This is a genomic window from Hydrogenophilus thiooxidans (assembly GCF_019049855.1).
GTDB classification, from domain to species: domain Bacteria; phylum Pseudomonadota; class Gammaproteobacteria; order Burkholderiales; family Rhodocyclaceae; genus Hydrogenophilus; species Hydrogenophilus thiooxidans.
Map to the genome: position 1 here is coordinate 1 of NZ_JAHLSY010000014.1, position 52,064 is coordinate 52,064.

General features: G+C 64.1%; 51 protein-coding genes, 2 pseudogenes and 1 riboswitch. Of the genes and pseudogenes, 38 read left to right on the forward strand and 15 right to left on the reverse strand.

Annotated elements, in window-relative coordinates:
* The 4 genes from KUL93_RS07745 to KUL93_RS07760 all read right to left on the reverse strand — a co-directional run.
* Positions 1-309, reverse strand: a 309-nt coding sequence (locus tag KUL93_RS07745; RefSeq protein WP_217126498.1) for a MerR family DNA-binding transcriptional regulator, incomplete at its 3' end; no start/stop codon positions are given.
* Positions 310-334: 25 nt separating this feature from the next.
* Positions 335-958 (reverse strand): ATP-binding cassette domain-containing protein, encoded by a 624-nt coding sequence (locus KUL93_RS07750; protein WP_217126499.1) that lies wholly within the window; start codon positions 956-958, stop codon positions 335-337.
* Positions 928-1,809 (reverse strand): metal ABC transporter substrate-binding protein, encoded by an 882-nt coding sequence (locus KUL93_RS07755; protein WP_217126500.1) that lies wholly within the window; start codon positions 1,807-1,809, stop codon positions 928-930. Before KUL93_RS07755 ends, KUL93_RS07750 begins: the two co-directional genes overlap by 31 nt.
* 12 nt (positions 1,810-1,821) lie before the next feature.
* On the reverse strand, positions 1,822-3,285 hold the full coding sequence (locus KUL93_RS07760; RefSeq protein ID WP_217126501.1) for a TonB-dependent receptor: 1,464 nt from the start codon (positions 3,283-3,285) through the stop codon (positions 1,822-1,824).
* A gap of 199 nt (positions 3,286-3,484) precedes the next feature.
* Here KUL93_RS07760 and KUL93_RS07765 point away from each other — a divergent pair, with 199 nt between their 5' ends.
* From KUL93_RS07765 to KUL93_RS07865, 21 genes are all read left to right on the forward strand, one after another.
* On the forward strand, positions 3,485-5,752 hold the full coding sequence (locus KUL93_RS07765) for a TonB-dependent receptor plug domain-containing protein (RefSeq protein WP_217126502.1): 2,268 nt from the start codon (positions 3,485-3,487) through the stop codon (positions 5,750-5,752).
* Between the two features lie 57 nt (positions 5,753-5,809).
* Positions 5,810-6,658, forward strand: a complete 849-nt coding sequence (locus KUL93_RS07770) for an energy transducer TonB (protein WP_217126503.1) — start codon at positions 5,810-5,812, stop codon at positions 6,656-6,658.
* A 4-nt stretch (positions 6,659-6,662) separates the two neighbouring features.
* On the forward strand, positions 6,663-7,361 hold the full coding sequence (locus KUL93_RS07775) for a MotA/TolQ/ExbB proton channel family protein (protein ID WP_217126504.1): 699 nt from the start codon (positions 6,663-6,665) through the stop codon (positions 7,359-7,361).
* Positions 7,358-7,786, forward strand: a complete 429-nt coding sequence (locus KUL93_RS07780; protein ID WP_217126505.1) for an ExbD/TolR family protein — start codon at positions 7,358-7,360, stop codon at positions 7,784-7,786. The genes KUL93_RS07775 and KUL93_RS07780 overlap by 4 nt, the downstream gene beginning before the upstream one ends.
* A 23-nt stretch (positions 7,787-7,809) precedes the next feature.
* A riboswitch (cobalamin riboswitch) is annotated at positions 7,810-7,993 on the forward strand.
* Between the two features lie 114 nt (positions 7,994-8,107).
* Positions 8,108-8,806, forward strand: a complete 699-nt coding sequence (locus tag KUL93_RS07785) for an energy-coupling factor ABC transporter permease (RefSeq protein WP_217126506.1) — start codon at positions 8,108-8,110, stop codon at positions 8,804-8,806.
* A gap of 27 nt (positions 8,807-8,833) precedes the next feature.
* Positions 8,834-9,664, forward strand: a complete 831-nt coding sequence (gene cobM / locus KUL93_RS07790) for a precorrin-4 C(11)-methyltransferase (RefSeq protein WP_217126507.1) — start codon at positions 8,834-8,836, stop codon at positions 9,662-9,664.
* Positions 9,661-10,638 carry a sirohydrochlorin chelatase gene (locus KUL93_RS11715; protein WP_217126508.1) on the forward strand — a complete coding sequence of 326 codons (978 nt, stop codon included), beginning with the start codon at positions 9,661-9,663 and terminating at the stop codon, positions 10,636-10,638. Before cobM ends, KUL93_RS11715 begins: the two co-directional genes overlap by 4 nt.
* A complete protein-coding gene (locus KUL93_RS07800; RefSeq protein WP_217126509.1) occupies positions 10,635-11,315 on the forward strand; it encodes a precorrin-8X methylmutase in 681 nt (226 codons plus the stop codon). Before KUL93_RS11715 ends, KUL93_RS07800 begins: the two co-directional genes overlap by 4 nt.
* Before the next feature lie 14 nt (positions 11,316-11,329).
* Positions 11,330-12,571: a cobalt-precorrin-5B (C(1))-methyltransferase gene (locus KUL93_RS07805; protein WP_217126510.1), complete on the forward strand. Its 1,242-nt coding sequence runs from the start codon at positions 11,330-11,332 to the stop codon at positions 12,569-12,571.
* On the forward strand, positions 12,568-13,836 hold the full coding sequence (cbiE, locus tag KUL93_RS07810) for a precorrin-6y C5,15-methyltransferase (decarboxylating) subunit CbiE (RefSeq protein ID WP_217126511.1): 1,269 nt from the start codon (positions 12,568-12,570) through the stop codon (positions 13,834-13,836). Before KUL93_RS07805 ends, cbiE begins: the two co-directional genes overlap by 4 nt.
* Entirely contained in the window at positions 13,833-14,747 is a 915-nt protein-coding gene (cobI, locus tag KUL93_RS07815; RefSeq protein WP_217126512.1) for a precorrin-2 C(20)-methyltransferase, read from the forward strand. Before cbiE ends, cobI begins: the two co-directional genes overlap by 4 nt.
* Positions 14,748-14,755: 8 nt before the next feature.
* Positions 14,756-16,111: a cobalt-precorrin 5A hydrolase gene (locus tag KUL93_RS07820; protein ID WP_217126513.1), complete on the forward strand. Its 1,356-nt coding sequence runs from the start codon at positions 14,756-14,758 to the stop codon at positions 16,109-16,111.
* Between the two features lie 12 nt (positions 16,112-16,123).
* Complete coding sequence (gene cobJ, locus KUL93_RS07825; protein WP_217126514.1) at positions 16,124-17,083, forward strand: precorrin-3B C(17)-methyltransferase; 960 nt, start codon at positions 16,124-16,126, stop codon at positions 17,081-17,083.
* A complete protein-coding gene (gene bluB / locus KUL93_RS07830) occupies positions 17,073-17,771 on the forward strand; it encodes a 5,6-dimethylbenzimidazole synthase (RefSeq protein ID WP_217126515.1) in 699 nt (232 codons plus the stop codon). The genes cobJ and bluB overlap by 11 nt, the downstream gene beginning before the upstream one ends.
* A gap of 5 nt (positions 17,772-17,776) precedes the next feature.
* Complete coding sequence (locus KUL93_RS07835) at positions 17,777-18,115, forward strand: 4a-hydroxytetrahydrobiopterin dehydratase (protein WP_217126516.1); 339 nt, start codon at positions 17,777-17,779, stop codon at positions 18,113-18,115.
* A complete protein-coding gene (cobU, locus tag KUL93_RS07840; protein ID WP_217126517.1) occupies positions 18,099-18,707 on the forward strand; it encodes a bifunctional adenosylcobinamide kinase/adenosylcobinamide-phosphate guanylyltransferase in 609 nt (202 codons plus the stop codon). Before KUL93_RS07835 ends, cobU begins: the two co-directional genes overlap by 17 nt.
* Before the next feature lie 11 nt (positions 18,708-18,718).
* Positions 18,719-19,753 carry a nicotinate-nucleotide--dimethylbenzimidazole phosphoribosyltransferase gene (gene cobT / locus KUL93_RS07845; protein ID WP_217126518.1) on the forward strand — a complete coding sequence of 345 codons (1,035 nt, stop codon included), beginning with the start codon at positions 18,719-18,721 and terminating at the stop codon, positions 19,751-19,753.
* A gap of 29 nt (positions 19,754-19,782) precedes the next feature.
* Entirely contained in the window at positions 19,783-20,571 is a 789-nt protein-coding gene (locus KUL93_RS07850) for an adenosylcobinamide-GDP ribazoletransferase (protein ID WP_217126519.1), read from the forward strand.
* The gene (locus KUL93_RS07855; protein WP_217126520.1) at positions 20,556-21,113 is read left to right on the forward strand and encodes a histidine phosphatase family protein; all 558 of its coding nucleotides are present in this window, start codon (positions 20,556-20,558) and stop codon (positions 21,111-21,113) included. Before KUL93_RS07850 ends, KUL93_RS07855 begins: the two co-directional genes overlap by 16 nt.
* Positions 21,114-21,123: 10 nt before the next feature.
* Positions 21,124-22,266, forward strand: coding sequence for a glycosyltransferase family 4 protein (locus KUL93_RS07860; RefSeq protein ID WP_217126521.1), 1,143 nt, complete (start codon positions 21,124-21,126; stop codon positions 22,264-22,266).
* A gap of 25 nt (positions 22,267-22,291) precedes the next feature.
* Entirely contained in the window at positions 22,292-22,822 is a 531-nt protein-coding gene (locus KUL93_RS07865; RefSeq protein ID WP_217126522.1) for a glycosyltransferase family 2 protein, read from the forward strand.
* Here KUL93_RS07865 and KUL93_RS07870 read toward each other — a convergent pair.
* Positions 22,816-23,529, reverse strand: coding sequence for a class I SAM-dependent methyltransferase (locus tag KUL93_RS07870; RefSeq protein ID WP_217126523.1), 714 nt, complete (start codon positions 23,527-23,529; stop codon positions 22,816-22,818). The genes KUL93_RS07865 and KUL93_RS07870 overlap by 7 nt on opposite strands.
* A 59-nt stretch (positions 23,530-23,588) precedes the next feature.
* Here KUL93_RS07870 and KUL93_RS07875 point away from each other — a divergent pair, with 59 nt between their 5' ends.
* Positions 23,589-24,422: a glycosyltransferase family 2 protein gene (locus KUL93_RS07875; protein WP_217126524.1), complete on the forward strand. Its 834-nt coding sequence runs from the start codon at positions 23,589-23,591 to the stop codon at positions 24,420-24,422.
* Positions 24,419-25,519, forward strand: a complete 1,101-nt coding sequence (locus tag KUL93_RS07880; protein ID WP_217126525.1) for a glycosyltransferase — start codon at positions 24,419-24,421, stop codon at positions 25,517-25,519. The genes KUL93_RS07875 and KUL93_RS07880 overlap by 4 nt, the downstream gene beginning before the upstream one ends.
* Here KUL93_RS07880 and KUL93_RS11720 read toward each other — a convergent pair.
* From KUL93_RS11720 to KUL93_RS07895, 3 genes are read right to left on the reverse strand one after another with little or no spacing between them, the layout of a single operon-like run.
* Positions 25,437-26,792, reverse strand: a complete 1,356-nt coding sequence (locus KUL93_RS11720) for an O-antigen ligase family protein (protein WP_217126526.1) — start codon at positions 26,790-26,792, stop codon at positions 25,437-25,439. The genes KUL93_RS07880 and KUL93_RS11720 overlap by 83 nt on opposite strands.
* A gap of 49 nt (positions 26,793-26,841) precedes the next feature.
* On the reverse strand, positions 26,842-27,258 hold the full coding sequence (locus KUL93_RS07890; protein ID WP_217126527.1) for a DUF2782 domain-containing protein: 417 nt from the start codon (positions 27,256-27,258) through the stop codon (positions 26,842-26,844).
* Positions 27,259-27,270: 12 nt separating this feature from the next.
* Entirely contained in the window at positions 27,271-27,996 is a 726-nt protein-coding gene (locus KUL93_RS07895; protein WP_119335871.1) for an LOG family protein, read from the reverse strand.
* A gap of 76 nt (positions 27,997-28,072) precedes the next feature.
* On the opposite strand from KUL93_RS07895, the gene polA reads away from it, so the two are divergent.
* From polA to KUL93_RS07915, 4 genes are all read left to right on the forward strand, one after another.
* A complete protein-coding gene (gene polA / locus KUL93_RS07900; protein ID WP_217126528.1) occupies positions 28,073-30,991 on the forward strand; it encodes a DNA polymerase I in 2,919 nt (972 codons plus the stop codon).
* Complete coding sequence (locus KUL93_RS07905; protein WP_217126529.1) at positions 30,988-32,961, forward strand: ABC transporter ATP-binding protein; 1,974 nt, start codon at positions 30,988-30,990, stop codon at positions 32,959-32,961. Before polA ends, KUL93_RS07905 begins: the two co-directional genes overlap by 4 nt.
* Before the next feature lie 134 nt (positions 32,962-33,095).
* Positions 33,096-33,626: a hypothetical protein gene (locus KUL93_RS07910; protein ID WP_217126530.1), complete on the forward strand. Its 531-nt coding sequence runs from the start codon at positions 33,096-33,098 to the stop codon at positions 33,624-33,626.
* 13 nt (positions 33,627-33,639) lie between these two features.
* Positions 33,640-34,734 (forward strand): mitochondrial fission ELM1 family protein, encoded by a 1,095-nt coding sequence (locus KUL93_RS07915; protein ID WP_217126531.1) that lies wholly within the window; start codon positions 33,640-33,642, stop codon positions 34,732-34,734.
* Between the two features lie 71 nt (positions 34,735-34,805).
* Here the strand turns inward: KUL93_RS07915 and rlmD are convergent, their stop codons facing one another.
* Genes rlmD through KUL93_RS07950 form a run of 7 tightly spaced genes read right to left on the reverse strand, consistent with a single transcriptional unit; the run spans position 34,806 to position 41,934 of the window.
* Positions 34,806-36,143, reverse strand: coding sequence for a 23S rRNA (uracil(1939)-C(5))-methyltransferase RlmD (gene rlmD, locus KUL93_RS07920; RefSeq protein ID WP_217126532.1), 1,338 nt, complete (start codon positions 36,141-36,143; stop codon positions 34,806-34,808).
* The gene (gene bamC, locus KUL93_RS07925; protein ID WP_217126533.1) at positions 36,143-37,405 is read right to left on the reverse strand and encodes an NlpB/DapX family lipoprotein; all 1,263 of its coding nucleotides are present in this window, start codon (positions 37,403-37,405) and stop codon (positions 36,143-36,145) included. Before bamC ends, rlmD begins: the two co-directional genes overlap by 1 nt.
* A 23-nt stretch (positions 37,406-37,428) precedes the next feature.
* Positions 37,429-38,319, reverse strand: a complete 891-nt coding sequence (gene dapA / locus KUL93_RS07930) for a 4-hydroxy-tetrahydrodipicolinate synthase (RefSeq protein WP_119335878.1) — start codon at positions 38,317-38,319, stop codon at positions 37,429-37,431.
* Between the two features lie 42 nt (positions 38,320-38,361).
* The gene (gene clsB / locus KUL93_RS07935) at positions 38,362-39,543 is read right to left on the reverse strand and encodes a cardiolipin synthase ClsB (RefSeq protein WP_217126534.1); all 1,182 of its coding nucleotides are present in this window, start codon (positions 39,541-39,543) and stop codon (positions 38,362-38,364) included.
* A gap of 10 nt (positions 39,544-39,553) precedes the next feature.
* Positions 39,554-40,300: an endonuclease/exonuclease/phosphatase family protein gene (locus KUL93_RS07940; protein WP_170141342.1), complete on the reverse strand. Its 747-nt coding sequence runs from the start codon at positions 40,298-40,300 to the stop codon at positions 39,554-39,556.
* A 14-nt stretch (positions 40,301-40,314) separates the two neighbouring features.
* Positions 40,315-41,466 (reverse strand): quinolinate synthase NadA, encoded by a 1,152-nt coding sequence (nadA, locus tag KUL93_RS07945; protein WP_217126535.1) that lies wholly within the window; start codon positions 41,464-41,466, stop codon positions 40,315-40,317.
* Positions 41,467-41,481: 15 nt separating this feature from the next.
* Positions 41,482-41,934, reverse strand: coding sequence for a rhodanese-like domain-containing protein (locus KUL93_RS07950; RefSeq protein ID WP_217126536.1), 453 nt, complete (start codon positions 41,932-41,934; stop codon positions 41,482-41,484).
* 164 nt (positions 41,935-42,098) lie between these two features.
* Here KUL93_RS07950 and KUL93_RS07955 point away from each other — a divergent pair, with 164 nt between their 5' ends.
* The 11 genes and pseudogenes from KUL93_RS07955 (at position 42,099) to KUL93_RS08000 (ending at position 52,002) form a co-directional block, all read left to right on the forward strand.
* Positions 42,099-43,244: a cation diffusion facilitator family transporter gene (locus KUL93_RS07955; protein ID WP_217126537.1), complete on the forward strand. Its 1,146-nt coding sequence runs from the start codon at positions 42,099-42,101 to the stop codon at positions 43,242-43,244.
* 147 nt (positions 43,245-43,391) lie between these two features.
* Positions 43,392-44,801 carry a type I glutamate--ammonia ligase gene (glnA, locus tag KUL93_RS07960; protein ID WP_217126538.1) on the forward strand — a complete coding sequence of 470 codons (1,410 nt, stop codon included), beginning with the start codon at positions 43,392-43,394 and terminating at the stop codon, positions 44,799-44,801.
* 125 nt (positions 44,802-44,926) lie between these two features.
* The gene (locus KUL93_RS07965) at positions 44,927-45,385 is read left to right on the forward strand and encodes a DUF4124 domain-containing protein (protein ID WP_217126539.1); all 459 of its coding nucleotides are present in this window, start codon (positions 44,927-44,929) and stop codon (positions 45,383-45,385) included.
* Positions 45,363-46,454, forward strand: a complete 1,092-nt coding sequence (glnL, locus tag KUL93_RS07970; protein WP_217126540.1) for a nitrogen regulation protein NR(II) — start codon at positions 45,363-45,365, stop codon at positions 46,452-46,454. The genes KUL93_RS07965 and glnL overlap by 23 nt, the downstream gene beginning before the upstream one ends.
* On the forward strand, positions 46,451-48,280 hold the full coding sequence (locus KUL93_RS11595; RefSeq protein WP_217126541.1) for a sigma 54-interacting transcriptional regulator: 1,830 nt from the start codon (positions 46,451-46,453) through the stop codon (positions 48,278-48,280). Before glnL ends, KUL93_RS11595 begins: the two co-directional genes overlap by 4 nt.
* Before the next feature lie 32 nt (positions 48,281-48,312).
* Positions 48,313-48,696, forward strand: a complete 384-nt coding sequence (locus KUL93_RS07980; protein ID WP_217126542.1) for a type II toxin-antitoxin system RelE/ParE family toxin — start codon at positions 48,313-48,315, stop codon at positions 48,694-48,696.
* On the forward strand, positions 48,680-49,003 hold the full coding sequence (locus KUL93_RS07985; RefSeq protein WP_217126543.1) for a helix-turn-helix domain-containing protein: 324 nt from the start codon (positions 48,680-48,682) through the stop codon (positions 49,001-49,003). The genes KUL93_RS07980 and KUL93_RS07985 overlap by 17 nt, the downstream gene beginning before the upstream one ends.
* Before the next feature lie 67 nt (positions 49,004-49,070).
* Positions 49,071-49,505, forward strand: a complete 435-nt coding sequence (dksA, locus tag KUL93_RS07990; RefSeq protein ID WP_249419364.1) for an RNA polymerase-binding protein DksA — start codon at positions 49,071-49,073, stop codon at positions 49,503-49,505.
* 80 nt (positions 49,506-49,585) lie between these two features.
* Positions 49,586-50,911, forward strand: a pseudogene (gene cysS / locus KUL93_RS07995) (cysteine--tRNA ligase); the annotation flags it as partial.
* 369 nt (positions 50,912-51,280) lie between these two features.
* Positions 51,281-51,430 (forward strand): annotated as a pseudogene (locus KUL93_RS11810) (CysS/YqeB C-terminal domain-containing protein); the annotation flags it as partial.
* Between the two features lie 11 nt (positions 51,431-51,441).
* A complete protein-coding gene (locus KUL93_RS08000; protein WP_217126545.1) occupies positions 51,442-52,002 on the forward strand; it encodes a glycosyltransferase in 561 nt (186 codons plus the stop codon).
* The last annotated feature ends 62 nt before the right edge of the window (positions 52,003-52,064 follow it).

Genomic DNA, 52,064 nt, shown 5'->3' on the forward strand with positions numbered 1-52,064 from the left:
AAGATCGGCGATGACCTCGAACGTCCAACCCTGACGCGCGCAATAGAGCTCCAGAACCTGCTTTTGCCGCTTGAGGTCGTCCTTCTGGTCGTGACTGGAGACGCGGGCATAGGCAACGGTCTTGCGTGTGGCTTCAGCCTGCGAGCGAAACAACTCCGGCTTGATGCGGGCAAGGTCATAGCGCCTGCGTCCGCCTGCCGTGCGTTCATCGGGAAAGAACTTGCCTTCGCGCTCCCAGCGCCGCAAAGTCTGGGCCGAGACGCCGAGCGCTTTGGCCGCTTCATGGATCGAAACAAGTTTGCGAGACATGCTGAAATTGTATACGTCCACGCAACTATGCGCAAGTATCTAGCGAGCAGTTAGAGCCCTCAATCCGCGCTCCCAAGGTGACCAAGCGCGTCGTCACCCGGTCGAGAAATGCGCGATCGTGGCTCACCACAATCACCCCCTTTTCGGGGGCGTGTTGTTGGATCAGTTGTACTGCGGCGGTGACATGGCTCGGGTCCAGGTGGTTGGTTGGTTCGTCGAGCAACACCACCTCTGCCGGCAATGCCAGCGCACCCCAGATCGCCAAAAGCTGAGACTGCCCACCGGAGAGGGTATCGAGCCGACGGTCGAGAAGCGGCAAGAGCATCGGCGGTGGCTCAGAGGCAATCCCAAGAAAGCGGAACCATTCTCGCGCCGTGAGCGGCACTCCCTCAGCGCGTACGGGATGTTGCGCAAGATAGCTCAGCCGCGCGCCACCGACGCGAACTACCTGGCCAGCAAGAGGAGGAATGCGTCCCAAGATCGTAGCCAGTAGCGTCGTCTTGCCGCTCCCATTCGGGCCCACAAGACCAACCACCTCCCCTGCCGCAACGGTGAGATCGAGTGGCCCCACCACAGGGTGGGCGTAGCCGGCCACTACCCCCTGAAGCAGAAGCCGAGTCACCGCGCCTGGGCAAGCGCCGAGCACCATTGGTCGATCACAGCAAAGTAGCCGTCGGCGTCACTTCCCGAAGGCGGCTCGAGTGGCACAGCAATCGCTTGCCAGCCCAGACGCTCCGCCAACCATGCGGCTGCCTCGCGCGGCTCATAAGGGTGGTAGAGCACTACCCCTTTGCGCTCTTTGAGTTGCGTGGCGAGCGTCTCTAAGTGGTTACCCGTTGGGGGCACTCCCGGAACCGGTTCCAGCGTCCCAAGAAGCGGTACCCCGAAACGCTCGAGCAGGTAGAGGCCGGTCTTGTGGTAGAGCACCGCACCGCCGCTTCCGGCGCAACGCGACTGCCACGCCGGCAGGTGCTCGGCGATTGCCTGCACCAACGCAGCAGCGCGGGCAGAGAAAGCGTTGCCGTTTGCCGGATCCAGCCGGGCAAGGCGCACGGCAAGCGCTTGCGCCACCTCCCCCATTCGCACGGGATCGAGGTGCAAGTGGGGGTTACCCATCGGATGAACGTCGCCCAGCGCGCGGTCAGCAGCCGGCTTGACCTCAAGGAGATTTACCTGAGCTGCCGCCTCAAAGTATCCCAACTGACCCGGCACAATCTTGGGGTTGGCCGCCCCTTTGAGCGCCGCGGGCAACCACCCAACCTCGAGCTCTGCCCCCACCGCCACCAACAGATCGGCGTCGCGCAAGGCGCGGATCATCGAGGGTTTGACCTGCAACGTATGCGGATCGCGATCAGCAGGCGCAAGCACGGTGACCCGCACCGCGTCCCCCCCCACTGTACGCGCCAAAACCGCCATGCTTTCGGTGGTGGCGACCACCTCGAGCGCCCATGCCCATGTGGCAAGCAACCCAATCGCAATACCCACCAACCAACGGTTCATCCGACTCTCTCCTCAAAAGGTGTGCGCGCCGTGCGCTCCCAAGCTGTGCTGGTACTGCAGCCAGACCTCATGGCCGGTGTGCCGGTCACCATCGACTGCCAGATTGACGCGCGACCACTGCAGCCGCAACCGCGAGTACTCGCTGAAGTGGTAGGTTGCAACCCACGACCAGCGGCGCGAGTCGTCCCACGCCCGCTTGCCGACGGGTAAGCGCACTTCGTTCGTCAAGCCGCTGAGATCATACCGCACCCCCACCTGCCAGCGCGGCGCAACCCCGTAGAGCGCCTGAACGTAGAACCCATCCTGGGTGAAGGTGCGCGGCTGCCCAACCTGAGCAGGCAGCTCGTGAAACGCAACGCGCAAATCTTTGACCAAGCGCAAATACTCCGCCGCCACGGTCCAATCCCCAGCGCCATAACTGCCTGGGGCGTCATATTTATAAACCGCTTCTACCCCCCAAAGCCGGCTTTTACCCTCGAGTCCGTGGACATAGGCCGCGGGCTCTTCTGCGCTATGGTCGTGGAGCTCCTGGTGCTGCCGACTCCAGGCACGCCACGCTCCGAGCAGGAGCGCGTGGTTTTGCGGCAGTTCAGGCGACACTTTGGCAAAGAGGGTCCAAAGTCGGGGGCCGGCCCGTTTCGCGGTAAATCCTCCCGCCGCTCCGGCTGCCAAGGGGTTACCGTCGGCTCGCTGGGTGGGCAGGGTCACTCCGCTGGTGGCGTAGGGTTGATCGTTCCCTTGGAAGGCTTCCACCCCCAAACGGGTGTAGAGGCGCCCCGTGGGTGGGAGCCAGGTTAACTGGATCCCTGTGTCGTTGAGCCCCTCACCCAACAAAGTACGATAAGGAAGGTTTTGATCGACGAAATCCCACTGGTGGGGATGTTTGTCGTTGAGGTAGCCGATCCCCGAGAGAAACTTACCGACGCGCAGCGACAACCCAGCGGGCATCCGCTTCGCATCGACGTAAGCCTGCTCGAGGGTGACCCCCCCCTCCGAGTCGATCGTCGCCATCACCGTGGCGTCAAACCACGGATCCACGGCCGCGGAAAAAATGAGTTCGGTGGGTCGGAGATTGAATCCCGAATCGATCGCCCCACCGTGGCTGTGTCCTCCTTCGCCATGACCGTGGTTGATGCCATCCAGCCCCTCATACCAGGAGGTTATCGCACCGTTGCGGTTGTCACGGTAATAGACGCCATCGAGAATCAGCGAGATCTGCGGATTGAACGCAGTGGAGGCCGCAACCGCACCCAACCGGTCTTTGACTTCGCCGCCAAGTTCCCCTTTCTCGTTTGACGCAGCTTGACGGCCAGCTTCGGCTGCGGCAAGCCGCGCTTCAAGATCGGCCAAACGCCTCTCATACTGCGCTTTCAGGGCATCGAGTTCGGCGCGCAGTCTCTCCACTTCGCTACTGGCTGCAACCGCTGGCAGGCTCACCAAAAGGGCCGCCATCATGGCTAAGCTTCGATGAACCATGAAGACTCTCCTGCAAACAAAGTAATGCCAATTGATTGTATCAGAGATAGTTTATTTTTTGCAATATTGTTGCAATAAACCTCGAGTAGCAGCCCAAACCGTGATCTGGATCAGCAAGGAAAGTTGACCGCAATCAATTGTCACCAGACGATTGGATCGTCACAATCTGAGGTGAGAAAAACGGAGAGGAATCGATGCAATGCAAGTCAAAGCGCTGATGACTGCTTTCGCGGCACTGCCGCTTGCTTCGGCGTGGGCGCAGCAAACACTACCGCCCGTTACCGTCTCAGACGAACGCAACACCGCCAATGCGTTCGAATGGAACGCCGAGACGATCCGCGCGCTGCGCGAACGGCATCGACAAACGGCATCCCTGCTCACGGAACTGCCTGGCGTCAGCATGCTTGCCGGCGGCACGATCTCTACGCTCCCTGTGGTGCGTGGACTGGCCGACGAACGGCTGCGGGTGACCATAGACGGCGCGGATCTCACCGCAACCTGCCCCAACCATATGAATACGCCGCTCTCTTATATCGCGCCAACGAGCATCGAACAGCTCACCCTTTACCCGAGCGTCACCCCCGTTTCGGTGGGTGGCGACGCGATTGGCGGCGCGGTGGTGGTGGAACGGCGCAAAGCGCCATTTGCGAGCGACTCAACGCCCGTTCGTGGTGGCGAAGCGGGCGCCACCTACCGCAGCAACGGCAACGGCAAAGCGGCCGACTTCGCCGCCTGGTACGGCACCGAGACCTTCGCAGCACAATACCAGGGCAGTTTCGCCGAAAGCGACAACCTGCGCGCTGGCGGCCCCTTCAAAAACTACCGCTTTACCGGACGCGCTGGCCACACCCTGGATCTTGACGAAATCGGCTCTACTGCCTACCAGGTACGCAACCACGCCATTGACTTCGGCTGGAGGAGCGGCGAACACGAGGTGCGCGCCGAAGTGGGGCTGCAGCAGCAACCCTACCAGCTCTACCCCAACCAACGGATGGATCTTTTAGACAACGAGGAGAAGCGCGCCGCGTTGACCTACCGCGGCCGCTTTGCCTCAGGCGAGCTCGAAGCGCGGCTCTACCACGAGACGGTCGACCACTTCATGGATTTCGGTGCCGACAAACGCTACTGGTACGGGATGGCCTCTGGCGGCCCAACGGCCGTTGACGGTTCCCCGTGCGCCCCTCTCGGCCCCACTTGCGCCGCTGGAATGCCGATGTACGCGTCGAGCACCACCAACGGCGCAAAGGTCAAAGCGACGATCGCGCTCGACACCGCGTCGCTCGTGCGCATGGGCGGTGAGTGGAACCGCTACACCCTGGACGACTGGTGGCCCCCTTCGGGTGGTGGGATGTGGCCCAACACCTTCTGGAACATCCGCAACGGCAAGCGCGAACGGACCGCGCTCTTTGCCGAATGGGAGCGCGCCATCACCCCAACGTGGCGCACCACGCTCGGCGCGCGCATCGAGCGGGTCACCACCGACGCCGACCCGGTTGCGGGTTACGCCAACACCAATGGCGTGGCACCGAACTTCAACTACCAACTGCGCGACAGCACCGCGTTCAACGCAAGCGACCGCTCCCGCGGCGACACCCTCTGGAACCTGGTCTGGTCAAACAGTTGGCAACTTGCCTCGGCTTGGCGCGCCGGATTGGACCTAGCGCACCAGAGCCGTGCGCCAAGCCTCTATGAGCGCTACCCGTGGAGTACCTGGCAAATGGCAGCGCTCATGAACAATTTCGTCGGCGACGGTAACGGCTACATCGGCAACCTCGATCTGAAGCCGGAAAAGGCCTACACCGCGGCAGCGCGCCTGGCTTGGCAAGCAAACAACGACGGGTGGCGCGTCGAGTGGCGCCCCTACCTCACCGTGGTCGAAGACTACATCGACGCCGTGCAGTGGGACGCCACCGCGAACGCCCCCCGCGCCACTCCCGTCACCAACCGGTTTGTGGTGCTCAAATATGTCAATCAACGGGCGAAGCTCTACGGGCATGAATTGACGCTGCGCGGCCCCCTTGCGCGAAACGGCTGGGGCGCTTGGGCGTTTGCCGCAACGCTTGCCTGCAGCCGCGGCAGCAATACCGAAACGGGCGACAACCTCTACGGGGTGATGCCGCGCAACGTCAAGCTCACGCTTGACCAGACGCGCGGGCAGTGGCAACAGCGTTTCATCGTCGAAGCGGTCGAACGCAAATCGCGGACCAACCGCATGCGCAACGAAATTCCGACAGCGGGCTACGCACTGCTGCATTGGCAAGGGAGCCTGACGCTCTCCAACGCCGTGACGTGGCATTTCGGCATCGACAACGTATTCGACCGCAGCTACGCCTACCCGCTTGGCGGCGCCTACGTTGGTCAAGGGACGACGATGACCAACCCGTTGCCCCCCAACGTGCCGCAATGGGGTACCCCAGTCCCTGGCCCTGGGCGCACCATTTGGACCGGTTTGCGCGTGCGCTTCTAGAGCGGCGAGAGCGTAGCGAGGGAGGTGCGGCGCGCAGACGATGGTATGCTTCAGCGCATGACCGCATGGCACAACCGACAACGGACCACAGGGGCGCTCCTCAGCCTATCGCTCGTAGGCGGGGCGGCGCTTTTTGCGGGCGCGCTTGCCCCTACCACCCCGCCTGTCGTTCCGTCTCCTGCCGCTACCCTTGCCGTCGGTTGGGTTGTCGCCCCCAAGCCCGAAGCTGCGTCCGAACCAGTCGCCAAACCTCAAGGCGCCGCGCTTCCTCTGCCCAACACGTTGTCGCAACCAGACCCCGACCGCAAGCGGCCGTTGTCAAAAGAGCAAGTTGCGCGTCGTACCGAAAAGCCTGTGGCTGCGCGTCAACCCCCATCGATCGCCCCCTTTGCGGCGCCTACGCCGCCTGCTCCCCGCAAAAAAGCGCTACCTGCCGCTGTAGAGACGGCTGCCGCCGAGCCAACCCCCTCGAACACCTTTGAAGAAACCCACGCAGCCGCTCCCCCTGGGCACGATCGCGCGGCAGCAGAGAGAGCCGTGGCACCGCCCGCCGCTACGGCACCCGCCGCTTCGGCACCCGCCGCTCTGGCGTCCTCGCCACTTTCCCCGGAATTGGCAAAAAGCGAACTCAAAGTCTTTTGCCCCCACCGCCCGCCCCCTCTCTACCCGCTCGTGGCACGGCGGCTTGGGGTTGAGGGGGTGATCACCTTGCGTGTGACACTCACTGGGGCCGGAACGATCGTTGCCGCCGAGGTCGACCCGGAGCGCTCCACCACCGACCATCCGGCGTTGACCTCCGCCGCCTTGGAAGCGGTGCGCCAATGGCGCTGCGCCCTGCCGGGGTCGTCCCAGGATCGCACGGTAACCGTCTGGCAACCTTTCCGTTTCCAGCTACACTCCGGGTAAGATCGTGAGCGAACCGTTCGTACCGTTTGCACTTTTCGCCCACCCCTTCTTCGCCCGCCTCGATGCCGTGGGCTGGACGGTCTTGACCGTTCTCGTGTCGCTTTTTCTCGCAACCGTGGCGATCATTGGCGCCCGGCTGTGGCTGGCCGCACGCGAAAGGCCGCTCGTTTGCGCGTTTCGCGCCGCTTTTGCCCAGGTCGATAGCCACCCGGCGCTGAGCGCGCTCGCTGCTGCGCGCGGCGCAACGCGCCACCCCTACGGGCGGCTCGCGCGCGCAGCGCTTGAGGCCTGGCGCACCGCAAGCCACCGGGGGACGCTCCACCGCAGTGAGTGGCTTTATCGGGCGTTGCAAACGCAATTGGAACGGGAAGTGGCCGAGCGAGAATGGGGGCTCACGCTGCTTGCAACGGCTGCAAATACCGCCCCCTATATCGGCCTTTTCGGTACCGTCTGGAGCATCTACCACGCGTTGAGCGCGATCGCGCTTTCGGGCGAAGCGTCGCTTGCCGCCGTCGCGGGCCCGGTTGGAGAAGCGCTCATCATGACCGCGGTAGGCTTAGCGGTGGCAATTCCGGCGGCGATTGCCCACAACCTCTTTGGCCGCGCCAACCGCCTGGTGATCCCTGAGCTAGAGGCCTTTGCCCACGCCTGCTACCTGCTGCTTGCCGCCGAAGATGAGGAGCCCGCAGCCGCAACACCATGATGCGCCGTCCCCTTCCGTTCCTCGCTGTCAAAAGCCGGGCGAGCGCGAGCCCGACGATCAACGTCGTGCCGCTTGTCGATGTACTCCTTGTGCTGCTGGTGATTCTGCTGGTCACCGCACCAGCGCTTCTGCACGCCGTGCGTACCGAACTACCGCGCGCAAGCCATAGCCCCGCCCCCGCCAACCGCGATGCGATCACGCTCACCCTCACCGCCAACGGTGCGCTCCTCTGGAATGGCACCCCAGTGACCGAGGCAGCGCTTCGTAGCCGCCTTGCCGAACTGACCGCGACGCCAAACCGGCCGCCGCTTCTTCTTGCTGTGGAGCGGACGGTGCCCTTCGAGCAAGCAGCGCAGGTGATGGTCACGCTCACCGAAGCGGGTATTCGCGAAGCGCAGTTCTTGCTCGACCCCAACGGCCGTTGACGGTGCCTACCGTTTTCCCCGATAATAACCGCACGCGTGACGATAGTGGCCATTTGGCCACACGGGAAGTCCGGTGCAAATCCGGCGCAGCCCCCGCTACTGTGAGCCTGACTGGCGCGACACTCAGCCACTGGAGCAACCGCTCTGGGAAGGCGTCGCGGCAGGACGACGGCAAGCCAGGAGACCGATCGTGACGCGCAAACCCAACTGCGCCGCGGGGTGACGGCACGTGGGATAGCGTCATCGTACTCCGTATTCACGGTTTCGCTGTTTCCCCCGAGCGCAGAATTTTCGTAACGGCATGGCTCGGAGGGAAGCACGATGCATATCGAACCTGGACTCTTGACCGGGGCCAAGATGGCCCTCTCCTACCTCACTGGCACGGCCGCACTCTTCGGCGCGGCGCGCTCTGTCTGGACGACGCTGTTCGTTTCCGAACGCGTGGTTCCAACGTTTGCACACCTCCTGCGCTTTTGGGTGCGCAGCGCATGTGCGTTCGCGATCGCATTTGCGGCGTTCGAACTGCTGCCACACCCCGCGGTGGGCGTTTCCGAAGTGCACCTCATCTTGGGCAGCACGCTCTTCTTGCTCTTTGGCCTTGCCCCGGCGGCGGTCGGTTTGGCTACGGCGTTGCTCGTTCAGAGCCTCTTCTTCGCCCCGTACGATTTGCCGCAATATTTCGCGAACGTCACCACCCTTCTCGTCCCGCTCTTTGCCGTCGCGGCGGTCGCGAAACGGACCATCGCGCCGCAAACCCCCTACACCGATTTGCGCTACCGTGACGTCTTTCGTCTTTCCCTCACCTACCAGGGTGGTGTGGTGCTGTGGGTCGCGTTCTGGGCCTTCCTGGGACTGGGTGCACAAGCGTGGCAGCAGATCGCGACCTTTGGTGCTGCCTATTTGAGCGTCTTGGTGGTCGAACCGGCGCTCGATCTGGCGCTTCTTGCCGCGGCGAAATACGCAAAAGACTGGCTCGGCGAAGACACGCTCTTTACCGCTCGCTTGCATCGCGCCGCGTAACGGTCGCGCACTGGTAGGTAACGCCCCGTGTCTCTGCCACCGCTTAATCCCTGCCCCGGCACCGTCTGGTTCGTCGGGGCGGGTCCTGGCGACCCAGAACTCATTACCGTCAAAGGGCAGCGGTTGCTGAGTGAAGCCGGCGCGGTGCTCTACGCCGGTTCGCTCGTCGATGAGGCGGTTGCCCGCTACGCGCCCCAGTCGGCCGAAATTGCCGATTCGAAAGGCATGACGCTCGAGGCGATCGCCGAGTGGCTGACCACACGGGCGCAGCGCCACGCTACCGTGGTGCGGCTCCAAACGGGGGATCCCACGCTCTACGGCGCACTCACCGAAATGGCACGACTGCTCGACCTAGCAGGCGTCCCGTGGCGCGTCGTGCCAGGCGTTTCGTCGGCGTTTGCCGCCGCTGCGGCAGCGGGTGAATCCCTCACGCTGCCTGAGGTCACCCAGACGGTGATCTTGACCCGCGCAGAAGGGCGAACCCCGATGCCGCCGCGCGAACGGCTCGAGGCGCTTGCCGCGCATCAGACTACGGTCTGTCTCTTTCTGTCGATCACGCTGACGCGGGAGATCGAACGAGCCTTCCTTGCCGCCGGTTGGGCGCCAGAAAGCCCTGTTCTGGTGGTACACAAAGCGTCGTGGCCGCAGGAGCGGATCGTCCGCACCACCCTGTCCGAACTCAGCACCGCTTGCCGCGCCGCAAAGATCGTCTCGCAAGCGATGATCATCGTTTCGCCAGCGCTCGGTGCGCGACAATGGGACGGTGCCCCCCGCAGTAAGCTCTACGACCCGACATTCACCCACCGCTTTCGTCGTGCGGACAAGGCACCCGAAAAACCCAACGGAGGAGCGTCGTGAGCCCTTCTGCCAACCCCGTCGTCCTCATCGTCGGCCACGGTTCGCGCGACCCCGCAGGCAATCGTGAAGTCGAGCAGTTCGCCGCAGCCGCCCGCGAACGCCATCCGCACCACACCATCCTCACCTGCTTCATCGAGTTTGCCGAAGTGCTGTTGCCCGAAGGGTTGGCACATGCTGCCCAAACCGCACGCGCGGCAGCCCCAGAGGCAGCGACAGTTTTGGTCATCCCCCTCATCATCAACGCCGCGGGTCACGTCAAAATGGAGATCCCGCAAGCTGTCGCCGAGGCCGCGCGCGCCTTTCCCGACGTCACATTCACCATCACCCCACAAGTGGGAACCGGCGACGAACTCTTTGCCGCGCTTCAAGGCGAACGCAACCGTGCGATGCGCCGCCTGGCGATGCCCGATCCGCAGACCACAGGGGTGATCCTATTGGGGCGCGGTTCGAGTGACCCCGGGGCAAATGCCGAATTGGCGAAACTCGCGCGACGCCTTTTCGAAGCGACCGACCACGAACTGGTCGACCTCGCCTTCACCGGTGTCACCTACCCGCGGCTGGAACGGGTTGCGCAGCGCTTCGTCACCTGGGGCATGACCCAGATCATCGTGCTGCCGGTCTATCTCTTCACCGGCGTTTTGATCGAACGGATCCGCGCGCAGGTGGCGCGTCTCGAGCGGCAATATCCCACCGTCGCGTGGGCGCTTGGTGACTACCTCGGGTTTCGCCCTGAGATCGCCGCCTGGTTCGACGGGCTCCTCACCCAACCGCACGAAACGCTGCCGACGCTCGCCTGCACCGGTTGCAAATACCGCACCTTTGCGCTCGCGCACGGGCTTGGTCACCATCACCACGATCATCACGACCACCATCTCCACCACCACCGCAGCGTTCACGAACCCCACGACCACCCCCATCACGAAAACGGCCCCGATCCCCACTTCCACACTGAGCAACTCCAGGAACAAGTATGACGAACCCCTTACCCACACCGCGTGTCACTGAACAACTCACCGCTGCCGGTGCCGCAATCGAGCACGAATCGTTCGCGATCATCGACCGTGAGGTGGGCGCCCACTCCTACCAAACGCACGAATGGCCCGTGGTGCGGCGTATGATCCACGCCTCGGCCGACTTCGAAATGAACGGGCTTGTGCAGTTTCATCCCGAGGCGGTCTCGGCCGCGATCGCAGCGATACGGCGCGGCGCCTCCTTCATCGTCGATGTCGAAATGATCCGGGTCGGGCTCTCAAAGCCGCGGTTGCAGCACTTCGGCATCGAAGTGCATGAGTTCATCTCGGATCCCGAAGTGATCGCCGCGGCAAAAGCGGCGAATACCACACGTGCGGTGATGGCGATGCGCCGTGCCGCCGAACAGGGACTTTTGACCGGTTCGGTCGTCGCGATCGGAAACGCCCCCACCGCGCTCCTCGAAGTGGTTCGACTCATGGAAGCCGGGCAAGCACAACCGGCGGTGGTCCTGGGTATGCCTGTCGGGTTCGTCTCCGCCGCCGAATCAAAAGAGGCACTGATTGCCTGCAACCGTGCCCCGTGGATCGTCGTGCGCGGGCGCAAAGGGGGATCGACGTTGGTGGTTGCGGCACTTCACGCATTGATGGCGCTTGCGGAAACGGCGGATTCGGAACGCTGAAGGAATCAAGCGCTGTGACGGGCCACGCAGATCCCAACGCCAAGCGCCGCGCCCACCGCGGTCGCACCGGATTCACCACCGGCGCGTGTGCCGCTGCAGCGGCGCGTGCGGCGGCCCAAGGGTTACTCACCGGCGCGATCCCGGATGCGATCGAAACCAAGCTCCCCAACGGGCAACGCGTCGTCTTCCCCGTCCATGAAAAGCGCCTTCATCCCGACGGACGCGCCACCGCGGTCGTGATCAAAGACGCAGGAGACGACCCCGACGTCACTGACAAAGCGCCCATCACCGCAACCGTTGCCTTGGTCTCCGCCCCTGGCCTTTTCGTGGCTGCTGGCGAAGGGGTTGGCATCGTCACGCGCCCTGGCATTGGTCTTCCCGTCGGGGAACCGGCGATCAACCCGGTGCCGCGGCAAAATTTGTGTGAGAATCTGAGCGAACTGTTGGGCGCGGTACCTCCCGCCACCGCCTGCGCCGCGCTACCCACTTCCCCCCTACCCGAACGCGCCGTCTGCCTGATGCCGGAACTTCTGAACTGCGCGGACCGCGGTCTCCTCGTCACCATCGCAGTACCTGGGGGCGAAACGCTCGCCAAACGCACGCTCAACCCGCGTTTGGGAATCGTGGGCGGCATTTCGATCCTAGGAACCACCGGCATCGTGCGCCCATACTCCACCGCAGCGTTTCGCGCAAGCGTCGTCCAAGCAATCGGGGCTGCGCGTGCCCAAGGGTGTGACACCGTCGTATTGACCACCGGTGGGCGCACCGAAAAGGCGATGATGGCGCTGTGGCCGGAGCTGCCCGAAGCGGCGTTCGTCCAGATGGGGGACTTCGTCCGCACCGCGTTCGATGCCGCGCGCAAAAACGGGATCCGCCACCTGATCATCGGCGCGATGGTCGGCAAACTCACCAAAATGGCGCAAGGAATGCCCGTCACCCACGCCGGAAAAGGGGAGGTAGATCGCACCTTGCTTGCCGACTGCGCGCGGGCCGTCGGCGCCCCACCCGCGCTCGTAGCCGAGATCGCCGCTGCCGAAACGGCCCGTTTTGCCGCGGAACGATTGGCCGAACTTGGTCTCGACGTCGCGTTTCACTCGGCGCTTGCTGCGCGCGCGTGGCACACGCTCAAAACGAAATATTGGCCCGGGTCGGCACGGCGGCTCACGATCCAAACCGTCGATTTTGCCGGCAATGCGGTGGCACGCATCGATGAATCCACAGCGCCGCAGTGGCTTGCAGAATGGGAAGAACGATGAACCCGACCGTCATCGGCTGGCTACCCGGAGAACCGCTTCTGCCCGCAGTCACCGACGCGCTGGCACAGGCCACCCTCGTTTTCGGGGCGAAGGGGTTTGCCTCGCTTGCTGAACGGTTTGCGCCCAACGCCCGTTTCGAACCATTCGAAGCGTGGCTCGCGCAACTGCCTGAGCGGTGCGCTCGTGCGATCGCGCAAGGAGAACGGGTGGTCGTTGCGACCACGGGGGATCCCCTCTTTCACGGCTCAGCGGCCGCACTGCTTGCGCACTTCGGTCCCAACGCGGTCACGGTGCTGCCTGAGCGCAGTTCGGTCCAACTGGCCTGCGCGCGTCTGGGTATCCCCTGGCACAACGCTACGCTCGTCTCCGCGCACGGCAAAGTACGCGAACCGTGGTCCTGGGCCAATGCCCCCCATCACCCCTTGCGCCCGGTACTCGTCGCGGCAGCGCACCACCGCTCCCCGATCATCGCGCTCACCGCACCCGGTGCAGGCGCAACCGAAATCGCCCGTGCGCTCGCCGAACTGGCGCTGGATGATCGATACCGCATCAGCGTCGCCGCCCGCATCGGGCTCGACGGCGAAGCGCTGTGGCGCGATCTCGAACCGTCGCAGGCTGCCGCAACCGCGTTTCCGCACCCGCACATCACGATCTTGACGAGCACCACCCCCGGCACCGAAGCGGCTTTCGGCTGGAGCGACGACGCTTACGCCCAACGACAACCGGAAAAAGGGCTGATCACCAAACGGGAAGTGCGCGCGGTGGCGCTTGCGCTTTTGGCCCTCACCCCGCGCGACACCGTCTGGGACATCGGCGCCGGATCGGGCAGCGTCGGCCTCGAAGCGGCCCGCCTCACTCCCGACGGGGCGGTGTGGGCATTCGAAAAAAACGCCGACGACGTCGCGATCGCCCTGACCAACGCGCGCCGCTTTCACGCAGCCAACTGGACAATTCGCCACACCAAAGCGCCTGCCGGGCTCGACGAAGCCCCCGACCCCAACGCTGTCTTCATCGGCGGCTCCGGCGGCGAACTGAGCGAACTGCTTACCGTCTGCTGGCAGCGCCTCGCCCCCGGCGGGCGGCTTGTCGCCACCTTCGTCACCTTGGAAAACTTGGCTACCGCCACCGCGGCGTTGACCGCACTCAACGCCCCGTGGCACGCCACCCAACTGTGGGCGGCACGCACCAAACCCATCCTGGCGATGCACCGCTTCGCCGCCGAAAACCCGGTCTGGCTCGTTGCGGCGACGAAGGAGCCATCATGACTGTTTCGTTACACTTCCTGTCTGAGACCACACCTCCAGCCGCCGCAACGACCGAGACGCTGGGCACCCTTTACGGGATCTCGCTTGGCCCCGGCAACCCGGATTGGATCACCCGCGGCGCATGGCGCCTCCTCACCGGCACGGCACGGTGGGCCTATCCGGTACGCAAACAGGGTGGCGAATCGGTCGCGCTGACGATCGCGAACCGGGCAGGCTTGACCACCCCGGCGGACGCGATCGAACTCCATTTCCCGATGAGCCACGATCCCCTTGTCCTCACCAGGGCGTGGGCCCGCGCCGCGGAGGCGATCCTACCCACCCTGCTTGCGGGGCGCGACGTTGCCGTCTTGGTCGAAGGAGACGCCTCGACCTACGCCACGTTCCAATATCTGGCTGCGGCCGTGCGCGAACGCGCCCCCCGAATTCGCGTCGACACCCTACCCGGCGTCAATAGCTTCACTGCCGCCGCGGCGGCCGCAGCGATTCCCCTTGCTGCACAGGAAGAACGCATCGCGGTGCTTCCCGCCAATTACGGTTTACCTCTCATCGAAGCGGTCCTGCCCCACTTCGAGACCCTGATCCTGCTCAAAGTCAAACCCCTCTGGCCTACGCTCGTTGCCTGGCTCAGCGAACGGTCGCTCCTTCCGCACGCGCTCCTTGCGGAACGAGTCGGCTTGCCTAACGAGCGTATCCTTCGCGGCGAAGCGCTTCACGACCTTGCCGACGCCACGCTCAGCTACCTCGCGCTCCTCATCCTGCGAAACCCCAACGCGACGCCGGTCGGCGAACGCATTCGCGGCTGTCGGAAAAAAACCACCGCACTGCCCCGTATCGATGGGACCGCTACCGCATCGGAAGCGAAATCCCACGCTGCTGCAGTGAATCCCTGTGACCCAGTAACCCCACGATGACCCCAACGATGTCCCTCGACCCAAAGAATCCCCCTCATGAAGCACCTCCTCAAACCGCAACCTGGCAAGCGGCGCGCAACGCGTTCGCCGCCCCCGCGTTCGTTGCGATCACCCGGCATGGCGCTCAAACCGCAGCCCGCGCGCGCGCCGCGGTCGCCCCACACGCACCGCTCTACCTCCCCGAAAAATATGCCGCAACGCTCGGCGAAGCGGCTCATATTCGCCCCTACGCCAGCAAAACGGCGGACGCGATTGCGACGCTGTGGCAGCAACACGACGCCCTTGTCGCGGTCGTCTCACTGGGTGCGATCGTCCGCCTCATTGCGCCGCTCCTTGCCGACAAAAACCGCGACCCAGCGGTCGTCGTGATCGACGACTCCGGCCGCTTCGTCATCCCCGTGCTCTCGGGCCACCTGGGTGGCGCCAACGCGTTGGCGCAAGCGATTGCCGAAGCGCTGGGAGCCACCTGTGTGCTCACCACCGCATCCGACAGCCAGAAAAGCCTTGCGGTCGACCTTTTGGGCCGCGAACTCGACTGGCGCTTCCAAGCCAGCCACGACACGGTCGTCCATGTCTCGGCTGCCGTCGTCAATGGGGACCCCGTGCTCTTGTGGCAAACGTGCGACCACGACCGCGACTGGTGGTCCCACCACGCCGGCGGCCGCCGCGGCATACCACTGCCCCAACACATCCACGTGCGGCACGTTTCGCCGGGCAGCCCCTTTCCCAGCGAACTCGCCAACCACTTCCGCGCGCTCCTTTGGGTGGGTCGCATCCCACCCCCGCCGCAGGTCCGCGCAACGTTCCCAGAACGGCTCATCCATTACGCGCCGCCGGAGCGGATCGACCGCACCCGCGTTGCCGTCGGTGTCGGTTGCGACCGGGGCACCCCTGCGGAAACGATCGCCACGGCCCTGCAGGAAGCGTTGGCACGTCTGCCCGAACCGGCCGCAATCGTCCATTGCGCGTCGATCACCCTGAAGCGCGACGAATCGGGGTTACACGAAGCGTTGGCGCCCTACCTTCACGCTGGCGCCAGCCTCTCGTTCTACCCGCCCGAAGCGCTCGCCGCGATTCCGGTTCCTTCCCCTTCGGAGACGGTGCGCCGTTATACCGGCACCCCTTCGGTTGCCGAAGCGGCGGCGCTGCTCGCAGCGGGGTGGCGCGCATCGACCCTGGCCGAACATCCGGGCTACCCGATGCTCCCGGTGGAAAAACTGCGCCGTCGCGGCAGTGACGGGCGCAACGTCACCATCTCCCTCGCCTACTGTTACCAACCCCCTGAAGGAACGAAACCCGATGGCGCAACCCGCAACGCATCCGAACGCGACGTGTACCGCTCGCTTTGCTCTGAACCCCGCTGAAGGAGCTAGCGTATGAGTACCAAAGGAACGCTCTATCTCGTCGGCATTGGCCCTGGGAGCGAAGCGCACATGACCGATGCCGCGCGCGCAGCGATCGCAGCGGCCGATGTGGTGATCGGCTACGTCACCTATTTGCGGCTCGTCGCCGATCTCACCGCCGGGAAAACGATCATCAAAAAAGGGATGACCGAAGAGATCGACCGCGCACAAGAAGCGATCGCATACGCCCGACGCGGACACACCGTCGCGTTGATCTCCTCCGGGGACGTCGGCATCTACGGCATGGCTGGCCCCACCTTCGAAGCGCTTTTGGCCAGCGGCTGGCGCCCCGATGCCGAAGCGGATATTCAGGTCGAGGTCGTACCGGGCGTCACCGCGCTCTCTGCGGTCGCGGCACTTGTCGGCGCACCGCTCACCCACGACTTCTGCGCGATCTCGCTTTCTGACCTCCTCACGCCGTGGCCGGTGATTGCCCGACGCATCGCCGCCGCTGCCGCCGCCGACTTCGTCGTCGCGCTCTACAACCCCAAATCGGGACGACGCACCCAGCAGATCGTCGAAGCGCAATGGCTGCTTTTGCAACACCGTGCCTCCACCACACCAGTAGCCATCGTCAAATCGGCATACCGCAAACGGCAGCAGATCCAGATGACGACGCTTGCCGAAATGGCCGAATGCGAAATCGGTATGCTCTCGACCGTGCTTGTGGGCAACAGCAACACCTTCGTCGCGCACGGAAAAATGGTCACACCGCGCGGCTACGGCAACAAATACGCCGCCGACGGTACCCCGTTACCCGGCGAACGCCCGGCACACTCGCTCTCGCAGGGGCTCAGCGGCACGATTGCCGCGATTCAAACTTCCCCAGCCAGCAACGAAGCGCTCGCGGCCCAACTGCAGTTACCGCTTGCCTACATCGAACGGCTCCGCACCTTACCACCGCAACCGAGCACGTCCGGAGATGATCGCTAACGCTTTCTCCCCTGCCGAACGCGCTGCGGTCTACCGCGCGATTACCGAGCGGCGCGACGTGCGCCGCCACTTTCTCCCCGACCCTATCCCTGAACCACTTCTGATGCGCCTGTTGGACGCCGCGCACCGCGCCCCTTCGGTCGGGTTTTCCCAGCCGTGGGAATTCGTCATCGTGCGTGACCCGCAAACCAAAGCCCAAGTCCATGCCGCATTTACCCAAGCCAACGCAGAAGCCGCAATGCGCTTCAGCGGCGAACGGCGCACCCGCTATCGCCAACTCAAACTGGAAGGGATTCGCGAAGCACCGATCAACCTCCTCGTTGCCTGCAACCGCCGCCGTGGGGGTCCCGTAGTACTGGGGCGCACCCACCAGCGCTCGATGGATCTCTTTTCCTGCGTCTGCGCCATCCAAAACCTCTGGCTGGCGGCGCGCGCAGAAGGAATTGGCGTTGGCTGGGTCAGCATCATCCGACGGCAAGCCTTACGGGAGATCTTTCGTTTGCCACACCACGTCGTCCCGATCGCCTATCTCTGCCTGGGATGGGTGCGCGAATTCCTTCCCGAACCGGAGCTGCAACAAGTCGGTTGGGCCGAGCGTGACCCCCTTTCCGACCACCTCCACTGGGAACGGTACGCCGCGCCAGCGCATGAATTGGGTATCATCCCCGCATCGACGCGACAGGAGTGACCGCAATGGCTCAGCTCAACGACGCAGACCGGCACACCCTCGAAACCCTTTTGTTACCACGCGGCTGGCAACGCGAAGGCGAAACGCTCAAGCGCACCTACCGCTTTACCGATTTCGTCCAAGCGTTCGGCTGGATGAGCCAAGTGGCGCTCGTTGCCGAACGAATAAACCACCACCCCGAATGGCGCAACGTCTGGAACCGGGTCGAAGTCACCCTCACCACCCACGACGCCGGTGGCCTCACCGCGAAGGACGTCGCGCTTGCCCAAGCGATGGAACAACTCGCGATACCGTTCTTGGCCGACCACAGCGGGTCGCGTCACCCCGATGCCGCCGACACCTAACCCCCAAGCGACGATCCACCTCATCCTGGGCGGCGCCCGCTCCGGCAAAAGTCGCTACGCCGAATCGCTCGCCCGCGCCGCCCCTGAGCCCGTGGCGTACCTTGCCACCGCCCACGCAGGCGACGACGAAATGGCGGCGCGCATCGCCCACCACCGCGCGCAGCGACCGAACACGTGGCACACCATCGAAGCGCCGTACCACCTGAGCAGAGCGCTCGACGCAGCGCTTACACACGCCAACACCGTCGTGATCGACTGCCTCACCCTCTGGTTGAGCAATTGGCTGCTCTGGTGGGAAACGGCGTGGTCGCCCCCGCACGCTCTGCCACCGACACCACGAGACGCCTCCGATGTCACCCGGCGCGCAGCGTGGGAAGCCGAACGCGCCGCGCTCTTGGAACATCTCGCCAAAGCGGCGCCGCACCACACGATTCTTCTCGTGGCCAACGAAGTGGGACTGGGCATCGTCCCCAACGACCCCCTCGCTCGTCACTTCCGTGACGAAGCGGGCTGGCTCAACCAGGCGGTTGCGGCCGTTGCCACCCGGGTTACCTTCGTCGCTGCAGGACTTCCCCTCCCGCTCAAATCCTGAAAGGAACACCCATGCGCCCTACACCCGCGCCGATCGACGAAACCCTGGCCCCCAAACTCCAACACAAAATCGACCGCAAAACGAAACCCCTGGGTGCGCTGGGGCGGCTCGAAGCGGTGGCGTTGCAACTCGGATTGATCCAGAACCGCCTCGACCCAAGCGCGCACCACCCCTACGCACTCGTCTTCGCCGCCGACCACGGCCTCACCCGCACCCACCCCGTCTCTGCCTACCCACGCGACGTCACCTGGCAGATGGTGCGGAACTTCCTTGCGGGGGGCGCTGCGATCAACGTCTTTTGCCGCACCTTCGGCATCCCGCTGAAAGTAGTCGACGCCGGGGTCGACCACCTCTTCACACCACACCCCGATCTCATCGATGCGAAACTCGCTTTTGGCAGCAACGACGCGGTGACTGCGCCTGCGCTGGGCTTGGAGCTTGCCCACCGCGCCGTCGCGACCGGGGCGGAAATCGTCAGCCGCCTACCGGATTCCCTCGACGTCCTGATCCTGGGCGAAATGGGGATCGGCAACACCGCTACCGCCACCCTCTTGTTGCACTGCTTCACGGGGTTGCCGCTTGCCACGCTGGTCGGTCGCGGCACAGGGCTTGATGACGCGGGTGTCGCGCGCAAACGCGCCGTGCTGGAACAAGCGTTGGCGCGCGGCGGCACGCCTTCCGACCCGTGGCAGATCCTCGCCGAATATGGCGGACTGGAAATCGCCCAAATGGCGGGCGCGATGCTCGCCGCCAGCGAACGCCGCGTCGCGGTGCTGGTCGACGGCTTCATCGCCACCGCAGCGGCTGTCGCGGCGCTGGCGATCACACCGGAAATCCGCCCCTACCTGATCTTCACCCACTGCTCGAACGAACAGGGGCACCGCGCCGTGCTCGACCACCTGGGCGTATCGCCCCTCCTTGACCTCGACCTGCGGCTGGGCGAAGGTACCGGAGCGGCGCTTGCCTACCCACTCGTACAAGCCGCCGCCGCGTTTCTCAACGAAATGGCGAGCTTCGAATCGGCTGGCGTCGCCGACCGCGCGTGAACCGCTATCGGCAAATGCCGCCCCGCTGGATGCGTTCTTTACACCGTGAATGGAGGCGCTTCGCGCAAGCGCTCCGCTACTTCACGCGCTTACCCTGCCCAAGCGCCGGGCGCTATCGCGCCGCGCACGTTCCGCGCACCCTGCCCTATTTTCCCTGGGTCGGACTCATCGTAGGGGGACTGAGCGCAGGCGCGTATCTCGTCGCTTCCACCCTTTTCGCCAGTGCATCGCTTGCGGCGCTCTGCGCCCTAGCAACCCACCTTATCGTCACAGGCGCATTTCACGAAGACGGACTGGCCGACACCGTCGATGGCTTTGGCGGCGGCTACGATACAATTCGCGTTCTTGCCATCATGAAGGATTCTCGCGTCGGCACGTTCGGCGCAATCGCACTGTGGCTGGCATTGACCCTGCAGTGGCAGGCGCTCACCCTGCTGGGCAGCGCCCATGGCGTTTTCGCCGTCTGCAGCGCGCTCGTCGCTGCCCATGCGGCTGCCCGCTTCATCGTTCTCATACCGATGACGCGCCTGCCCTATTTGCGTTCCGCCGATGGCAGCAAGGCCTACCCCTTCGCCGCCGCCAAACTGACTCGCGGCGAATGGGCGAAAGCGGGACTGGCGATCGTACTGCCCTTAGCCGCACTGCCGCTTGCGGTGGCATCGGGCATGATCGCCGGCATCGGGCTTGGTGCCGGCTACTGGATCTGGCGCACCGACAAGCGCTTGGGCGGCTTTACCGGTGACGTGCTCGGCGCGATCGAATCGACGGCCTTTACCACAGGATTACTAGGAATTTTGTGCGCATGGAACTCTATTTGATCCGACACCCCAAAACGGCAGCACCCGACGGCGTCTGCTACGGCCAGAGCGAATGGCCACTCGCGGAAGACCCGGAAGCGGTCGCAGCGCGCCTCTCGCCACTGCTGCCCGAACACTTCCACCTCTACAGCAGCCCGAGCGAACGGGCCGCGAAACTCGCGCGCGCATTGGGCCGCCCCTCCTACGACGACCGGTTACTGGAAATCGATTTTGGCGACTGGGAGGGGGTGCCGTTTGAGACGATCGACCCAGAACTGATCGCCCGGTGGGCAGCAAACCCGTTCGGATTTCAACCCCCTGGCGGCGAATCGGCTGCCGAAATGGCGATTCGCGCGCTCGAATGGTGGCAGGAAACGCGCGAACGCCGCCTCGATGCCGACGCGCTCGTGGTCGTCGCCCACGCCGGCCCCTTGAAAGCGATTGCTGGCCACCTCCTGGGGCTGCCGCGCGAACGGTGGCTTGCGCTCGACTTCGCCTGCAGCCACGCCACCCGCATCGACATCGCACCCTGGGGCGCGACACTGAAATGGTTCAACCGCTAGCCTTTTCCCCATGCACGCGCGGCCACTCACCGTCGTCCAGATGTTACCGGCGCTCCACTCGGGGGGCGTCGAACGCGGTACCGTCGAGATCGCCGAAGCGCTGGTTGCCGCGGGGCATCGCGCGATCGTGATCGCCGACGGGGGCCGCTACGCCGACCATCTGCGCGCGATCGGCGCAGAATGGATTCCCTGGCCCGTAGGCAAAAAGTCAGTCGCCACCCTCTGGCGTTTCGTTCCCAAAGTGCGCGACCTCCTCATGCGCGAGCGGGTCGATATTCTCCACCTGCGCTCCCGCCTCCCGGCCTGGGTCGGTTACCTCGCCTGGCGTCGCATTCCACCTGCTTTGCGTCCCCGGCTGGTGACCACCGTGCACGGCTTCTACTCCGTGAACCGCTACAGCGCCGTGATGACCCGCGGCGAAACGGTGATCTGCGTCTCCGAAGCGATTCGCCGCTACGTGCTCTGCCACTACCCGAAAACCGACCCGGAGCGTTTGGTCGTCATCCCACGCGGCATCGACCCGGCTGCCTATCCGCGCGGCTACCGCCCTGACCCCGGTTGGTTCGCCCAGTGGTACGCGCAGTTCCCGGAAACCCGGGGGAAACGTTGGGTGACCCTCCCCGCGCGGCTCACCCGCTGGAAAGGACAAGCGGAACTGCTGACGGTGTGGCGGGAGATCATCGCCCGCCACCCGGACGCGCACGCGCTGCTCGTGGGCGGCTACGACGCACGGCGGCGCGACTATGTCGCCGAGCTGCAACAGACCATCCGCGCGCACGGTTTGGAAAACCACGTCACCCTCACCGGCGACCGCCCCGATCTCAAAAACATCCTGGCCGCCTCCACCGTCGTCCTCTCGCTTTCCACCGACCCCGAAGCGTTTGGGCGCACCACTCTGGAAGCGCTGGCCCTGGGTACGCGCGTCATCGGCTACCATCACGGCGGCGTTGCCGAGCAACTCGCGGCGATCTACCCCGAAGGGTCGGTTGCCGTGGGCGACCAAACCGCGCTTGCCCGCCAGATCCGCGCCGCGCTCGACGGTACGCTGCCACCGGTGACCCAACCGCTCCCGGAACGCTTCACGCTCGCCGCGATGCAGCACGAAACGCTCGCCCTGTATCAGCGGTTGGCAGAGCGGGTAGAATCGCCATAACGTCCCGGGGCGATTGGTCGGTACCGTGTCTGTGAAACGCTTTCTCATCGTCGTCGTTCACCGGAACGGAGCAGCGTTGTTGCGCGAAACCGTCACCGACGAAACGATCGTCGGTGCCTGCATCGCAGCACGGCGCACGGCAATCGACGCGGTTGGGCCCATGGACCCCGATTTTTTCTTCTATTTCGAAGAAACGGAATGGTGCGTCCGCATGCGCCGTCACGGCTGGAAAATCGCGCTCGATCCCGCTGTATCCGTCACGCACCGCAAAGGCCATTCGACGCAAGCGGTGCGCACTGAGGCCCAAATCGAGGCGCTTCGTTCGCGCCTCCTCTACTATCGCAAAACCATGCCCCCGCTCTTGGCCGCCACCGTCACGATCAATCGAGTGGTGCGCGTCGTGCTCAACACCTTGGGACAACTGACCCTATTCGCTGTGACTTTGGGTTGTGTCCCCCGCATTCGCAAACGACTCATCGGATACGGGAGCCAGCTCGTCTGGCTGCTGCTCGGCTGTCCAAGAACGTGGGGGCTTCCGGACAAATGCAATCAATGAAGATCTGGCGCCCCCTCTGCAGGAACGCGTAATACACCGATCCCAAATCCAGTTTGGTTTGGATTTTCGATGATCTCCACAACGTCTGCTATTTTCTTCAATTTCTTCCAAAAAAATTGGACCTGATTCGTTTCGTACGGTTGATTATCTACAATATCATGAAAGGCGATCAAGCCACCTGGCCTGACCAAGTCTTTGTACATCTGGTAATCTTGCGAAACCCCCTCTTCAGTATGGTCGCCATCAATAAAAAGAAAATCAACTTGGCGTTCCGCCAATACATTGCGAACCCTTTGAAAAAAGGCAGGATCATGCGAATTACCGGACAATAATTTTACTTCACACCGGGACGAAGGCGGCGGAAATTTCGTAAACAACCATTCCTGCCGCCTCATATCATTGATATCGCAGCTCACAGCCAGCTCACTCGCCAAATGCGCCCAAATGAAAAGTGTCCCCCCGCGGTGCGTTCCGATCTCGAGAATTGTTTTTGGCTGAATCTCGGCTACCATCTCGGCCAATTGCAAAATCTCTGACCGAATCTGCATCGTTTTGACACGAAGATAGCCGTGACCACCGAAATCCATCGCTGCGTCCACAACCTCTTTCAGCGTTCTTGGTTTTTCATGAAATTTTTGTAAGAGTCGCTTCGATTCAATACGACAGAAAGGGTAAATCAACTCCTTTCTGATTTTTCCCAGATCCATCAACCCAGCTCCTCGACATGATAGAATGGATCTCATTATAGCAAATCGACACTGCGCGTATGCCACTCCCCCTCTCCGTCTTCCTCATCACCAAAAACGAAGCCGACCGCCTACCTGCAGCGATCGCGAGCGTCCGTGACTGGGTCGATGAGATCCTCGTCGTCGATAGCGGCAGCGAGGACGCAACCGTTGCGGTCGCCGAATCCTTCGGCGCAAAGGTCCTCGTTCGTCCATGGGAGGGGTATGGGCCCCAGAAAGTGTTCGGCGAACGCGCGTGCCGCAACGACTGGATCCTCAATATAGACGCCGACGAAGCCGTGAGTCCCGAACTCGCTGCTGAGATCCAAGCGCACTTTCGCGCGGGCGAACCCGAGCACGCGGCCTACACCCTCCCCATCCTCCCGATCTACCCCACCCAAAAAATGGGCCACCCCTGGACCGCGTTTCACCACCCCATCCGCCTCTACGACCGTCGCCGCGCCGGCTTCAAACCCCACCCCGTGCACGATTCGGTGGTCGTGCGCAGCGGCACCGTTGGGCACCTCAAGGGTTTCGTCTGGCACCGTTCCTTTCGTTCGCTCACCCATCACCTTGCCAAAATCAACGAAACCACCACGTGGCGCGCGGCGGAATATCGCCAACGCAAAGGGAAACCTTCGGCTCTCACCCTCTTTCTGCTTCCCTTTTTCGCGTTTTGGAAGTCGTACCTCCTGCGGCGTGAATTCGCAAACGGTGCAACCGGCGTTCTCATCAGCCACATGTACGCGATTCAGCGCTTCCTTCGCGTTGCCAAAGCGTGGGAAGACGCCGAACGCCGCCGTTTGGGCCTTCCCCCTACCCTCGACCTCCCGAACACCGATCCACAAGACCAAAACCAGACCACAGCGCCATGAACCCCACGGTCCTCTGGTGGGGGCGCTTCGACCCCCACTACGCGCGCAACGCGTTCCTCATGCGCCTCTTTGGCGAGCTGGGCTGGCAGGTAGTCTCCTTTCGCCCCCGTTGGAGTCCGCTTGGACAGTGGGAAGCTGCACTTCGCCCCCTCCCCAAACCGTCTCTGGTCTGGGTACCGGCGTTTCGACAACGCGACATCGCTGCAGCGGCGGCTTGGGCGCGGACGCGGTCCGTTCCGCTCATCATCGACCCGCTGATCTCAGCATACGACAAACAGGTTTTCGAACGGCGAAAATTTGATCCTGGCAGTGCCCGCGCTGAGCGCCTCCACCGCTGGGAGGCACAATGCTTTTCCCTTGCCGATGCGGTTGTCGTCGACACCCCGGCGCACGCCGACTTTTTCCACGAAGCCCTTGCCGTTCCTCGAGAAAAATTGCACCTCATCTGGGTAGGTGCCGACGAAGCGCGCTTTCGCGCCACCCCACTTCCTCCAAATCCCGAAGCGGGTCCCGAAGCGCTCTTTTGGGGCAGCTTCCTGCCGCTGCACGGCCCGGAAACGATCGTCGCCGCTGCGCAGTGCTACCAGGGGCCGCCACTTCGGCTCACCCTGATCGGTGACGGCCCGCTGCTTGCACGCTGCCAAGCGCTCGCCCACGACGCGCCGCTGCCGCCGAAACTCACCCTCACCTTCGTGCCCCCGATCTCTTATGACGCGCTACCGGAGCGAATCGCGCAAGCCCACTTCGTCCTGGGCATATTCGGTGCAACGCCCAAAGCGGAACGGGTGATTCCCAACAAGGTTTTTCAGGGGCTTGCGAGCGGCAGGCCGGTGGTGACGCGACAAGCGCCCAGCTATCCTGAACCCGTCATCCAAGAAACCGCGAGCGGCCTTCTCTGGGTTCCCGCAGCGGATCCGAACGCTCTGGCGCGATGCTTGACAGAACTGGCCGCTTCGGCTCCCGCGCACTGGCAGCGCCTGGGTGAAGCAGCGCGCACCACCTTCCTACGCCATTTCAACGAAACAACGATTCGGAGACAATTGGCGGCTCTCCTTGCCCGTTTTGTTGAGATTGCTCCGCTCGATCCGACTCGGTAAGTGCCACCCAAAAAGCGATCCAGCACAACCAGATCACGGGAAACCACCAGACATTGAGCAACACCGGTTGCGATTGCACCGGAAACGCGTACGCCGCCAGTGCCGCTGCCCACGGCGCAGCACGCGCCCGCGCCTCCGGAGAAGCCCTGCGAAAAGCGACGAACATGCTTCCCGCAATGACAAAGAACCAGAGAAGCCCGGCACCGCCGAGCTCCGCCCAAAGCGCCAGGTAGAGGTGGTGCGCATGGTAGGGATCTGCATGCAGATAGAGATCCCCTTCATCGGCATAGTCGGCGTACACATAGCGGAACTGTTTTGTCCCAACACCGAAAAACGGGTTTGCAGCCCCCATGCGCGTCGCGTTGCGCCACAACTCCCATCGCTGGGAAAGAATCCGATTGAGCCCTTCTTCGGTAGCAGCGGATTCTTTTGCTTGCCGTAGTGCCACGAAACCGTCTACACTGTTTTCGATCCGTTTCTGCCAAGCAGGTGAAACCACAACCGCCGCAAAAACCCCCAACACCACGACACCCAACAGCCCCACCCGCACGCGTCGCGGCCACCGCCAGACAACCGGAAGCGCGGCCAACATCAGCAAAACCAACGCACTGCGCGCGCCCGAAAGCAACACCACCCCCCCCGTCGCGAGCAACAATGGCAACGCCACACGCATCCGGTCGCGCCATGGCCAGACGGCTACCGGAAAGAGCAGCGCGAGCAGCACCGGTAACTTCAACGTATCGGCAAATGGGCCTAGCAACCGTCCCTCGAAATAGGATGCGCCATACGGAACCCCGAACAGGTCTCGACCGACCAACCACTGGAGCCACGCATCGCCCAACAAAAACAGAAATCCCGCACGCACCCCCCATCCCAACCAGAACGAGGGTCTGGGCAACCGGCGCGCAGCCCAAACCAGCGCCGCGGAAGCCACCGCAAACCCGCTCATGCCCAGCGCATAGCTCCACCCAATCGCCGGCTGCGGCGCACCGATGACGGAAAGCACCAGCACAAGCGCGAAGACCAAGAGACTCCCCGCAGTCCCTTTGGCAGCGGGTGGCCGCCAAAGGTCACCCCGCGCATGCCACCACGCGCCCATCGCAAAGCCAAGCAAAAGGAAAAAAGGCAACCGCGGACCACCGGGCAGCGGCTGTGCCCACACCAGTGCCGTCGCCCAAAAAAAGAGCCCCGCCGCCAGTCGTTCTGAACGCCCAGCATTCCGCCACCAAGCGACAACGCGTTGCCACTTGGCGAAAAAATCCGCAAACCTCACCGCGCCAACACGGTGCAATCCCAACCCGAAACCGTCACCGCGCACCGCCTCACCGCCACTGCTTGATCACCCACATCGGTGGCGCAATATGCGCGCCGCCCGGCAGCCGTTCGAAGGTGCCATCCCCGCTCTTATCCACCAAATAGTAGGGCTCACCGCGTGCAGGCACCACCTTCATCAGATACACCTTACCGCCCACACGGTATTCGGTCACCGTATTCTCCCCTTCCTGCCGAATCACCACCTCGGGTTCTACCAGATCTTCTTCGGTGATCGGCCCGGGAATCACCGGGGGTGGCGGCGCGTCGGCAAAAATGGGCGGCGCGCTACGGCCACGATCCCCCACATCGCGCTCGGCTCCGCGCTCGCTTTGCTGTCCATCCTGCGCCATTTGGGCCACAGCCCCCTGCCATGCGCCCACGATCGCCAGCAACGCGCCCACCATCCATACTTTCCCAGTCCGCATTGGAATACTCCCTCACAACTGCAACATCAACTGCCGCTCGTGCGGCAACGGTTCGAAGCCACGGGTCTCGTAATGTTTGAAAATCGCCGCGACGATCGCATCGGGATCATCGATCACTTGCGCAATCAGCAGATCGTCCGGGTCGATCATCCCCTCTCCCGCGAGCTTCGCTTCGAGCCAATCCAAAAACCCTTGCCAGAACGGGCGATGCACCAAAATCACCGGAATCCGGCGGCTCTTCCCGGTCTGGATCAACGTCATCACCTCCAGGAGCTCGTCGAGCGTCCCAAACCCCCCGGGCATCACCACGTACGCCGACGCAAAACGCACGAACATGTACTTGCGCGCAAAGAAATGGCGGAACGTTTGCGAAACATCCTGATAAGGATTGGCGTGCTGTTCGTGCGGCAACTGGATATTGAGCCCAACCGACGGGCTGCGGCCAAAAAAAGCCCCTTTGTTCGCCGCCTCCATGATCCCCGGCCCACCGCCGGAAATCACCGCAAATCCCGCATCGGAGAGTTTGCGTGCGATGCGCTCGGCCAACTGATAATAAGGATGCTCCGGTGCCAGCCGTGCGCTGCCGAACATCGAAACTGCCGGGCGAATCGGCGAGAGGCGCTCGGCCCCTTCGACGAATTCGGACAAAATCCCCAACAACCGCCACGCCTCGCGGCCATTCTCCATGATATCTTTGGGATCATCGACCCCGACAGGCACCTTGTCTCGCAGCGACATCGTCCGCATCACTCCTCTTCGACAACCGCTATGCTACCCTAACGGCCAGCAAAAAGAGAGTGACGCGAGAAGACTCATGACCCGGCTCGTACTCGTCGACGGCAGCAGCTTCCTCTACCGTGCCTTCCACGCGCTGCCCGACCTGCGCACCGCCCAAGGCGAACCCACGGGCGCGATCCGCGGCGTCGTCACCATGCTCACCAAGCTCGAAGCCCGCTTCCCTGCCGAATACCGCGCGTGCGTTTTCGACGCCCCCGGGCCCACGTTCCGCGACGAACTCTTTGCCGAATACAAAGCCCACCGCCCGCCGATGCCGGAAGCGCTCGCAGCCCAGATCGAAACGCTCCACCAACTCGTCCCCCTCATGGGTTGGCCACTGATCGTCGAGCCAGGTGTCGAGGCCGACGACGTCATCGCCACCCTCACTACGCAAGCGCGTGCCCGCGGGTGGGAAGTCGTGATCGCCACCGGCGACAAAGACCTTACCCAGCTCGTTGCTCCCGGTGTCCTCTGGGTCGACACCATGCGCAACGAAACGCTCGACCAAGCAGGCGTCGTCGCCAAATTCGGCGTCACGCCAGCACAAATCCCCGACTACCTCGCGCTCGTCGGTGACAGCGTCGACAACATCCCCGGCGTCGCAGGCTGTGGCCCCAAAACCGCTGCGAAATGGCTCAACCAATACGCCACGCTCGACGAACTCATCGCCCATGCGGACGAAATCGGCGGCAAGGTGGGTGAAAACCTCCGTGCCGCGCGCGAATGGCTCCCCAAAGCACGCGAACTCACCACCGTCAAACGCGATCTCACGCTGCCCTTCACCCTCGACGACCTCGCCACCCGCCCCGTCGACTGGCCCGCCCTCAGCCGTTGGTTCGAACGTCTCGAATTCCGCACCCTCGCCAAACAGTTCGAAGCGCACCTTGGCGCCGCGCTCCACCCTTCCGATACCAACCCTGCCCCTTCCGGCAGCGAAACCTCCGCCCACCCCTCAACCAACCCCGACGCCACCGCTGCTGACGCGGTTCCCCGTGAAACCAGCGCGGCGCACGGCACCCTTCACCAGGAGACCGCCCACCACCTGCCGGAACCGGCGCTCGAGCCATCCGAAACCGCCGAACTGCGCCGTGCCCGGTATCGCACCATCACCACCCCAGAAGCGCTCGACGCCCTCGCTCACCGGCTACAGGCCGCCGCCGCGTCCCAAGCGGTCGTTGCGTTCGACACCGAAACCACCAGCCTCGACGCCCGCAACGCCGCGTTGGTCGGCATCTCGTTCGCCTTTGCCGAAGGAGACGCCTGCTACCTCCCGCTTGCGCACCGCAGCCTGGAAGCGACCGAACAACTGCCGCGCGATGCGGTTCGCGCCGCGCTCGCCCCGTGGTTTGCCAACGCATTGGCGCCCAAAGTCGCGCAAAACGCCAAATTCGACCTCCACGTTCTGGCCGCCCACGGCATGCCGGTTGCCGGAACACCGGACGACACGATGCTCATCGATTACGTGCTCGCCAGCGACCGCGAACACGACCTCGACCGTCTTGCCGAACGCGAACTCCACCTTCGTCCCCTCACCTACCAAGCGGTCTGCGGCAAAGGCAAACAAGCGATCTCGTTTGCCGACGTCGAACTCCCCGTCGCCACCCGTTACGCAGCCGAAGACGCCGACCTCACCTGGCGGCTCTACCACCACCTGCGCCCGCAACTCGAAGCCGACGCCAAGCGCAACCGAGTCTATACCCGGATCGAACGACCGCTCGTCCCAGTGCTCACCGCCATCGAAGCGGCGGGCGTCAAAATCGACACCGCGCAGTTGGCCGCCCAATCGGAACGGTTCGCCGCCGAAATCGCGGAATGCGAAACCCGCGCCGCGAAACTCGCGGGCCGCCCCTTCAACCTTGCCTCCCCCAAACAGGTTGGCGAACTCCTCTTCGCGGAACTTGGCCTCAAACCCCCGAAAAAGACCGCGACCGGCCAGGCGAGCACCAGCGAAGAGGCGCTTGCGCTCTTAGCCGAACGGCTCGACCCCAGCACGCGGGAATATCAGCTCATCGCCACACTCCTTGAACACCGGCGGCTGGCAAAACTCAAGAACACCTACCTCGACAAACTCCCGCGCATGGTCGACCCCAAGACCGGCCGCGTCCATACCACCTTCTCACAAGCGGCGGTCGTCACCGGGCGACTCTCCTCTTCGGAACCCAACCTGCAGAACATCCCCGTACGCACCGACGAAGGGCGCGCCATTCGCCGCGCCTTCGTCGCCGAACCGGGCTACCGGCTCCTTTCCGCCGACTACTCGCAAATCGAACTGCGTATCATGGCCCACCTCTCCGGCGACGAAACGCTGATCGCTGCGTTTCGCCACGGCGAAGACATCCACCGCCACACCGCCGCCGAACTCCTCGGCAAAGCACCGGACGCGGTCACTGCCGACGAACGGCGCCTGGCGAAAACCATCAACTTCGGACTCATCTACGGCATGGGCGCCCCAGGACTTGCGCGCTCGCTCGGTCTCTCGAAAAAAGCGGCCGAAGCCTACATCGCGCAATACTTCGCCCGCTACCCCGGCGTGCACCGCTACATGGAACGCGCCCGCGAACAGGCGCGACAGCAAGGCTACGTCGAAACCCTCTTCGGCCGCCGACTGTGGCTGCGCAACATCCATTCCCGCAACGCCGGTGTGCGCGCCGCCGACGAACGCGCCGCGATCAACGCCCCGATGCAAGGCACCGCGGCGGACCTCATCAAACTCGCGATGATCGACCTCGCCGCAGCGCTCGCTGAACGCCACCCCCACGCGCGCATCGTCCTGCAAGTGCACGACGAACTCCTCATCGAAGCGCCGGAAGCCGAATGCGCGGCGGTCGCGCACCTCGTCAAAACACAGATGGAAGGCGTTGCCGACCGCCACGCGGCAGCGTTTGCGATCGAACCGCTCGCCGTACCGCTCGTCGTCGACGTCGGCATCGGCGCCAACTGGGACGAAGCCCATTGAACGCCGTCCCCGATCGCGACCTCGCCCTCTACCGCCGCTTGTGGCGCTACGTCCGCCCCTACTACGGTGCGTGGGCGATCGCCCTCGTCGGCTTCCTGCTCTTTGCCAGCGGTCAGCCGATGCTTGCGGTTGCCCTCAAATACTTCGTCGACGGGCTTACCGACCCGCAACTCGCGCGCGTCACCCTGCCTTGGGGTGAAAGCGTCAACCTGCTGCCGTGGATTCCCCTCATTCTCGTTGCCGTCGCGCTGTGGCAAGGAATCGGCACCTTCTTGGGCCAATACGGCATGGCGAAGGTCGCTGCGGGCGTCGTCCATGACCTGCGCCGCGACCTCTTCGCCCATCTCCTGACGCTTCCCATCGCCTACTTTCGCGACCACGACAGCGGCCGAACCATCTCGCGCCTCACCCACGACGTCACGATGACCACCACCGCGGTCACCGACGCGGTGCGCGTATTGGTCCGCGAAGGACTCACCGTGCTCGCGCTCCTCCTTTACCTCCTGTGGTCGAACTGGCGGTTGACGCTTGCGCTCCTCATCGTCCTGCCGCTCATCGCGCTCGTGGTACGCCACACCCAAAAACGGCTGCGCCAAGCGGCACGGGCACTGCAAGAAGCCGTTGGCGAACTCACCGGGCTTGCCACCGAAACGGTGCGCGCAATCTCCGACCTGCGCGCGTTCGGCGCAGAAACCCGCATCCAAGAACGGTTCGCTGCCGCGAACAACGCCGAAGAGGCGCGACAACAGCGTCTTGCGCGCATCGCCGCTCGGCAAACTGCGTTCACCCAGCTCCTCACCTTCACCGCGATGGGCGTCGTGCTCTGGCTCGTCCTGCAACTGCGTGGCGACGCCACCGTCGGCGAACTGGTCGCCTACGTCTCGGCCGCGGGACTCCTGCCCAAACCGTTGCGGCAACTCTCGGAAGTCGGCAGCCGCTTCGCGCGCGGCCTTGCGGGCGCTGAAAGCGCGTTCCAGCTCCTCGACACCCCGCCCGAACCCGAAACGGGCCACTACGCGCCGCCCCATTCAGCGCCACCACCCGCAGCCGCATCAACGGTTTCCCCTCCCCCCACCTTCGCCGCCGACCCGCGCGCCCCCAGCGCTGCTGCCGACGCGCTCGCCCCAGCCCCGGTTCTCGACCGGCACACACCCAACGCGTCCACACCCCCCGTAGCTGCCGCAACACTTCTCGACGCCACACCTCGTCGCGGCGCCCACGTCGCGTTCGACCACGTCTCCTATCGCTATCCCAACGCCGCCACGCTCGCCCTGGAAACGATCACGTTCGAACTGCGCCCCAATCAGTTCACCGCGCTCATCGGACGCTCTGGAAGCGGAAAATCGACCCTCGTCCAACTGCTGCTACGCTTTGCCGACCCCACTTCCGGAACGATCACCTTCAACGGCGTACCGCTTCCCGAATGGCAACGTGCGGCGCTGCGCCGCCAGATCGCCTACGTCCCGCAAGCCCCGGTCCTGCTCGCTGGGACCATCGCGGAAAACGTCGCGCTCGGCGTCGGTAACGAACCGGTGACCCGCGACGCGATCATCGCCGCACTCAAAGCGGCGCACGCCTGGGAATTCGTCGCACCACTGCCGCACGGCATCGATACCCCGATCGGAGAAAATGGCGCACAGCTCTCGGGCGGTCAGTGCCAACGGATCGCGCTGGCGCGCGCCTTCCTCAAACGCGCCCCACTCCTCATTTTGGACGAAGCTACCTCGGCGCTCGACAGCGAAACGGAAGCCGCGGTGCACGAAGCGCTAGAGCAACTGCGCCACCACACCACCCTCCTGGTCATCGCCCACCGCCTCTCGACCATCGAACGCGCCGACACCATAGTCGTTCTGGAAGCGGGCCGCGTCGTCGAAACCGGAACCCACGCAACGCTCTCGCAAAACCGCTCCCGCTACGCGCAACTCCTGGCCGCAACTGCCCCGAACGCCACGCGCACCGCTTCCACCTAGCAACCCGCCGCGTTCTTCCGCTCACGCACCGCACCCTTTCGCGGCACTGCACCACTTTTCCCCAGTGTGACGTCACTACTTTTCCCCAGAGTGGCTATAATTGGCGTCACAGCCTCCCGCACACCGTTACCGCGATGACCTCCGTAATCGACCTCTACGAAAAACTGCGTCTGGCACCCGACGAAACCGCCCGCGCCCGCATCATTGCGGAAGCGTTCGAAGCGCTCGAAAACCGCTACCCCCACCTCGACTACCTGGTGACCACCCGCCACCTCTCAGAAACCGAACTCAAACTCACCAAAGAGATCGAGCAGGTTCGGCTCGAAGTCGAGCAAGTCCGTACCGAACTCAAAACCACTGAGCTCAAGCTCACCAAAGAGATCGAGCAGGTTCGTCTCGACCTGACCAAAGAGATCGAGCAGGTCCGCCTCGAAGTCGAGCAAGTCCGCTCCGAACTCAAAGCCACCGAGCTCAAACTCACCAAAGAGATCGAGCAAGTTCGCCTCGAAATCGTTCAAGCTTCCGAACGCACCCGCAGCGAAACCCTGACCGCGATTGCCGAAAGCAAGGCATCGCTCATCAAATGGAGCTTTCTCTTCTGGCTCAGCCAAATGGGGGCGATCCTCCTCCTGCTTTGGCGGCTCTTCCCCAACCGCGGCGGCTGACGTTGTCCAACCCATGACGCTCATCCCTGCAGCCCCCCAATGGCAGGGCTACCGCGCTACCGCGGATCCAAAACTCCTCGCGGCGCTCACCCCGTTTCGCGGGCACACACCGCTCTGGGTCGTAACCAGCGGCGAAGCGGGCATGCGGGCGCAGGCGCTTGGCCTTGCTGAAGCGCTCGATACCCCCTATACCGAATGGGTGTGGCCTTTGGCGCCGCCCTGGCGCCGCTGGCCTGCCTGCGCGCTGCTGCTCACCTGGCTGCTCCGCCACGCGCTCCCGCGCCGCCGCGACACCACGCCATTTGCCACCGCTTGGCAAACCTTGTGCCGCTACCTGGAAGGCCCACCGCAACAAGCAGAGTGCGCCTCGCCGCACGCGCTCGACTTACCCGCGCTCCACGCGTGGCCGCAAACAGACACCCCTGCGCCACCCCGGCTCATCGTCGCGTGCGGCCGTCGCGTGATCGCACCTGTCCTGTGGCTCAAACGCGCCGCCCCCACCCGGCCCAAAGTCATCTACGTCCAAGACCCGCGCACGCTCTGCGCTCAGTTCGACCTCATCGTCGCCCCCGCCCACGACCCGATCCGCGGCGCGAACGTCGTCCCCACCCCCTTGGCGCTACACCGCATCACCCCGGAACGGCTCGCACACGTCGCGGCCATTTGGCAACCGAAATGGGCGCCCTACCCCAAACCGTGGTGGGGACTGGTCGTTGGCGGCCCCAGCCGCTCGGTCCAATGGGACGAAGTGCTGGCGCGAACAGCGATTCGAGCCTGGCTGGAACAGGCACGCGCCGCAGGCGCCACGCTCTTTGCCACCACCGCCCGGCGCACCCCCGCTGCTACCCGAGCGTGGCTTGCTCAGTCCCTGGCCGCAATTTGCCCTGGGAGTCCACCCCCCTTTACCGGCGAAGGGGAAAACCCCTACCTCGCGATCCTCGCGCTCACCACCCAACGCGCGATCACCAGTGATTCGGTCTCGATGCTCTCCGAAACCCTTGCCGCGCCCGGCATCAGCGTGCGGCTCGAAGTCGGCACCTACCGTCCGCGCCTGCAACGCTTTCACCGCGTTTGGGATCAAGGTGCCGCACCCAGCGCCGACTCATAGAGCGGTTTAACCAGAGCAGAATCTACCGCCGCCCGCCACTTCCAACGACCGGCGCCCGAGATGCACACCCCTTACGCACGCTCGAAAACCGCCATCGACTCCACATGCCCCGTGTGCGGGAACATGTTCGCAATCCCCGCTGCCACAAGACGATAGCCTTTTTCGTGCACCAAGATCGCCGTGTCGCGCGCCAACGTCCCCGGATGGCAGGAGACATAGACGATGCGGGTGGGCGCCACCTCGGGGGTGATCGCCTTCACCAACGCCGCCGCGCCATCGCGTGGTGGATCGAGCAGCCATTTATCGAAGCGACCGAACCCCGCGAGCGCCGCTTCGGTCATCTCGAAGAGGTTCGCGCTATAAAATGCCGTATTGCCGCCCAGCCCATGCGCGTCCGCCAGCGCCGCAGCGCGTTGCGTCATCGTTTCGGAACCTTCCACCCCGACCACGGTCGCGCCCGAACGCGCGATCGGCAGCGTGAAATTGCCCAAACCGCTGAACCAATCGGCCACGCGCTCTCCAGCCTGCGGCGCCAACCACTGTACAGCCCGCCGTACCAACGCCCGGTTGATCTGCGGATTCACCTGGGTGAAGTCGCTCGGCAAAAAGGTCAGCGTGACGTCGAATTCCGGGTGGCGATATGCCAACGTCCGGTCATCCGCGGCGGTGAGCGGCGCCATCGTCTGCGGCCCACCCGGTTGCACCCAGACCGCCACCTCATGGGTGCGGCCAAACGCGGCCAACATCGCTTCATCTTGCGCCGTCAAGGGCACCAGATGGCGAAAGACCAGTACGATCGTCCCATCGTCGCCTGCTGCGAACTCGATCTGCGGAATCCGATCGGGACAAGACAACCCACCGATCAACCGCCGCAGCTCGGGCAACAGCACCGAGACGCGTTGCGGCAACACGTGGCAGGAGCGCATATCGGCGATATGACTCGAATTCCGTTCACGGAAACCGACAAGCACCCCCCCCTTCTTCGGCACCAGTCGTGCGCCGATGCGCGCCCGATGGCGATACCCCCAGTACGGCCCGTAAAGCGGCGGCAACACCTGCTCCGGGCGCACCCGCGCAATATGCCAGAGCGTGTCTTCCAGCACCCGCTGTTTCGCAGCCACCTGCGCGGAGGCATCGAAATGCTGCATCGCGCACCCGCCACACACCCCGAAATGGGGGCAGCGCGGCGTCACCCGCCAACACGAAGCCCGCTCCACCGCAACCAATTCGCCTTGCGCGTAACTGGCCCGTTCACGGGTACGGACGAAACGCACCACCTCCCCGGGCAACGCCCCGCTGATGAAAACCGCCTTGCCATCGACGTGCGCGACCCCCCGCCCCTCGAGGTCAAGCGACGCCACCGCCGCGCGCTCGACCGGCGCGGTCGCAGACGAACGCGCTTTACCCATCAACGCAGCTCTTCGTAGAGCATTTCCAAGATCTGCTTCGCGGTGGCGTCGTTCACCGCATTGTCTGACTCGTCGAGCACCACCACGCGGCTCTGCTCGCCCGCGCCCACTACGCGCACCCGGTATTCGCTGTTGAGTTTCGGCCTCTTGTCGTCACGCCAAAACGCCAGCCGCGACCAGAAGCTCTTGCGCTCCTCCTCGGCCACCACCGCCGGATCGTCGTAGCGCACAAGGTAGGTACCCGCGCGGCGATCGCGCTCCAGCACCGAAAAGCCCAGCCGGTCGAGCGCCAACCCCACGCGCCGCCACGCCCGGTCGAAGCCATCACGCAGCTCGAGTTCCGCCCGCTGACCATCGAGATGGAGCAGCGCGCGCTCTTGCGAAACCGCACCAGCTACCATCCGTTTCGCCGCCTCTTCCTGCGCCCCAAGGAAAACCATCAATCGACGCAACATCTCCGCCTCGAGCTCCGGATCCGCCGGACGCGGCTGCCAAACCGTGTGATCCTTCTGCGCCGAATCGTAGACCTCGACCATCCCGCGGTGCGAGATATAGACCTCGACCTCGCCCGGATTTTTCCCCGGCTCGATCCGGGTACGGAATTTGTCCCGCTCACCGGTGGAATAGAGCGAATCGAACACCTTGCCAAGGGTGCGGCGGATGATGTCGTCTTGAATCTTCGCCCGATTCTCGGCCCAATCGGTCTCGATCACCCCCAAATCGGGGCGTTCCACCGCCAACGTGAACCCAAGCTGCTGCCAAAAGTCCTTCAATTTCGGCCACAACTGATCGGGTGCAGCCTGCACCACCAACCAGCGGGTATCGCCAGCCCGCTCGATGCGCATCCCCGGCTGCTCCGGCAACACCCCAGATGCCGCCGCTGCCGCCGCGCTCCCTGGCTGCACCCGCTCGCTCTGATACGCCAAGAGCGAGGTCGCACCACGCCGCGTCGGCAACTGGAAGCGCTCCCCTTGCGCCGGATTGATCAGATCGGGCGGCACCTCGAGCGGCCGCTCCAAGCGCTTTTCGCTCTTGTAATCGATCTCGCTCTTTTTCTCCAGCCACTCGTTCGGCGAAAACGACGAACAGCCGCTCACCGCAGCGCCCAACAGCCCCGCAAGGAGCCCCACTCCCCAGCGCTGCACGGTACCGCGCCCCTGACCGGACCGCGCCGCAGTTGTCGCCACACCGGCACCACACTGCGCTACCGTTTTCGCCGCGCTCACGCCGCACGTCCCACTCGCCACCACCTGTTGCGCCATTTGCGCTTCCTTTCCAACCAAACTCACGCGCCTACCGCGATACCCGCACGCGCCAACGCCGCGCGCACCCGCTCCTGATTGCTGCTGCTCAAAGGCGTCAAAGGCAGCCGAATCCCGTCGGCGATTCGCCCCATCTGCGCCAACGCCCACTTCACCGGAATCGGGTTCGCCTCACAGAAAAGCGCCCGATGCAGCCCCAAGAGCTTCTGGTTGATCGCCACCGCCTCGGCCACGTTGCCGCTCATTGCCGCCACGCACATCTCGTGCATCGCGCGCGGCGCCACGTTCGCCGTGACCGAAATCACCCCTTTGCCGCCCAAAAGCAGGAACGGCAACGCAGTCAGGTCATCGCCGGTGTAACAGAGGAATCCGTCCGGCACCCGCTCGAAGAGATCGTACGCGCGGTCGATACTCCCCGTCGCATCCTTGATCCCGACGATATTGGGAATCTCGGCCAGACGCACCACGGTGTCGTTGCTGAGATCCGCCACCGTCCGCCCCGGCACGTTGTAGAGAATGAGCGGCAGATCCACCGCTTCGGCAATCGCGCGAAAATGGCGGTATAGCCCCTCTTGGGTCGGCTTGTTGTAATAAGGCACCACCGAAAGGTGGGCATCCGCCCCGGCACGTTTCGCCGCACGCGCCAGAAAGATCGCCTCCTCGGTGCTGTTCGCGCCCGTGCCCGCGATGATCGGAATCCGGCCTGCCGCATGCTTCACCGCCCGTTCGATCAACTGCACGTGCTCATCGAACGACACGGTGGGCGACTCCCCAGTCGTCCCCACCACCACGATCCCATCGGTCCCTTCCGCGATGTGCCAATCGATCAGCGCATCGAAGCGGGTCCAATCGATCGCCCCATCAGGCAACATCGGCGTGACGATTGCCACGATCGAACCAGTGAGCGAAAACATAACCCTTCCCTTCTGCGACGAGACGCAACGATTGTAACCCAATCACCCCTCCATCTCGCGACGAATGCCCGCCCAGCCGATCGCCAGCCGCACCCCCCAGAGCACCACCCAGCTCGCCATCCGCTGATACCACGGCAGCCGCCGCACCCGCTCCAGCGTCAGCGCCTCGGCCCCTTCCGCCACCGCCTGCGTGATGCGCTGCCGCAGCTCCTCAGCCAACGCCGGATCGTCCACCCACGCGTTCGCCTCGCGCGCCAGAAACAGGCTGAACGGATCGATATTGCTCGACCCCACCGTCGCGTACCGGTCATCGACCACCGCCACCTTCGCGTGCATCATCGCGCGGGTGTATTCGTAAAGCGCGATCCCATTTTCCAGCAACCACGGATAGAGGGAGCGGGTGGCGTAGTGCAGGATGGGATGATCCGAAAGACCTTGCAACACCAAACGCACCCGCACCCCCCGTTGCGCGCACGCCTCCAGCGCACGGCGAAAGCGCCGCCCTGGGAAAAAGTAGGCACAGACGATCCACACCTCCTGCTGCGCGGTCGCCAACGCGTTGAGATAGCTCTGCTCGATCGCATGCCGGTGGCGAAACGAATCGCGCAACACCAACGCCGCGCGATGCGGCCCCGCTTGAGCTACCGCAAACGGCGGATCGCGCGGCACCACCACCCGCCCCCGCCGCGACGCCCACGCCACCAGCCGCCACAACCGCGCCATCGCAGCGCGCACCTCCGCAGCCACTGGCCCTTCCAACCGCACGGCGAAATCCCAACGCGGATAGCGGGGGTTTGGCTCAGGTTGCCGTCGAAAATCTGAAACGATATTGATCCCGCCAACGAACGCCTCCACCCCGTCGCGACACGCCAATTTGCGGTGCAAACGCCGCATCCGGTTCGGACGCCACCACCGCCCGCCAGACGCCAGTGGCCGATAGACCTGCACCGCCACGCCCGCAGCACGCAAGCGCTCGGCATGGTCACGAACGAATTCGAGACTGCCAAAACCGTCGACCAGAAGGCGCACCATCACCCCGCGCTGCGCCGCGCGCACCAGCGCCGCGATCACTGCGGAACCGACCTCGTCGACCTCGAAAATATAGGTTTCCAGCCAGAACTCGACCTGTGCGCGGTCGATCGCCGCGATGAGCGCCGGGAAGAACGCCGCCCCATTTTCCAGCAGCGTTACCTGGTGCCCGGAACGAAACGGCGCAATCGTCACAACCAACCGCCTACGCCACCCACGCCAGCCGCGCCAACAGCGGCAGATGGTCGGAGAGCCGCGACCACGGCGCGCGTCGCAACACCTGCGCATCGAGTACGGCGAACCCACGCACATAAAGCCGGTCGAGGCGGCCAAACCGCCACCCACGCGCCGGATAGGTGCGTAACGGCCGCTTCAACCCCGCATCCACCCGCTGCAACCCCAACGGCGCCGCGAAACGCAGGCACGCGGCACGCTCCCAATCGTTGAAATCGCCACCGACGATCACCGGCCGCCCCTCCGGCACAGCGGCCACCAGCTCGCGCAGCCGCGCCAACTGCCATTGGCGCCAACGGTGTCGCAACCCCAAGTGAAGGGAAAAGAGATGCACGCGCTGCGCGCCCATTGCCACCACCACTTCGAGCGCCCCACGCGACTCCCACCGCGGCGCAGCCGAGAGATCGTGGTTACGCTGCGCCACGATCGGAAAACGCGAAAGCACCGCATTGCCATGGTGCCCCGCCACGGTGAAGCGGTTTGCCCCGTACGCCACATACGGCCACGCCCCTTCCGCCAAATAGCGGTGTTGCGGCACGTGCTCGCGCGCAGCCCGCTCGGGATCGAAGAGCGCCCCGCGCACCTCCTGCAACAACACGAAGTCGGGTGCCACGGCGCGCAACGCCTCGCGCATCGCCGCAATCGTCACCCGCGTGCGCCACGGCGCCCACCCCTTGTGGATGTTGTAGGTCAGAACCGAAACGGTTGGTGGCGTCACCGCGTTCGGCAACCTCAACCGACCGCCAGCATCCGATCCAGCGCCACCCGTGCCCAGTGCGCCACGGACTCCGGTACCTGGATGCGGTTCACCACGACCCCGTTGGCCAGATTCGCCAACGTCCACGCCAGATGCTGCGGGTCGATGCGCTGCATCGTCGAACACATGCACACCACCCCGCCCATGAAATGGACCACCTTCTCTTCAGCCGCCATCTCCTCGGCCAGGCGGCTCACCAGGTTGAGCTCGGTCCCCACCAGCCACTTCGTGCCCCGCGGTGCTTCGCGGATCGTCTTCTGAATGAATTCGGTGCTCCCGACATAGTCGGACTTCAAGCAGACCTCGAGCGAACACTCCGGGTGCGCAATCACGAAGCCATCGGGGTACTTCGCTTTCCAGCGGTCGATCTGCTGCGGCGTAAACATCTGATGCACCGAACAGTGTCCTTTCCACAGCAGAATCTCGGCATCGCGAATCGCCTCTGGGGTCAGCCCCCCATAGGGCAGATCGGGGTCCCACACCTTCATCTTCTCGAGCGCAATCCCGCGCTTATAACCCGTCCATCGCCCCAGATGCTGATCCGGGAAGAAGAGGAGCTTCGGCCGCTCCTTGAGCGCCCAATCGACGATCTGCGGCGCGTTGGTCGAGGTGCACACGATCCCGCCATGTTGCCCACAAAACGCCTTCAGGTCGGCCGCGGAATTGATATAGGTCACCGGTGTGTAGGTCTGTTCCGGGTCGTCGCCCAACACCTCGCCCAATTCGCGCCACGCGCGGGTCACCTTGGGCAGGTCGGCCATATCGGCCATCGAGCAACCGGCAGAAAGGTCGGGCAGAATCGCCACCTGCTGGGGCTTACTCAAAATATCGGCCACTTCGGCCATGAAATGGACGCCACAAAAGACGATATACCGCGCATCGGTCTGCGCTGCCAACCGCGCCAACTTCAACGAATCGCCGGTGAGGTCGGCATGACGATAGACGTCGGCCCGTTGATAGTGGTGACACAAAATCACCGCGTCGCTACCCAGACGCTTGCGCGCCGCGACGATCCGATCGTGACACGCCGCGTCGCTCAAATGAGCGAATTCCGCGAACGGAATCACCTCGCCCCCCAAATTTTCCGGTTCGACAGCCGGCTCCAGCGTCTGCTCGAATGCACGCATCACACTGTCCTCGCGTTACGGCGAAAGCCACGGCAACCCGTGGAATTTCCACCCCCCCACGGTGCCGCGATGGCCTTCGGCATCTTTGTCGCCTTCGAAACCTTCCAAAATATTATAAGCGCTTGCATACCCGGCCGCCGCCGCAGCGCTCGCCGCATGGTGCGACCGCGCCCCAGAGCGGCACAAAAAGAGCACCACCGCCTCCGGGTCGACCTGTCGGCGCAATTGGGTCAAAAAATGGGGGTTCAGCGTCATCTCCGGGTAGGTCACCCACTCGATCTCCACTGCGCCGGGCACGCGTCCCACCCAATCCCATTCGGCGCGTGTCCGACAATCGACAAGTACTGAGCCGGGTATCCCGCGCCAGACCGCGTACGCCTCAGGCGGTGTGAGCGCTCCGGCATACGGCAACCCCAGTTCCGTGCGCCGCCGCCCCGCCGCTGCTAAAATGTCGTGCAGTTCGCTCATCGTTGCCTCCTACTGTGTCGCACCCGATCATACCCCCGAATCCTGCTCCTGAAAAAGAGACTGCGCCCAGGGAAAAACCTTCTCAAACCCCACCCCCCGCGGCAACGCCCACCATCGGCCCAACCCCACGCAGCCAGAAGGTCGCGCGCGCCAGCGTCACCGCCATGGCAACGAACGCCACGCTCGCGCTCCTCCAGATCGCAGTCGGGTTGTTTGCCAACGCATTCAGCTTGGTTGCCGACGCGTTCCACACCCTTGCTGACCTCACCACCGACGCGCTGATCGCGTGGGCGAGCCGTCGCGCCGGCGCCCCGCCCGACGCCGACCACCCCTACGGCCACGGTCGGTTGGAAACGGTGGCAAGCCTTGCGCTTGGGGCGGTCCTCGTCGGCGTCGGCGGCGGCTTCGTCTGGGCCGCTGCGCAACGCTTGCAAAACACCGAAACGCTCCCGGCGGTCACCTACCCGGCGCTTGTCGTCGCCCTCCTCGTGCTCGCCAGCAAAGAGGGGCTCTATCACTGGCTCAAACGGCAAGGAAAGCGGCTCAACGCGCCAGTGCTCGTTGCAGCAGCGTGGCACGCCCGCTCGGACGCCGCCTCGTCGCTTGTGGTCGCGCTTGGCATCGGCGCAAGCCTCGTCGGCTACCCGGCGCTCGAGCCGATCGCCGCAGCGATCGTCGGGTTCCTCATCGCGTCGATGGGCGTGCGCTTTGCCTACCGCGCGCTTACCGAACTCATCGATACCGCGCTCGAACCCGAGCAGGTCGCCGCGATTGCCGAAGCGATCCGCACCACCCCTGGCGTCGTCGACCTCCATGAATTGCGTACCCGTCGCATGGGCCACCAGGCGCTGGTCGATGCCCACGTCCAAGTGGCGCCGCGGCTTACCGTCTCCGAAGGGCACCGCGTCGCCGAAAAAGTCATCGCCCGCCTCAAAACCCGTTTCCACGACGAACACGCACTCGCAATCGGCGACGTCACCATCCACATCGACCACGAACCGGACCAAGCCCCCGACGCCCCCGCGCACGGGCCCGCACCAGAACGGGCCGAACTCCTCGCTGCGGTGCGCCATGCTCTCGGCTTTCCCGCGTTCGCCACCGAATGGCTCCAGATTCACTACCTCAACGGGCGGTGCGAACTCGACCTGTTCCTACCCCATCCCGTCCCCGATGCGTTGCGCCCGTTCGTCGACGACCCCGCGCGCCGCCAAGAAGTAGCAACCCTACTGTGTCGCCTAACCCCTTGCATCCAATCGGTGCGCTGGTACCTTGCGCTTGCACCAGAATCGTGCAACAATGCACCAAAATAATGCAAATGTTGCACCAAATACCATCCACCGGGCCCCAAAACAGGGCCCAATCCGCCGCCTCTGCTTGCGCCAAAAAGTGGCACAATCTTTGCTTGAAAGATACCCACTCTTTTTTCCGTTTTTCTCTCACCTCTTTAGGAGCCCTTCATGAACGTTGATGATGTCATGCGCCTTGTCTCGGAAAACGACGTCCGTTTCGTCGACCTGCGCTTTACCGATATGCGCGGCAAAGAGCACCACACCACCATTCCGGTGAGCATCTTCAAAGAAGAGCTCTTCGAAACCGGGCAACCCTTCGACGGCTCCTCGATCGCCGGTTGGAAAGGGATCCAAGCCTCCGACATGATCCTGCTCCCCGACCCGGCCACCGCGTACATCGACCCCTTCTTCGAAGAGACCACGCTGGTGCTTACCTGTGACGTGATCGAACCCGCCGACGGCAAAGGGTACGACCGCGACCCACGCTCGATCGCCAAACGCGCCGAAGCCTACCTCAAATCGACCGGCCTTGGGGACACCGCCTACTTCGGTCCCGAACCCGAATTCTTCATCTTCGACTCGGTCGAATGGTCGGTCGACATGTCTGGCTCCTACCTCAAAATCTTCTCCGAAGAGGCCGCCTGGGCCACCGCAGAAAAATTCGAAGGGGGCAACAAAGGGCACCGGCCGCGCGTCAAAGGGGGCTACTTCCCCGTCCCGCCGGTCGATAGCCTGCACGACCTGCGCGCTGCGATGGTGCTCACCCTTGAAGCGATCGGCATCCCCGTCGAAGTCTTCCACCACGAAGTCGCCAACGCCGGCCAGTGCGAAATCGGCACCAAATTCAACACCCTGACCCGCCGCGCCGACTGGACGCAGACCCTCAAATATGTCGTCCACAACACCGCGCACCAATACGGCAAAACCGCCACCTTCATGCCGAAACCGATCGTCGGCGACAACGGCAGCGGCATGCACGTCCACCAGTCGGTGTGGAAAGATGGCCAGAACCTCTTTGCCGGGAACGGCTACGCCGGGCTCTCCGAATTCGCGCTCTACTACATCGGCGGCATCATCAAACACGCCCGTGCGCTCAACGCCCTCACCAACCCCACCACCAACTCCTATAAGCGGTTGGTGCCCCACTTTGAAGCGCCGGTGAAACTCGCCTACTCGGCCCGCAACCGCTCGGCGTCGATCCGCATTCCCTATGTCGCTAGCCCCAAAGCGCGCCGCATCGAAGCGCGCTTCCCCGACCCCTCCGCGAACCCCTACCTGGCGTTTGCCGCGCTCCTCATGGCGGGGCTCGACGGCGTGCAAAACAAAATCCACCCGGGCGACCCGGCAGACAAAAACCTCTACGACCTGCCACCGGAAGAGGACGCGAAGATCCCCACCGTCTGCCACAGCCTCGACCAAGCGCTCGAAGCGCTCGACGCAGACCGCGAATTCCTCACTCGGGGCGGCGTCTTCTCCAACGACTTCATCGACGCCTACATCGACCTCAAGATGGAAGAGGTGCAGCGGCTGCGCATGACCACCCACCCGGTGGAATTCGACATGTACTACAGCGTGTGAGCAAAAGGGCAACCAAAGCTGGGGACCTTTTCCCAACACCCCGCGCGGCCACACCCGCCGCGCGGCGGTGTCACCCCGCTACCCCACTGGGATCTATCTTCCCGCATCCCGTTTCGCGCACCCCCATGCGCTGTTGCTCCAATGCGCACACCCACCCGCTGGCCATCGCACTCCTCTTGGCGCTCGCCCTTGCCGCCGCCGCACCTCCCGCCCATGCGGCACTCTGGAAGTGCCAGACCGAAGCGGGCGAAACCCTCTACACCAACGACGTCAAAACCACCCGGGGCAAACGGTGCCAAAGACTCACCGTAGCGCCTACCACTACCTCGCCCCGCCCGTCGGCATCCTTGCCAAGCGTAACGCCACCGCCCTCGCACCCAGACACCACCCGCCTCACTCCTCGTGACGATCTGCGCCACCGCATCCTGCAACACGAATACGAACAAGAAGCCGCGCAACTCGAACGGCTACTGCGCGAACACCAAACCGCGTCGGCCGACGGCAAAACCCTGCTCCAGCCGCGCATCGAACGCCACCGCCGCAACCTCGAAGCGATTCGCCGTGAACTCGACCGCCTTCGCTGATTCCCCTCCTCAACCAGCGGCAAACCCCGCCGTGCTCGACGAACTTACCACCGCCGTGCTCCTCCTCGACCGCGCGCAACGCATCTTGTTTGCCAACGCTGCGGCCGAACAACTCCTCAACCGCAGCCGCAAACAGCTCGCAGGCCAACCGGTCACCGCCGTGCTCGGCAACGCCCCGGCCCTCACCCAAGCGCTCGATGCCGCCGCCCGTTCCGGCTGGTTCTACACCACCGAAACCCTCCTCACCCCGCCAGACGGCGACCCGTGGCGCGCCGACCTCACCGTCAGCCCGCGGCACACCCCCCCCGGTTTCCTCATCGAACTCAAAGCAGTCGACCGCCAGCGCGCTACTACCGAAGCCGAACAACGAGAGCGGCTCCACCACGCCATCCACGAAATGGCCCGCACCATCGCCCACGAAATCAAAAACCCGCTGGGAGGCATCAAAGGGGCGGCGCAACTCCTCACCCTCGAACTGGCGGGCACGCAACACGCCGAATACGCCGAAGTCATCGCCCGCGAAGTCGACCGGCTCCATGCGCTCCTTACCCGCCTCACCGCGAACCACCAACAGATTCACCTCCACCCCACGGATCTCCACCAACCGTTGGAGCAGGCGCGGCGCCTCATCGCCGCCGAATACCCCAACCTCAAATTACAACGCGACTACGACGTCAGCATCCCGCCGCTTTTACTCGACTCCGCGCGGCTTGTCCAACTCCTTCTCAACCTCCTCAAAAACGCCGCGCAAGCGATGAACGGCCACGGCGTCGTCACCCTCAAAACTCGCATCGCCCGCCAAGTCACGCTCGGCAAAAAACGGTGGCGCCTCGCTGCCCGCATCGACATCAGTGACACCGGCCCTGGCATCCCCGACGACCTCAAAGAACACCTCTTCTACCCGCTCGTCACCAACCGCTCAGGCGGCAGCGGCCTAGGGCTTGCGATCGCGCAAGAGATCGCCCACGAACACGGCGGCGCGATCACCTTCACCACCGGCCCCAACGGCACCACCTTCACCCTGCTCCTGCCCATCCCCGACGTCCCGTCCGCGGAGGAACCCCGATGACCCAGCCAAGCGCTTCGACCGCTCCGAACGCAGCGACGTCCGCCTCCCGCTTGCGCCCGCTCGCGCACGAAATCTGGATCGTCGACGACGACGACGCCATCCGCTGGGTTCTGGACAAAGCGCTTGCGCGCGCTGGGCTCCCCCACCGCACCTTCGCCAACCCCAAAGCGGCGCTCGCCGCCGCCGAAACCGCGCCGCCCCTGGTCCTCGTCACCGACGTCCGCATGCCCGAATACGACGGCTACGCCCTCGTCACCGCCCTCAAAACCCAACACCCCGAACTCGTCGCGCTCCTCATGACCGCCTACTCGGACCTCGACGCCGCCGTGCACGCCTTCCAAGTCGGCGCATTCGAATACCTCCCCAAACCCTTCGACGTCAATGACGCCGTCGCACTGATCACCCGCGCCTGGCAAACCGCGCAACAGCGCCTCGCACCGTTCGACCCGGCCCCGCCCGCGCCCCATACCCACCCCACCGCCGCGCCCACTCGCGATGCCACCGCACCAGCCAAAGAGCCCCCCTCGGTAGCGGCACCCTCGGAACTCATCGGTGCTTCGCCTGCGATGCAAACGCTCTACCGCGCCATCGGCCGCCTCTCCACCTCGCACGCCACCGTCCTCATCATCGGCGAAACCGGCACCGGCAAAGAACTCGTCGCCCGCGCCCTCCACCGCCACAGCCCGCGCGCCAACGGCCCCTTCGTCGCGATCAACACCGCCGCAATCCCGCGCGACCTCCTTGAAGCCGAACTCTTCGGCGTCGAAAAAGGGGCCTACACCGGCGCCACCACCGCCCGCCCCGGACGCTTCGAAGAAGCGCACGGCGGCACCCTCTTCCTCGACGAAATCGGCGACATGCCGCTCGAACTTCAAACGCGGCTCCTGCGCGTCCTGGCACTGGGCGAATTCCACCGCCTGGGCGGACGAGAACTCAAAAAAGTCAACGTCCGCATCATCGCCGCCACCCACCAAAACCTCGCCGCCAAAGTCGCTGAAGGCACCTTTCGCGAAGACCTCTACCACCGCCTCAACGTCATCCGCCTCACCCTACCGCCGTTGCGCGACCGGCAAGAAGACATCCCACTTCTTGCCGAACACTTCCTGCGCCGCGCCGCGCACCAACTCGGCGTCGAACCCAAACGGCTTACCGCCGAAGCGCTCGCGTGCCTGGCCCGTTACCCCTTCCCTGGAAACGTCCGCGAACTCGAAAACCTCTGCCACTGGCTCACCGTGATGGCCCCAGCAGCCACCGTCACCCCAGAAGATCTGCCCGAAACGTTCCGGCCATCCCCCCCGCAACCCGCCCCGTATCCCACCCTGCATTCCACCCCGCACCCCTTTCCGCCCGAGCCCCCAGCTCGACACCCCGCCACCGCGACCGCAACACCGCTCAAAGCGCCGCTGGAAACGGCTCACCAACCACTGCTGGAAACGCCCCACCAACCAACCCCCCACCCTGCACCCCCCCCAGACGCCCACTACCCTTCCTCTTCCCGCGAGCCGGCTGCACCACCCACCCTAGCCAACGCCTCTGCACACCCAACGCCACCCGATTGGCAAGCGGCGCTCGCCGCCACCCTTCCCAGCCCCCACCCCACCGCCCCCAACTGGCAAACGCTGCTTGCGGAAACGGTTCGCACCCTCCTCGCGCAAGCCGAAACCACCCCACCGGACACCCCGCTCTACACCCAACTGCGCGAAGCGTTCGACGCCTGCATTCTCGCTACCGCCCTAGCCCACACCCAGGGACACAAGCAACGGGCCGCGCAACTCTTGGGCGTGAGCCGCAACGTCTTTGCGCGGAAACGCAAAGACTCCAATTGAGCATCTGCACCACTAAGTGTTATAGTTAACCGATGCAACGAGTCTTCAAAACCCGCCATTTCAGTCGCTGGATGCGAAAGACTGAGCTAACCGACGATGCGTTATGTAGCGCCGTGCGCGAAATGTCACAGGGATTGATCGACGCAGACCTTGGCGGCGGAGTGGTCAAAAAGCGGGTGGGACTCGCAGGTCGCGGCAAACGGAGCGGTGCCAGAACACTCGTCGCCACAAACAAGAGCAATTTATGGTTCTTCGTATTCGGTTTTGAGAAGAATGAGCGGGCCAACATCAGCACTGAAGAAAGAGAAGCGCTACAGACCCTTGCTCAAGATCTGTTATCCCTCACCGACAAGGAGCTCGATGTCGAGGTAGAAGACGGATCACTACAGGAGATTTGTCATGACAACCAAAACTAAAGCCAAAAGCCGAATCCTGGAAGCTGTCCACGAAACAGCAACAGACCTGTATCGCTTGGGATTTATCGACCAGCGTAAGATGCGCCAATACGACGCCCTCTGTCTTGAGCCAATTCCCGAGTACGACAGCGAAAAAATTCGCTCCCTGCGTCATCGCTACCAGCTCAGCCAAGCTGTGTTGGCGTCGTTACTCAACACCAGTTTATCCACTGTTCGCCAGTGGGAACAGGGTGAAAAACACCCCAGCGGTCCTTCCCAGAAACTTCTCAACTTGCTCGATCGCAAAGGCATTGAAGCCCTGATCTGAATGAGACACGAAAGATAAGGTACAATCCCCACCTTACCCCGCAACCAAACGGGAAGAGGAGAACCCTATGGACCTCAGCAACAAACCGGCCGATTTGCCCACCGTCGAAGAGCTCCTCGCGATGCCCGAAGAGGAGTACATGAACGAACGGCAACGTGCATTCTTCCGCTGGCTGCTCCTTGAAGAAAAGCGCAAACTCATGGAAAACGCGCAACAAACCACGCAGCACCTTGCGGAAGAGAACGTCGCCACCCCGGATTGGACCGACCGCGCCACCATCGAAGAAGAACAAGCGCTCGAACTGCGGGTGCGTGACCGCGAACGCAAACTCATGAAAAAGATCGACGAAGCGCTCAAACGCATCGACGAAGGCACCTACGGCTACTGCGAAGAGACCGGAGAGCCCATCGGCCTGAAACGCCTCCTCGCGCGCCCCACCGCCACCCTCTCCATCGAAGCGCAAGAGCGCCACGAACGGATGGAAAAACTGCGCGCCGGGTAGCGCCGCGCCCACCCTTCGTGAGCCAGCGCCGCGTACCCCTCCCCCACGAACCGCTTTGCCCACCCATGCCCGTTACGCCGATGCAGATCACCCTTCACGACACCCGAACCCGCAGCGACCGCCTTTTCACCCCGGCCGACCCCAACCGCGTCACGCTCTACGTCTGCGGCCCCACCGTCTACAACTACATCCACATCGGCAACGCCCGTCCTGTCGTCGTCTTCGACACCTTCGTGCGCCTCCTGCGCCTTGCTTACCCCACCGTCCGCTACGCGCGCAACATCACCGACGTCGACGACAAAATCAACGCCGCTGCCGCTACCGAAGGCATCCCCATCCGGCAACTCGCCGAACGCTACGCCCAAGCGTTTCACGAAGACATCGCCCAGCTTGGCACCCTTCCCCCCGACGTCGAACCCTACGCCACCGACCACATCCCGGAAATGATCGCCCTCATCGAGCGGCTGATCGCCCGCGGCCACGCCTACATCACCGAAGGGCACGCCCTCTTCCACGTCCCTTCAGACCCCTCCTACGGCTGCCTCTCCCACCGCCAGCGCGACGAAATGATCGCCGGCGCCCGCGTCGAAGTCGCCCCGTACAAAAAAGACCCTGCCGACTTCGTCCTCTGGAAACCCTCCCCGCCCGAACTCCCCGGCTGGGACTCCCCGTGGGGGCGCGGCCGCCCCGGCTGGCACATCGAATGCACCGCGATGATCGCCAAACACCTGGGGCTACCCATCGACATCCACGGCGGCGGCCAAGACCTCATCTTCCCCCACCACGAAAACGAAATCGCCCAAGGCTGCTGCGCCCACGGCCTCACCGAATACGCCCGCTACTGGATGCACAACGGCTACCTCACCATCGCCGGCGAAAAAATGTCCAAATCGCTCGGCAACTTCCGCACCGTGCGCGAACTCCTCGCCCAATACCCGGGCGAAGTGATCCGCGCCGTACTCCTTTCGGGCCACTACCGCAAACCCCTCGACTTCACCCCCGAAGCGCTTGCGCAAGCCGCCCGCGCGCTCGACCGCCTCTACACCACCCTTGCGCGCACCGCGCAAATCCCCCCCGCCGCAATCGACCTCACCGCATGGGGGCGCACAATTGGCCTTACCGAAACGCGCATCGAGCAACTCACCCAACGATTCGGCCCCACCCACACCCCGTGGGACGCCACCCACGGCCCGAACCTCGCTCCGACACTCCCGGGCCTTGGCGCCCACCCAGCGGTCGTTGCCGCGCTGGCGAACGACTGCAACACCCCAGCAGCCCTTGCGGCGCTCCACGAACTCGCCGCAGAACTGCGCGCCCAACCCACGCCGGAGCGCAAAGCCGCGTTCCTGGCCAGCGCCGAACTCCTCGGGCTCCTCTACACCGGCCTTCCTGCGTGGCGGCAAGGGCTCACCGCCTCCCCATCCGCGGCCACCGCGCCCCACAAAGAACTAGCCCCACCCACAGCAGCGCCCAGCCAGCGCCCCCACACTCCTGGCGCATCGGCAGCGCAACCCCACCCAACCACACCGCCAACCGCAGGCACGGGTACTGCCGGCGCCTACCCCACAAGTACCGCGGCGGGTGCCGCAGGCTCCAATCCCACGGACGCCGCGAGCCCTGCTGACGTCGGCCCCATGAGTGCCACAGGCGCCTACGGCTCCAATCCAACGGGCTCCGCGAACACTGCTAGCCCCTCCCCCATGAGTGCCTCAGGCGCCGCGAGCACCGGCCCCGTTTCGTCCGCCCCCCTGACCTTCCCCCTCACTCCAGAAACCATCGAAGCGCTCATCGCCGAACGGGCCGCCGCCCGCAAAGCGCGCGACTTCGCCCGCGCCGACGCGATCCGCGCGCAGCTCCTCGCTGCCGGCATCATCCTCGAAGATACCCCCACCGGCACCACCTGGCGGCGGAAGCTCACCAAATAATCGCGCGCACCATGACTGTAACGGTCTCCATTGTCAGCCATGGCCATCACTCTTTGCTCCCCCCTCTCCTATCCGACATTGCCGACTGTCCAGAAGTAGAACACCTGATCCTCACCCTCAACCGCCCCGAACCCATTCCCACGCTCCCCCAGCCACTAGCTCACCGCACCACCCTAATCCTCAATTCCACTCCCAAAGGGTTTGGTGCGAATCACAATGCTGCTTTTGCCCATTGCCGCACCCCATACTTCGCGATCCTCAACCCCGACCTCCGACTCCCCCACAACCCTTTTCCCACGCTATTAGCCACCCTTGCAAACAGCGGCGCAGCCATTGCCTCACCCTCGATACTCAACCCCTCTGGCGCAATTGAAGACCACGCCCGTCATTTCCCCACGGTAAAATCGCTGCTCAGGAAACTTTTTCGACAATCTGACGACCGATACCGATACACCTTTCACACGCCTCCCTTTCCCCCCCAATGGCTTGCGGGAATTTTTCTTTTGGTTCGCCATGACGCTTTTGCCGCACTTAAGGACACGCTGAACAAATCAGCATTTGACTGGAAATGAGCGAGACTGACCGTATCCCTTCGACATTCACACCTCGGTGGGCAAGAAATGTCTTTTTTGCC

Excerpts from the sequence above, each read along its gene's own strand:
- KUL93_RS07750 (WP_217126499.1), bottom strand. The coding sequence starts at position 958 with ATGGTGCTCGGCGCTTGCCCAGGCGCGGTGACTCGGCTTCTGCTTCAG.
- KUL93_RS07755 (WP_217126500.1), bottom strand. The coding sequence starts at position 1,809 with ATGAACCGTTGGTTGGTGGGTATTGCGATTGGGTTGCTTGCCACATGG.
- KUL93_RS07760 (WP_217126501.1), bottom strand. The coding sequence starts at position 3,285 with ATGGTTCATCGAAGCTTAGCCATGATGGCGGCCCTTTTGGTGAGCCTG.
- KUL93_RS07765 (WP_217126502.1), top strand. The coding sequence starts at position 3,485 with ATGCAAGTCAAAGCGCTGATGACTGCTTTCGCGGCACTGCCGCTTGCT.
- KUL93_RS07770 (WP_217126503.1), top strand. The coding sequence starts at position 5,810 with ATGACCGCATGGCACAACCGACAACGGACCACAGGGGCGCTCCTCAGC.
- KUL93_RS07780 (WP_217126505.1), top strand. The coding sequence starts at position 7,358 with ATGATGCGCCGTCCCCTTCCGTTCCTCGCTGTCAAAAGCCGGGCGAGC.
- KUL93_RS07785 (WP_217126506.1), top strand. The coding sequence starts at position 8,108 with ATGCATATCGAACCTGGACTCTTGACCGGGGCCAAGATGGCCCTCTCC.
- KUL93_RS07800 (WP_217126509.1), top strand. The coding sequence starts at position 10,635 with ATGACGAACCCCTTACCCACACCGCGTGTCACTGAACAACTCACCGCT.
- cbiE (WP_217126511.1), top strand. The coding sequence starts at position 12,568 with ATGAACCCGACCGTCATCGGCTGGCTACCCGGAGAACCGCTTCTGCCC.
- cobI (WP_217126512.1), top strand. The coding sequence starts at position 13,833 with ATGACTGTTTCGTTACACTTCCTGTCTGAGACCACACCTCCAGCCGCC.
- KUL93_RS07820 (WP_217126513.1), top strand. The coding sequence starts at position 14,756 with ATGTCCCTCGACCCAAAGAATCCCCCTCATGAAGCACCTCCTCAAACC.
- cobJ (WP_217126514.1), top strand. The coding sequence starts at position 16,124 with ATGAGTACCAAAGGAACGCTCTATCTCGTCGGCATTGGCCCTGGGAGC.
- bluB (WP_217126515.1), top strand. The coding sequence starts at position 17,073 with ATGATCGCTAACGCTTTCTCCCCTGCCGAACGCGCTGCGGTCTACCGC.
- KUL93_RS07835 (WP_217126516.1), top strand. The coding sequence starts at position 17,777 with ATGGCTCAGCTCAACGACGCAGACCGGCACACCCTCGAAACCCTTTTG.
- cobU (WP_217126517.1), top strand. The coding sequence starts at position 18,099 with ATGCCGCCGACACCTAACCCCCAAGCGACGATCCACCTCATCCTGGGC.
- cobT (WP_217126518.1), top strand. The coding sequence starts at position 18,719 with ATGCGCCCTACACCCGCGCCGATCGACGAAACCCTGGCCCCCAAACTC.
- KUL93_RS07850 (WP_217126519.1), top strand. The coding sequence starts at position 19,783 with ATGCGTTCTTTACACCGTGAATGGAGGCGCTTCGCGCAAGCGCTCCGC.
- KUL93_RS07855 (WP_217126520.1), top strand. The coding sequence starts at position 20,556 with ATGGAACTCTATTTGATCCGACACCCCAAAACGGCAGCACCCGACGGC.
- KUL93_RS07860 (WP_217126521.1), top strand. The coding sequence starts at position 21,124 with ATGCACGCGCGGCCACTCACCGTCGTCCAGATGTTACCGGCGCTCCAC.
- KUL93_RS07870 (WP_217126523.1), bottom strand. The coding sequence starts at position 23,529 with ATGGATCTGGGAAAAATCAGAAAGGAGTTGATTTACCCTTTCTGTCGT.
- KUL93_RS07875 (WP_217126524.1), top strand. The coding sequence starts at position 23,589 with ATGCCACTCCCCCTCTCCGTCTTCCTCATCACCAAAAACGAAGCCGAC.
- KUL93_RS07880 (WP_217126525.1), top strand. The coding sequence starts at position 24,419 with ATGAACCCCACGGTCCTCTGGTGGGGGCGCTTCGACCCCCACTACGCG.
- KUL93_RS07890 (WP_217126527.1), bottom strand. The coding sequence starts at position 27,258 with ATGCGGACTGGGAAAGTATGGATGGTGGGCGCGTTGCTGGCGATCGTG.
- KUL93_RS07895 (WP_119335871.1), bottom strand. The coding sequence starts at position 27,996 with ATGTCGCTGCGAGACAAGGTGCCTGTCGGGGTCGATGATCCCAAAGAT.
- polA (WP_217126528.1), top strand. The coding sequence starts at position 28,073 with ATGACCCGGCTCGTACTCGTCGACGGCAGCAGCTTCCTCTACCGTGCC.
- KUL93_RS07910 (WP_217126530.1), top strand. The coding sequence starts at position 33,096 with ATGACCTCCGTAATCGACCTCTACGAAAAACTGCGTCTGGCACCCGAC.
- KUL93_RS07915 (WP_217126531.1), top strand. The coding sequence starts at position 33,640 with ATGACGCTCATCCCTGCAGCCCCCCAATGGCAGGGCTACCGCGCTACC.
- rlmD (WP_217126532.1), bottom strand. The coding sequence starts at position 36,143 with ATGGGTAAAGCGCGTTCGTCTGCGACCGCGCCGGTCGAGCGCGCGGCG.
- bamC (WP_217126533.1), bottom strand. The coding sequence starts at position 37,405 with ATGGCGCAACAGGTGGTGGCGAGTGGGACGTGCGGCGTGAGCGCGGCG.
- dapA (WP_119335878.1), bottom strand. The coding sequence starts at position 38,319 with ATGTTTTCGCTCACTGGTTCGATCGTGGCAATCGTCACGCCGATGTTG.
- nadA (WP_217126535.1), bottom strand. The coding sequence starts at position 41,466 with ATGCGTGCATTCGAGCAGACGCTGGAGCCGGCTGTCGAACCGGAAAAT.
- KUL93_RS07950 (WP_217126536.1), bottom strand. The coding sequence starts at position 41,934 with ATGAGCGAACTGCACGACATTTTAGCAGCGGCGGGGCGGCGGCGCACG.
- KUL93_RS07955 (WP_217126537.1), top strand. The coding sequence starts at position 42,099 with ATGGCAACGAACGCCACGCTCGCGCTCCTCCAGATCGCAGTCGGGTTG.
- glnA (WP_217126538.1), top strand. The coding sequence starts at position 43,392 with ATGAACGTTGATGATGTCATGCGCCTTGTCTCGGAAAACGACGTCCGT.
- KUL93_RS07965 (WP_217126539.1), top strand. The coding sequence starts at position 44,927 with ATGCGCTGTTGCTCCAATGCGCACACCCACCCGCTGGCCATCGCACTC.
- KUL93_RS11595 (WP_217126541.1), top strand. The coding sequence starts at position 46,451 with ATGACCCAGCCAAGCGCTTCGACCGCTCCGAACGCAGCGACGTCCGCC.
- KUL93_RS07980 (WP_217126542.1), top strand. The coding sequence starts at position 48,313 with ATGCAACGAGTCTTCAAAACCCGCCATTTCAGTCGCTGGATGCGAAAG.
- KUL93_RS07985 (WP_217126543.1), top strand. The coding sequence starts at position 48,680 with ATGACAACCAAAACTAAAGCCAAAAGCCGAATCCTGGAAGCTGTCCAC.
- dksA (WP_249419364.1), top strand. The coding sequence starts at position 49,071 with ATGGACCTCAGCAACAAACCGGCCGATTTGCCCACCGTCGAAGAGCTC.
- KUL93_RS08000 (WP_217126545.1), top strand. The coding sequence starts at position 51,442 with ATGACTGTAACGGTCTCCATTGTCAGCCATGGCCATCACTCTTTGCTC.